Source organism: Variovorax sp. PDC80, assembly GCF_900115375.1.
GTDB lineage: Bacteria > Pseudomonadota > Gammaproteobacteria > Burkholderiales > Burkholderiaceae_C > Variovorax.
Genome location: NZ_FOWG01000004.1, coordinates 167,109 through 223,430, shown reverse-complemented (window position 1 = coordinate 223,430; position 56,322 = coordinate 167,109). Strand labels below are relative to the sequence as shown.

Here is a 56,322-nt window from a genome sequence, read left to right as displayed (position 1 = left end):
TGTCGAGGGCCTTGCCGCAGTTGTTGCGCTTCATGATCGAGGTGATCTCGACCGCGGCCGTGCCTTCGTCCTTCATGCGGCCCAGGCGCAGGCTGCCCAGCAGGCCCAGCGAGATCTCGGTCTGCATGTCGGCCAGCTTCTTCTGGATCAGCTGGTTGGCGGCCAGTGGGCGGCCGAACTGCTTGCGGTCCAGCGTGTACTGGCGCGCGCGGTGCCAGCAGTCCTCGGCGGCGCCGAGCGCGCCCCACGAGATGCCGTAGCGGGCGCTGTTGAGGCAGGTGAACGGACCCTTGAGGCCCTGCACTTCGGGGAAGGCGTTCTCCTCGGGGCAGAACACGTTGTCCATCACGATCTCGCCGGTGATGCTGGCGCGCAGGCCGACCTTGCCGTGGATCGCCGGGGCGCTCAGGCCCTTCATGCCCTTCTCGAGCACGAAGCCGCGGATCGGGCCGACGGCGCCGCTCTCGCTGACTTCCTTGGCCCAGACCACGAACACGTCGGCGATCGGCGAGTTGCTGATCCACATCTTGCTGCCGGTGAGCGCGTAGCCGCCGGGCACCTTCTTGGCGCGCGTGGCCATGCTGCCGGGGTCGGAACCGTGGTCGGGCTCGGTCAGGCCGAAGCAACCGATCCATTCGCCGGTGGCGAGCTTGGGCAGGAACTTCTGCTTCTGGCCTTCGGTGCCGAATTCGAAGATCGGCACCATCACCAGCGAGCTCTGCACGCTGGCCATCGAGCGGTAGCCCGAATCGACGCGCTCGACCTCGCGCGCGATCAGGCCGTAGGCCACGTAGTTGAGGCCGGGGCCGCCGTACTGCTCGGGGATCGTCGGGCCCAGCAGGCCCAGCGAACCCATCTCGCGGAAGATCGCCGGATCGGTCTCGCCGGTGCGGAAGCCTTCGAGCACGCGCGGTGCCAGGCGCTCCTGGCAGTAGGCATTGGCCGCGTCGCGGATCATGCGCTCGTCGTCGGTGAGCTGCTGGTCGAGCAGGAAGGGGTCGTCCCAGTGGAAGGAAGCTTTGGCGGCCATGCGGCTGTCTCCGGAAAAGGGGAAAAGAGGGGGATCGGGCGATCCTAGCGAGGCAGGGGGCGCGGCGCAAACGATGAATCCTCACCCAGATATGCGGATCCAGAATGTCTTGGGCGTTGCCGGAGCCGTGCTTTCATTGATGAAAGCCCTGCGCCAGTCATACACTCGCGGCATACATGCGCCGCAAGATCCCGCCCCTGCAGACCCTCGTGTGCTTCGACGCGGCCGCGCGCCACGAGAGCTACACGCGCGCCGCGCAGGAACTCGCGCTCACCCAGAGCGCGGTGTCGCGCCAGATCGGCACCCTCGAGGCCTTCCTCGGCGTGGCGCTGTTCCGCCGCACGCGCCATGGCGTGGCGCTGACCGCGAGCGGCGCGGCCTATGCGCGGCAGACCGCCAAGCGGCTCGAGGCGATGGAGCGCGACACGCTCGATGCGATGGCGCACCAGGGCGAGGGCGGCTCGCTGTCGCTGGCGGCCGTGCCCACCTTCGCCACCCGCTGGCTGATGCCGCGGCTCAAGGGCTTCGCGGCGCTGCAGCCCGACGTGGTGGTGCACATCGAGACGCGCACCCGGCCCTTCCTGTTCGCCGACGCGGAGTTCGACGCCGCGCTCTACGCGGGCACGGTGGCGCAGGTGCAGAACTGGGCCGGCACGCACGCGCTGCCGCTGATGCAGGAGGACGTGGTGCCGGTCTGCAGCCCCGCGCTGCTACCGCGCGGCAAGCCGGTCTCGCCCACGGCCATCGCGCACATGCCGCTGCTGCAGCAGAGCACGCGACCCGACGGCTGGCGCCAGTGGTTCGATGCGCAGCAGGTCGACGCGCCCAATGCGCGCGGCGGCCCGCGCTACGAGCTGTTCTCGATCCTGGCCGCGGCCGCCTCGCAGGGCCTGGGCGTGGCGCTGATGCCGACCATGCTGGTGGCCGACGAGCTCGCGCGTGGCGAGCTGGTGGTGGCCTGCCCGCGGCCGCTCGCGGGCGAGCGCGCCTACTACCTCGTGACGCCCGAGCGCGCCGACCAGCGCCCGCTGCTGAAGTTCTTCAGCGACTGGCTGCTCGCGCAGGCCCGCGAGGGTTGAAGCCCATGCCGCGCGACAGCCGCTCCGAGTACGAATGGCGCATGCACAAGGTGGTGACGCACATCGACGACCACCTCGAGCGGCCGCTCGACCTCGCGGAGCTGGCCGACGTCGCGCATTTCTCGGCCTTCCATTTCCACCGCCTGTTCGCGGCCTGGGCCGGCGAGACGCTGGGCGACTACGTGCGCCGGCGCCGGCTCGAGGTCGCCGCGCTACGGCTCGCGACGCAGCCGCGGCTGTCGGTGCTCGAGGCCGCGGTGTCGGTCGGCTTCGGCTCGGGCGAGGCTTTCTCGCGCGCCTTCCGCGCCCGCTTCGGCAGCGCGCCCAGCAGCTGGCGCGCGGCCCACGACTGGTCGCTGCTGCCCGAGGCGAACAGCAATCCCGATCAGATCGAACGGCACGGCTTCACGAAGAATGGGCCCGGTCCGCGCCGCGATCCCGACGGCGCTGCGTCCCCGGAGCTCCCCATGAACGTCGAACTGATCATCCGCCCGCCCGTCACCATTGCCTACCTGCGCTACGTCGGCCCCTTCGGCGCGCCCGTGGGCGCGTTCTGGGGCGAGCAGGTGGCGCCCTGGATCACGCGGCACCGGCTGTGGTCGGGCGCGCGCTACGGCATCAGCCACGACGACCCCAGCATCACGCCGCCCGAGCAGTCGCGCTACGACGCCTGCGTGGAGGTGCCCGAAGACTTCGTGCCCGACGCCGGCTTCCAGAAGACCGTGCTGCCGGGCGGGCGCTATGCGGCGCTTCGCTTCCACGGCCTGCCGGCCGAGATCAACACGGCCTGGACCCGCCTCTTGCGCGACTGGCTGCCGGGCAGCGGCTTCCAGTTCGACAACCGGCCGGCCTTCGAGCACTACGCGGCGAGCTACGCCTACGACGACAACACGCACGCCTTCGAGTGCGACATCTGCATTCCGATCGCGCCGCTGTGAGCGCGGCCTGAAAGCCGCGTCCGGAAACGGCGAGCCCGCGCCCGCCGGCCGCGCCACACTCGCCCCATGCCTTCTCCCGCTTCCGTGATCGATGCGCTCGACTGGCCGCGCATCGAAGCCGACCTCGCCGCGCGCGGCTGCGCCACCACCGGCCGCCTGCTCGGTCCGCGCCAGTGCGCGGCGCTGGCCGCGATGTACGACGAACCACAACATTTCCGCAGCCGCGTGGTGATGCAGCGCCATGGCTTCGGCCAGGGCGAGTACCAGTACCTCGCCTATCCGCTGCCCGAACCGGTCGCGGCCTGGCGCGCCGCGCTCTACGAACGGCTCGCGCCGCTGGCCAATGCCTGGGCCCAGGCGATGGGCCTGCCGGCGGACTATCCCGCCGCGCACGCGGACTACCTCGCGCGCTGCCACGCGGCCGGCCAGCAGCGGCCGACGCCGCTGCTGCTGCGCTACGACGAGAGCGACTACAACTGCCTGCACCAGGACCTGTACGGCGAACTGCAGTTCCCGCTGCAGCTCACGGTGCTCCTGAGCCGGCCCGGCGAGGACTTCACGGGCGGCGAGTTCGTGCTGACCGAGCAGCGCCCGCGCATGCAGTCGCGCGCCGAGGTGGTGCCGCTCGCGCAGGGCGAGGCCGTGATCTTCGCGGTCAACCAGCGGCCCGTGGCCGGCACGCGCGGCAGCTACCGCGTGACGATGCGCCATGGCGTGAGCCGCGTGCGCTCGGGCCGGCGCCAGACGCTGGGGCTGATCTTCCACGACGCCCAGTAGGCGCGCGGCGTCGCCGAATCTCCGACTGTCCCGGCACAGCTTTCGCCCGCTTCGAGGGAGTGGAGCGAGAATCCGCCCCGCATCCGGCACTCGCCAGCATTTCCGACGCACTGATCGGACAGCGAGACCGCCGGCTGCCGATCCGTGGCCCTCCGGCAGCGGATGCGCTTGGGCAGACAGGGAGCAGTATGAACAGATATCCGTCCGGCGCGCCGGACCCGGCCGCGCGGCCGTCTTCCGAAGCGGCCGCGTCTGTCACACGGCCATGGACCTTCGGCTTCGCCTCGAACCCGGCGCCTTCGCGGCGCCGCACCCGTCACTTCCGGGTCGACGTGGGCACCATCGTGAGCGTGGTCGCGCTCACGCAATCGCTGCTGCTGGTCTCGCTCGGCTACTGGGGTTCGCAGCGGCTGGTCTCGCGCATCGGGGTGTCAGCCCACAAGTCGAACCACGACCGCACCGAGGACAAGGTGAACGCCTTCCTCTCGAAGGCCGAGTCGGTGGTCGGCGCGGTCGCCGGCACGCCGAGCCTGCGGCCCGCGGGCGAACAGGGCGAGTGGACGGCCGAAATGCTCTGGACCATGCTGCAGCAGTCGCCCGAGCTCGACAGCCTCTACGTCGCGAACGACGAGGGCCAGATGCTGATGGCGCTGCGCTATCCCGCGCCGGCGATCCGCCACATCGCGCCCGAGCGCGGCATCACCACCGAGACCTGGCAGTACAAGCGCCCGCTCGAGGTCGATGCCGAGCCGCAGCAGCGCTACCAGACGATCCGCCTCGAAGCCTTCCAGAGCGACTACGACCCGCGCACGCGCAGCTGGTATATCGGGGCCCGCGCGGCCAAGGGACCGGTGTGGACGCAGCCCTACGTCTTCGCGGCCGCGCAGGAACTCGGCGTGACCTACGCGCTGCCGAGCCGGCGCCGCTATGCCGACGGCAATCCGCAGGCGCTGGTGGTGGCCGGCGACGTGTCGCTGGGCCGGCTCTCGGACTTCGTGCGCCAGTTCAGCAGCAGCGGCTTCGGCGGCAGCGCGCTGCTGTCGGCCGACCACCGCGTGCTCGCGCGCAGCGACATGCCGGGCGTACGCCACCAGCTCGAGGCCCCCACGGGCGTGCTCGGCGAACTGCACCAGCACATGCTGGACGACGGCACCGCGGGCCACGCGGCCGACACCGCCTTCTCGTTCCGCCACGAAGGGCGGCGCTACCTGGCGCAGACCTCCCGCATCGAGATCACCGGTTGGGAACTGGTGAGCTGGGTGCCCGAGGACGCGTTGCTCGGCGACCTGCGGCGCGCGGTGCTGTGGTCGATGTTGCTGGTGCTGGGCTTCCTCGCGGTGGCGCTCGCAATTTCTCTGCGGCTGTCGAAGCTGGTGACGGCGCCGGTCGAGAACCTGTCGCGCATCGCGCGCCGCATCGGCATGCTCGAGCTCGACAGCCTGCCGCGCGAGCCAAGCCGGGTGCTCGAGATCCAGCACCTGGACCAGGCGCTCGACGAGTCGGCGCGCAGCCTCAAGGCCTTCAGCAAGTTCGTGCCGGTGGACGTGATCAACCAGCTCATCGCGCAGGGCCATGCGCTCGCGCCCAACGGCTCGCCGCGCCGCGTGACGGTGATGTTCACCGACGTGGAGGGCTTCACGAGCATCTCCGAGTCGATGCCGCCGGCCGTGCTGGTGGGCCAGCTCACCGACTACTTCAACCTCGCGGCGCGCGTGTTCGCGCGCCATGGCGGCGTGATCGACAAGTTCATCGGCGACGGGATCATGGTGCTGTGGGGCGCGCCCGCCGACCTGCCCGATGCCGAGTACAAGGCCTGCCTCGCGGCGCTCGAGCTGCAGGCCGAGATGCGCGCGCTCAACCGCCAGTGGCACAGCCAGGCGCTGCCCGAGTTCCGCACCCGCGTGGGCATCCACACCGGCATGGTGATCGCGGGCGTGCTGGGCTCGAACGACCGGCTGTCGTACACGGCCTTCGGCGACGTGATCAACGTGGCGAGCCGCATCGAGGGCATCAACAAGCAGCTCGGCACGCAGCTGCTGGTGTCGGAAGTGACCCATGCCGGGATCAAGGGCCGGCTGGCGACGCGCCGCGTCGAGGAGCAGGTGGAGCTGCGCGGCCGGCAGACGAAGATGGTGCTCTACGAGCTGCTGGCCTGACGAGGTGTGAATAAACCTACTGCGCGCCCCGATCTCGCACCTGCGGTCCTCACCGTACAAGGTACGGCTCCGGTCCTCGGCGCGACCTCGGGGCGCTCGCTACGGTTTCTTCACACCTCGTGAAACTCAGCGCGGCGGCGTTGGCGTGACGCGCACCAGCATCAGGTTCGCGCTCGGGCCCTGGCCCTGCGTGAGCACGCTGTACTGCGTGTCGTTGATGAACAGCAGCTGCTCGCCGCGCACGATGCGCGCCGCCACGGCGTAGCGCATGCGCGGATCGATGCGCGCCGCGTCGACCTGCAGCGTGTAGGCGAACGGCGGCTGGCGGCCGTCGGCGCGGATGCGCTGCTCGGCCAGCACGACCGAGGGCGCGTCCATGCGCGAGACGTCGAGCAGCTGCACGCGCACCTCGGCGGCGGGATCGAGCGCGATGCGCTCGCGGTAGCTCACGGTGCCGCTCACGACGAGCGGCGCGGCCGAGGCCGAGGCCGAAGGCGCCGACGGGGAGGAGGCCGCGCAGGCACTCAGGAGCGCGGCGCCGGCCACGCCGGTGGCGATCGCGAGAAGGAATACGTTGCGTCTGGAAAGCATCGCGCCATCATACGGACGCGCGCTGCGCCGCGAAGGCCACGTACCAGTCGAGGCTGCCGGGATTGGCCATCGCCTCGCGGTTCACCACCTTCTCGATCGGCTGGCCCAGCAGCAGCTTCTTGATCGGCAGCTCCTGCTTCTTGCCCGAGAGCGTGCGCGGAATCTCGGCCACCTGGAAGATGTCGTTGGGCACGAAGCGCGGCGACAGCGAGGTCTTGATCGCATGGTTGAGCCGCGCGCGCACCGCATCGTCGAGCGCGACGCCGGGGCGCAGCACCACGAACAGCGGCATGTAGCTCTCGCGGCCCAGGTACTCGAGGTCGACCACCATCGAGTCGAGCACCTCGGGCAGGCCCTCGACCGCGCTGTAGATCTCGCTGGTGCCCATGCGCAGGCCCTGGCGGTTGATGGTGGCGTCGCTGCGGCCGTAGATGATGCAGCCGCCGTCGTTGCCGATCCGGATCCAGTCGCCGTGGCGCCAGACGCCGGGGTAGGTATCGAAGTAGCTCGAGACGTAGCGCGCATTGCCCTCGTCGCCCCAGAAGTAGAGCGGCATCGACGGGATGGGCTGGGTGCAGACCAGCTCGCCGACCTCGCCGATCACCGGCTGGCCCTGCTCGTTCCAGGCCTCGACCGCATGGCCGAGCTCGCGGCACTGCATCTGGCCCGGCACCTCGGGCAGCTCACGGTGGCCGCCGACGAAGGCGCCGCAGAAATCGGTGCCGCCCGAGATGTTGCACCACCACACGTCCTTCGAGCCCGCATCGAGGATCTGCTGCGTGCCCCAGCGCTGCACCTCCTCGGGCAGCGGCGAGCCGGTGCTGCCGAGCGCGCGCACGCGCGAGAGGTCGCCGCAGTCCTTCGCGACCAGCCCGGCCTTCATGCAGTTGCTGAAGTAGGCCGCGCCCGCGCCGAAGAAAGTGACCTCGTGGCGCGCGACGAAGCGCCACAGCACGCCCCAGTCGGGCTTCTCCTTGCTGCCGGCCGGGTTGCCGTCGTAGATGCAGATGGTGGCGCCGAAGGCCATGCCCGAGAGCTGCGAGTTCCACATCACCCAGCCGGTGGAGCTGTACCAGTGGTAGCGCTCGCCGAAGTTGTTGGCGCCGTAGCTCGCGCCCACGTCGTTGTGCAGGCCGCAGGCATGCATGGTGAGGATGATGCCGCCCTGGCCGTGCACGATGGGCTTGGGCAGGCCGGTGGTGCCGCTCGAGTAGACGATCCAGATCGGATGGTCGAAGGGCAGCGATTCGGGTTCGAAGGCCGCGACCTCGGCGTCGTCGCGCGCGGTGGCCCGGGCCCAGTCGACGTCGTGCGCCACCTGGCCCGCGGCGTGGGGCGAGGGCACGAGCAGCAGCCGGCGCACGCTCGGCAGCTGCTCGCGCAGTTCCTGCAGCACGGCGCTGCGGTCGAGCGGCTTGCCGCCGTAGTGCACGCCGTCGACCGCGATCAGCAGGGTGGGCTCGATCTGGCGGAAGCGGTCGGCCACGGCGGCCGTGCCCATGTCGGGCGCGCACACGCTCCAGATCGCGCCGATGCTCGAGCAGGCGAGAAAGGCCACCATGGTCTCGGGCACGTTGGGCATGTAGGCCGCGACGCGGTCGCCGCGCTTCACGCCGAGCGACTTCAGCGTGAGCGCGACCGACGCGACCTGGCGCCGCATCTCGGGCCACGACAGCTCGCGCACCTCGCCGCGCTCGTTGTCGCTGACGATCGCGGGCATGCCGGCCGCATGGGCCGCGTCGACGTGGCGCAACACCTCGCGCGCATAGTTGACCTGGGCCCCGGGGAACCAGCGCGCGCCCGGCATGCGCGACTCGGCGAGCACCGCCGTGTGCGGCGTGGGCGACTCGATGCGGGCGTAGTCCCAGATGCTCTGCCAGAAGGCATCGAGCTCGGTGACGGACCAGCGCCACAGGGCGTCGTAGCTGTCGAAAGCGAGGCCGCGCGTCTCGCGCAGCCAGTCTTGATAGAGGCGGATCTGGGGGATGTTGGGAGCGGGCATGGAGCGAGCGTAGCGCCGTGACGGAGTGCGCTCAAGAGGGGTTGACCTCAGGGTTTGTACGCGTGTTCAACATTTTTGTACAAGTGTTCAATACGCATCCATGAGCACCCGCACACCCACCGCCAAGCGCCGCGCCGCGCGCCCGAGCGCATCGTCCGCCGCCGCTGTCGCCATCGAGACGGCACGGCCCGACCGCAGGCAGGCGATCCTGCTGGCGGCCGAGAAGCTGTTCGCGCAGCACGGCTACCACGCGGTGACGATCCGCCAGATCGCCGAGGAGGCCGGCGTGCCGCTGGCGCTGGTGGGCTACTACCACGGCCAGAAGCACGAGCTGTTCCACGCCATCTTCGAGCACTGGGCCCCCTCGATCGAGGCGCGGCTCGCGGGGCTGGCGGCGGTGAACCTCGACCCCGACGACGCGCGCACGCTGCCGCGCATCATCGAGGCCTTCACCACGCCGGTGCTGGCGCTGCGCGCGAGCCCCGAGGGCGAGTACTACGCGCTGCTGGTGGCGCGCGAACTCGCCAACACCACCGAAGAGGCCGACCGCGTGCTGCGCGCCTACTTCGATCCGCTGGCCGAGGCCTTCATCGATGCGCTGCACGTCGTGCTGCCGCATGCCACGCGCGGCGAGATCGCCTGGGGCTACCAGTTCGCGCTCGGCGCCCTCATGAACCACCTGAACAGCAGCCGCATCGCGCGCCTGTCGCGCGGCGAGAACACGCCCGGCGATCCGGCCATGGCGCCGACGCTCGTGAACTTCATCGTCGGCGGCCTGCGCCATGCGCTGCCGCGGCCGAAGAGCGCCAAGTCACCCCAGAAGAAAGCACCCCTCAGGAGAGAAAAACCATGATGAAGAGACGCACCCTGCTGTCGGCATTGGCCGCGGCATCGGCGGCCGCCGCATTGCCCGCGCGCGCCCAGCCCCTGACGAAGATCGTGTTCGGCTACACGGCCGTGACCGACTTCGCCTCGGTGTTCGTGGCGGCCGACGAAGGCTATTTCAAGAAGCGCAGCCTCGAGGTCGAGCTCAAGTTCATCCCGCTCAACTCCACCATTCCCGCGGCGCTGCAGTCCGACTCGCTGCAGCTCGGCGGCCCCACGCCCTCGGTGTTCCTGCAGGCCGTCGATGGCGGCCTCGACCTGGTGGTAGTGGCCGGCGGCGGCCTCACCTCGAAGACCATCACGGGCGCGGGCCTGGTGGCGCGCGCCGGCAGCGGCATCAAGAGCGCGCAGGACTGCGTGGGCAGGAAGATCGGCGTGCCGGGCCTGGGCGCCTTCCTGCACGTGACCTTCCGCGCCTGGCTCAAGGACAGCGGCGTCGACCACCGCAAGGTCAACTTCGTCGAGGCGGCCTTCCCGCAGCATGCCGACCTGCTGCGCGGCGGCTCGGTCGATGCGGTCGTGTCGACCGATCCGTTCATGACCCGCATCACCGACAGCGGCGCGGGCTACGTGGCCTCGTACTACTCGACCTTCCTGCCCGACAACAACCTGACCATCGTGCACGCGGCCAAGCGCGAATGGGTGGCGAAGAACCCTGCAGCGGCGCGCGCCTTCCGCGAGGCGCTGGTCGAGGCCGCGGCCTTCATGCAGCAGCCGAAGAACGAAGCGAAGCTGCGCGCCTCGATCGGCAAGTACACCCGGCTGCCGGCCGACGTGCTCGCGAAGATCCAGATCTCGCCGCCGGGCCCGGTGGCGAGCGAGAAGCAGCTCGCCTACTGGACCGGCCTGATGAAGGAGCAGGGCATGCTGCGCTCGGACATCGACGTCGCGAAGCTGGTGGCCAAATGATCGCGACGCCCGTTCCCAACCTGGCGCGCAGCGCGCTGTCGTCGGGCGCCGCGCTGCCGGGCAGCGGCCCCGCGCGGCATGCCGCGCCCTTCCTGCGCTTCGACGGCGTGACCATCCGCCTCGGCGGCCGCGAGATCCTCTCGCCCACCTCCTTCGACGTGGCGCGCGGCGAGTTCGTCTGCATCGTCGGCCCCAGCGGCTGCGGCAAGACCACGCTGCTGCGCGCGGCCAGCGGGCTGGTCACCGCGAGCGCGGGCGAAGTGCGGCGCAACGGCGTGAAGATGCTCGAGCCCTCGCGCGAAGTGGCTTTCGTGTTCCAGGACTACGGCCGCGCGCTGCTGCCCTGGCGCACGGTCGAGGGCAACGTGAGCCTCGCGCTCGAGGCCGGCGGCGTGCCGGTGGCCGAGCGCGCGCCGCGCATCGCCGACGTGCTCGCCAAGGTCGGGCTCGCGAAGCATGCCCACAAGTTCCCGGTGCAGCTCTCGGGCGGCATGCAGCAGCGCGCGCAGATCGCGCGCTGCCTCGCGCAGAAGCCCGAGCTGATGATGATGGACGAGCCCTTCGGTGCGCTCGACGCATTGACGCGCCAGAGTCTGCAGGACGAGCTCGCGCGGCTGGTGCGCGAGGACGGCCTCACGGTGCTGTTCGTCACGCACGACCTCGAGGAGGCGATCTACCTCGGCGACCGCGTGATCGCGCTGCAGGCCAACCCCGGTCCCGGCCGGCCCAGCCTCGCGCGCATGATCGACGTGAAGATCCCGCGCCCGCGCGACCAGCTCACGACCAAGGAGCATCCCGACTACCTGCGGCTGCGGCGCGAGCTGTTCGCCTTCATCGAGCACGGCCATGACTGAGAACCGGCTCGTGCGCGGGCTGCGGCCCTGGGTCTTTCCGGCGCTGCTGATCGGCGCCTTCGAGTGGTATGCGCGCCGCGCGGCCGCCTTGGGCAGCGATGCGCTGGCGCCGCCGAGCGCCGCGGCCAGGGCCTTCGCCGGCGCCGCGCTCGACGGCTCGCTGTGGCAGGCCACCGGCTTCACGCTCGGCACCGCCGCGCTGGGCCTGCTGCTGGGCGCGGTGCTCGGCATCGCGCTGGGGCTGGTGCTCGGGCTGTCGCGCCGCGCGGCCCGGCTCGGCTCGGTCACCATCGAGGTGCTGCGCCCCGTGCCCTCGGTCGCGCTGATCCCGCTCGCGATGCTGGGCTTCGGCTTCGGCGTGCGCATGGAACTCGCGATCGTCGCCTTCGCCACCTTCTGGCCGTTGCTGGTGCTGGTGCAGGCGGCGGTGCAGCAGGTCGAGCCGCGGCTGCTCGAGGTCAGCCGCGTGCTGGGCCTGTCGGCGCGCGAGCGCGCCTTCAAGATCGTGCTGCCGGCCATCGTGCCGCGCCTGTTCGTCGCGCTGCGGCTCGGCGTGGCGGTGGCGCTGGTGGTGGCCGTGACGGTGGAGATCGCGGCCAATCCCAACGGCATGGGCTACGCGATGATGATCGCGCAGCAGAGCTTCGACCCCGCGCTGATGCTGGCCTGGCTGGGCTGGATCGGCGTGGTGGGCTTCGCGGTCAACGCGGCCATGCTGCGGCTGCAGCGCGGCGTGTCGCGCCGCATGGGAGTCGTGTCATGAACGGCCACGCCGAACGCAAGGGCCTGGAGCAATTCGGCGCGCTGGGCGTGCTGCTGGCACTGATCGCGCTGTGGTGGGTCGCGAGCAACGCGGGCTGGGTCAGCCGCGTGTTCCTGCCGACGCCGCAAGCCACCTTCGCGAGCCTGCGCGAAGGGCTGAACCTGTCGGGCGAAGGCGGCGGCGAGCTGCTCGCCTTCACCGGCGCCACGGTGGGCCGCATGGTGCAGGGCTGGCTGCTGGCGTCGCTGGCCGGCGTGCTGCTCGGCGCGGCCATCGGCGTCTCGCCCGCGGTGCGTGCCTGGGTCCAGCCCACGCTGGAGTTCGTGCGCCCACTGCCGGCCTCGGCGCTGCTGCCGCTGGCGATCTCGATCTTCGGGCTCAACCCCGGCATGGTGCTGTTCGTGGTCGCCTTCGGCGCGATGTGGCCGGTGCTGCTGGCCACGGTGCACGGCTTCGCGGCCGTGGAGCCGCGCCTGGCCGAGGTGGCGCGCTGCCTGCAGATGTCGCGCGCGGCCTATGTCTGGAAGATGGGCCTGCCCAATGCGATGCCCGACATCCTGGCCGGCATGCGGCTCGCGCTGACCATCGCGCTGATCGTCGCGGTGGTGGGCGAAATGATCGCCTCGCAAAGCGGCCTGGGCCAGGCCATCCTGCTGGCCGCGCGCGCCTTCCGCGCCAGCGAGCTGTTCGCCGGCATCGTGCTGCTCGGGCTCATCGGCTTCGCGAGCAATGCGCTGCTGGCCCTGGCCGAACGGCGCCTGCTGCGCTGGCAGCAACCCTGATTTCCGTTGCCTTCTCTTCCCTCCGCTCGAACGAAAACCCCACAAGGAGCCCACCCATGCCACGCAAACTGGTCGACCTCTCGATCTTCCTGGAGAACGACGTGCTCTCCGACCCGCCGGCCTTCGGCCCGAAGATCCAGTACTTCACGCACGAGAACACCTACGAACAGATCGAGCCCTTCTTCCCCGGCCTCAAGAAAGAAGACCTGCCCGACGGCGAAGGCTGGGCGGTCGAGCTGGTGCACCTGTCCACGCACAACGGCACCCACCTCGACGCGCCCTACCACTTCCACTCGACCATGGACAAGGCGCTCGGCGAGAAGAAGCCCGCGATCGCGATCCACGACGTGCCGCTCGACTGGTGCTTCCAGCCCGGCGTGAAACTCGACTTCCGCCATTTCGCCGACGGCTACGTGGTGCGCGCGGCCGATGTCGAGGCCGAGCTCAAGCGCATCGGCCACACGCTCAAGCCGCTCGAGATCGTGGTGATCAACACGCGCGCCGGCTCGCGCTACGGCAACCCCGACTACGTCTCGGCCGGCGCCGGCATGGGCTACGAGGCGACCATGTACCTGCTCGAGCGCGGCGTGCGCCTCACGGGCACCGATGCCTGGAGCTGGGACGCGCCCTTCGTCCACACGGCCAAGAAGTACGGCGAGACGCACGACGCCTCGCTGATCTGGGAAGGCCACAAGGCCGGCCGCGACATCGGCTACTGCCACATCGAGAAGCTGCACAACCTCGAGGTGCTGCCGCCCACGGGCTTCTTCATCAGCTGCTTCCCGCACAAGATCCGCGGCGCCTCGGCCGGCTGGACGCGCGCGGTCGCGATCTTCGACGACGCATTGATGGCCTCGGTCTAAGGAATCCTCTTTCATGCACACGCTCAATCACACGCACGACGTCCACGCCCGCAGCTGGGTCGAATCGGCCAACCCCACGGCCACCCACGGCAGCGACTTCCCGATCCAGAACCTGCCGCATGCGGTGTTCCGCCGCGCCGGCGGCAGCGAGGCCTTTCGCGGCGGCGTCGCGATCGGCGACCAGGTGCTCGACCTGGCCGCGCTGGTGCAGGCGCAGCAGCTCGACGGCCTCGCGCTCGAAGCGGCCACGGCGGCCGCGCAGCCCGCGCTCAACGACTTCTTCGCGCTCGGCCCCGCGGCCTGGAAGACGCTGCGCCATGCGCTGTTCGCGCTGCTGAAGAACGATGCGCCGGTGGCGGCGGTGCAGGCCGTGCGCGCCTGCCTGGTGCCGCAGGCCGAGGCCGAGTACGCGATCCCGGCGCGCATCGGCGACTACACCGACTTCTACACCTCGATCGACCATGCGCTCAACATCACGCGCCTGCTGAGCCCCGGCGGCGACGTGACCTCGAACTTCCGCTGGATCCCGATCGCCTACCACGGGCGCGTGTCGACCATCGGCGTGAGCGGCCAGCAGTTCCGCCGGCCCATGGGCCAGGCGATGGCGCCGGGCGCGAAGGCACCGACCTACCAGGCCTGCGCGCGGCTCGACTACGAACTCGAACTCGGCGTCTGGATCGGCACCGGCAATGCGCACGGCGAGGCCATCGCACTCGAGGACGCGGAGCAACACATCTTCGGCATCTGCCTGCTCAACGACTGGTCGGCGCGCGACATCCAGTTCTGGGAGATGGCGCCGCTCGGCCCCTTCCTCGCGAAGAACTTCGCGACCACGATCTCGCCCTGGATCGTGACCATGGAAGCGCTCGCGCCCTACCGCCAGCCCTGGACGCGCGCGGCCGCCGATCCGCAGCCGCTGGCCTACCTCGAGGATGCGGCCAACCGCGAGGCCGGCGCGATCGACATCCGGCTCGAGGTCTGGCTCGAGAGCGAGAAGGCGCGCGCCGAGAAGCGCGGCCCGTCGCGCCTGTCGTCCACCAGCTTTCGCCACCAGTACTGGAGCGTGGCGCAGATGGTGGCGCACCACACGGTGGGCGGCTGCCAGCTCAACCCCGGCGACCTGTTCGGCAGCGGCACCATCTCGGGCCCCGGCGAGGGCGAGGCCGGCGCCATCATCGAACTCGCGCGCGGCGGCCAGACGCCCGTGCCGCTGGGCGACAGCGGCGAGCAGCGCAGCTTCATCGAGGACGGCGATGCCGTGCTGCTGCGCGGCTGGTGCGAGAAGCCCGGCCATGCGCGCATCGGCTTCGGCGAGAGCCGCGGCACGGTGCTGCCGGCGCGCGGCTGAAGCGGAGCGCGGTCCATGGACTTGCCGCGAAGCAGCGATCGCGCCGAGGCGATCCAGGTGTCGATCTGGCAAGCCATTTCGCAAGCGGGTGCGGCACCGCCCGCAGCCACCCGCGTGCGCCCGGCGGCTCGCCCCGGGCTGGCTGCTCCCGCCCCGCCAGATCGGCGCCTGGCGCGGGCGCCGGCCGAAACCTCGAAGCTTCTTCTGCCCTCAGTTGCCGAAGATCAGTGAGCGGTGCAGCGAGGCCCCGGCCCGCACGCCATCGGCCGAGGCCAGCGTGGCGTTCTGCATCGCGAGCGCCGCATCGCCGGCCGCGAACACGCCGGGCACCGAGCTCGTCTTCATCATCGGATCGGTGCGCACCACGAGGCCCAGCGGTCCCTCGTCGAAGGCGCAACCGAGTTGCGCGGCCAGCGTGCTGCCCTGGCGCTGGGCCGGCGCCACGAACAGCGCGTCGATAGGCAGCCGGCGCCCGTCGTCGAAGCGCACCGCCTCGAGCGCGCTCGCGGGGCCTTCGAGCGCGACCACGCAGCCCGGGTCGAGCGTGATGCCGCGCGCATCGAGCTGCGCGCGCGTCTTGTCATCGAGCGGCGGCATGCCGTGCGTGAACAGCGTCAGCGGTCCCCAGTCGGCCACCAGCATCGCCTGATGTACCGACAGCTCGCCGCTGCCGAGCACGCCGAGGCGGCGGTCGATGAACTCGTAGCCATGGCAGTAGGGGCAGTGCAGCACGCTGGAACCCCAGCGCGGCGCGAGCCCTTCGATGCCCTCGGGCAGCAGGTCGTGCACGCCCGTGGCCAACAGCAGCCGGCGCGTCACGAGTGTCTGGCCCGAAGCCAGCGTGACTGAGAAGCGGGTGTCGCCTTCTTCGGCCGGCAGCACGCGCGCCGTCTCTGCCGCGTCCGCGAGGAAATCGACCGAGGGATAGGCCAGCAGCTGCGCGCGCGCCTGGTCGCGCAGTGCCAGTGGCGCCGCACCGTCATGGCCGAAGAAGCCGTGCGAGGCCTCGGCGAAGCGGTTGCGCGGCTGGCCCGCGTCGACCACGCAGATGCGCCGGCGTGCGCGCGCGAGCTGCATCGCGGCCGAGAGGCCCGCGAAGCTGCCGCCGACGATCAGTGCGTCGTAGGGGAGGGAAGAACTCGTGGAATCAGGCATGGGCAATGTCCTTGGCAGTGAAGCCGCCTTCGTGCATGCGGCGGTGGAAATCCTTCGAGAGATCGGCCAGCGTGATGCGGCCCAGGCGCGCGAGCAGCAGCGCCTCGGCCTCGCGGCAGGCGCCGTCGAGGGCGGTGTTGACCGCCTGCTCGACGATGCAGCCCGGGCTCTCGGTGCGGTTGCCGAAGGCCAGCAGCGCGGGCGCGCCCACGGCCGCGTGGATGTCGGCCAGCGTCACCTTCGACAGCGGGCACGACAGCACCCAGCCGCCGCCATGGCCCTTGGCCGAGCTCACGAAGCCGGCCTGCCGCAGCCCGGCCATGAGGCGGCGCACCACCACCGGGTTGGTGTGCATCGCCTGCGCGAGCGACTCGGAGGTCGCGGGTTCGTCCATCTCGGCCATGTGCAGCAGCACGTGCAGGATGGCGGAAAGCTTGCTGTCTCGTTTCATGCAACATTATGAGTTGCTTGAAATGAAAAGCGTGGCGAAGCCGGGCCAAAGCCCCTTCGAAGGAAGCGGTTGCGGCTCAGGCCACCGGATGCCAGGCGAGCGCCGCGGCATAGCCCGCGGGCGCATCGAGCCGGATCGCACGCACCGCCTGCCAGGCCGGCACGCGCATGACGATGTCGATCGCCGCGCCGGTGCCGGCCGCGATGTCGAGCGACTGCAGGTGCTCGGTGATGCCGACGCCGATCGCCTTGAGCACCGCCTCCTTGCCGGTCCAGCGCAGGTAGAAGGCCGCGAGCCGGTCGTCGGCCACGCGCAGCGCGGCGCGCTCGGCGGGCGTGAACACGAGTTCGCCCAGGGCCTCGATGTCGATGTCCTCGCTGCGGTGCTCGATGTCCACGCCGACCTCGAGCCCCACGGCGGGGTCGGCCAGCGCGATCAACGCCTGCGTGCCCGAATGCGCGACGTTGAAGCGCGGCGCCTCGCGCACGAAGGGCTTGCCCTGCGGATCCGCCTCGAAGCGCAGCGAGAGCGGATCGCGGCCCATGCGCTCGGCCAGCAGGCCGCGCAGCGCCGAACGCGCGGCGGCGAAGCGCACGCGATCGGCACGCTGCACGAAGCGCTGCAGCCGCGCGTCCTCGTCGCTCGAGAGCGCGGCGCGCAGCGCGGTGGGTTCGGTGGCCAGGTCCAGCTCGAAACGAAACAGCTCGATGCCGGCCGGCAGGGCGGCATCGGCCAGGGGAAGGATGCGCATGCGGCATTGTCTTGCACGCGCTGCTATCGTCCGGCCCGCGACGACTGCGCCTTCATCGCCACGCCCGCATGCCTCTTTCCGATCCCGCCCTCCTGCTGCTCGATGCCGCCCTGCGCGGCGTGCTGACCGCCCTGCTGCTCCTGCTGGCGCTGGTGCTCGGCCGCGACCGGCCGCGGCTGCCGGCGGCGCGCGTCGGGGTGGCCCTGGCGCTGGGCCTCGCGCTGCAGGTGGCGGGCTCGACGCCGTCCTTCGAGGCCTGGGCGCCGCGGCTGTGGCAGGCACCGCTGGTGGCGGTGGCGGCGGGCAATGCGGTGCTGTTCTGGGTGTTCGCGCGGGCCCTGTTCGACGACGACTTCGCGCCGCGGCCGCTGCATGCCGTGGCCTGGGCCGCGGTGGCGCTGCTCGCGGGCGCCAACTGCGCCGTGCTGGTCGGAAGCGGCCTGGCGATCGCGCCGCTGACGCTGGGCCTGCAGCGCGCGGCGCCGCTGGTGTTCGCACTGCTGGCCATGGCCGCGGCGGCCGCGCGCTGGCGTGCCGACCTGGTGGAGCGGCGGCGCCGGCTGCGCGCCTTCATCGTCGGGGCCGGCGCGCTCTACAGCATCGCCATGATCGGTGCGCGCTGGCAGTCGCCGCGCTGGCAGCTCAGCGGAACGATGGCGACGCTGGACGTCGCGCTGCTGCTGGCCATCGTGGCGGTGGTCGCCTGGCGGATGCTGCGGCTGGCGGGGTCGGACCTGTTCCCGGCCGCGACGCCCGTGCCGGCATGGCCTGCGATGGAACCCGCGGCGGTCCTCGTTCCGGTGGCCGGTGCCGAACCGGCCACGGTTTCCGAGGCGGTGCCGCGATCCGAGGCCGGCGTCGAACGCACCGAATCCGCGCCGGCCGATCCGGCCCCGGCGGCATCGCCCGAGCCCACGCCCGAGGTCGACCCGGCCGAGGACCGCCTCGCCGACGCCCTGCACCGCCTCATGACGGCCGAACGCGCCTACCGCGACGAGGACCTGGGCATCGCCCAGCTCGCCGCCCGGCTCGCGGTGCCCGAGTACCGGCTGCGCCGGCTCATCAACCAGCGGCTCGGCCACCGCAACTTCAACGCCTACATCAATGGCTTCCGCCTGCAGGAAGCACTGGCGGCGCTGGCCGATCCGACGAAGCGCGAGCGGCCGGTGCTGAGCATCGCGCTCGAGGCCGGCTTCCAATCGATCGGCCCTTTCAACCGCGCCTTCAAGGCCGCGACCGGGCTCACGCCGACCGAATTCCGGCGGCAGAAGCTGGCCGATTCCTGAAATCGCCGGGCCCGAAGCCGCTCTCGCGGTTTTCGGCGAGACGCGGCCCGGGCGGCGCCGGCATCGTGGCGGCTTCGTTCCATCACCAGGAGTTTTCTTGCTTCACCGTTGCTCATTGCTCGGCCGGATCGCCGGCATGCTGGCGCTCTTCGCCTTCCTCGCCGGCTTGGCCCAGGCCGCCACGTTCGGCTTTGACCAGCTTCCCGCCACCCCCACCGATGGCCCCGTCACGCTGTTCTATCCCGCCGAGTCGCCGCCGCAGCGCGTGCAGCGCGGCCCCTTCGCCTTCGACGCCGCCCCCGGCGCGGCGCCCGTGCGCGGCAATGGCCGGCTGGTCGTGGTGTCGCACGGCTCGGGCGGGGCGCCGTGGGTGCATGTGGACCAGGCGCGCAGCCTGGTCGCGGCCGGCTTCGTGGTCGCGATGCCCGAGCACCGCGCCGACAACGCGCGCGACGGCAGCGACCCCGGCCCCGACAGCTGGACGCAGCGGCCGGCCGAGGTCTCGCGCGCGATCGACGCCGTGGGCCGCGATCCGCGCTTCGCCCCGCTGCTGCGGCTCGACCGCGTCGGCCTCTACGGCATATCGGCCGGCGGGCACACGGCGCTGAGCCTCGCGGGCGGCCGCTGGTCGCCGGCGGCGTTCGCGCGCCATTGCGACACCCACCTGGACGAGGATTTCCAGTTCTGCGTCGGGCTGATCACGCGGCTCACCGGCGGCCCGCTCGACGGCCTCAAGCGCTGGGGCGCGCGCACCGTGATCCGCCACCGCTTCGCGGCCGACACGCGGATGCGCGAGGACCACGACCCGCGCATCGCGGCCGCGGTGGCCGGCGTGCCGGGCGCGGCCGATTTCGACCTGGACTCGCTGGTGACGCCGCGCATTCCGCTGGCACTGATCGGTGCCCGGCAGGACCGCTGGCTGATCCCGCGCTTCCACGGCGATGCCGTGCTGGCGGCCTGCCGGCCGCGCTGCGAGCTGCTGGCCGATCTGGCACTCGGCAGCCACGGTTCGCTGCTGTCGCCGCAGCCGCCAGCGCTCGATGGGCTGATCGGCGACCTGTTGAACGACCCGCCAGGCTTCGACCGCGCGGCGGTGCGTGCGGTCGAAACCGGAACAACGGCCTTCTTTAGCCGCCATCTTCTGCCTTGAGACCGCCATTTCCGCGCCGAACGGGCTAACGCACGAGCCCCCGATTCCGCCGACGGACAGCTCCCACAGCCAGGCGCGGCCCCGGCGCTCACGGCCCCCACCCCGCCCTTCCCTATGTTTCATTCCGAGCCGGCACCCTGCCGGCTCTGTGTTTTCAGCGATCCCCGTATCACTCGAAAAGGAAGGAATCCCAGCCATGAAACAACAACACCATCGCATCGTCTTCGGCGCCCTGCTCGCAGGCCTGCTGGCCACCGCGGGCATTCAGGCCGGCGCACAGGTCTCGACCCCGAACGTCGGCGTCGGCGTGGGCGTGAACGCCGGCGTGGGCGCATCGGGCGGCGGCAATGCAGGCAGCGCACAGGCCGGCGCGCGTGGCGATGCCGCGGCGCAGACGCGCGCCAATGCCGGCGGCACCGGCGTGAATGCCGGAACGAACGCCGGCGGGGGTGCTGCCGCTTCAGGCCAGGCGAACGGCCATGGCACCAGCGCTGGCGGCAACGCCGGCGCGGGTGGCAATGCCTCGGGCAACGCGAACGGCGGCGGCCTCGGCAATGCCGTGGGCGGCGTGCTCGGCGGCGCGACCGGCGCGGTGGGCAATGTCGGCAACACGGTCGGCGGCGCCACGGGGGCCGTGAACGGTGCCACCAATGCGGTGGGCGGCGTGGCGGGCACGGCCAATGGCGCGACCGGTGCGCTCGGCGGTGCGACCAATACCGTCGGCGGCGCGGTGAACGGCGTGACCGGCGCGGCCGGTTCCGCGGGCGGCGCGCTCAAGCCGATCGGCACCGGGGCCGGCGCGGCCGGTCAGGCTGGTGGCAGCGGTGGCGTGAAGCTGGGCAAGTAAGCCTGCAGGCACGCGCCTGCGCTTATGAAAGAGAAAAGGCCCGCGCCTCTCGAGGTCGCGGGCCTTCTTTTCGCGTCAGCGGCGGATCACTGCTCGTTCAGATGAATCTGCAACAGGCCCGTGGTGGCTGGCGTGGGCGTACCGATCAGCAAGGACAGGTTGGTGCTCTGGATGCCGATGTAATTCTCGGACGCTGGCGTCTTGGGTTCGACATCCTTCAGATCGGCGCGACTGCCGAGGTTCTGGATGGAGAAATCGAGCTTGCTGCGCGATCCATCGGACTTGAGGGTGTCGCGGTTCAGGTTGGTGGCGTTCGCACTCGCAGTGAGCTTGCTCCAGCCGCCATTGGTCGATGCACCGTAGGCGACGACATCGCGCCATTGCGAGCGGACTGGCAGCCCGGCCCTGAAGACAGTCTTCGCCGGATCGGCGGCCAGCTTGCCGGCCGAGAGTACGACGACTTCGCCGTTGACCCTCAGCGCGATGAAGTCCTCGCTATCCTTCGAATCCGCGATGTTGGTGGCACGCCAGAAGCCGACCGGGGTCGTCGCCGCGACCGTATAGGTCTTGAGACCAGACGGTGGGCAAGCAAGCACTTCGAAGACATAGTGCTCGGTACACAGCTCGAGCTGGCTGCCGTCTCCGGAAATGCGGAACTGGTTGATCGAGGAAGTCGGCCCCACGCCGTACGCACGCTCAAGGCTGAACCGGTTGTAGGTTCCCGCCAGTTCTGCGGCGTTCAACGGCGACGCCCGGCGGGTCATCGCGATGAAGGGTTGCGCGGCGGCGCCATCTTCGGGCTTCAGGGCGCCGACGATCAGATCGGCCGAAGCGGAGGCTGCCGGGTTGCTGGCCGCCAGGCGGAAGCGGGCGATGTTGGCGACCGCGTTGCCCTTGTCGTCGAAGACGAAAGTGCCGGGCTCCTTGTCATCGGCCGCAAACGATCCCGTGAGCTTGCGGGAGTCCTTGCCAACCAGTTCGTAGACCTTGGCATCGAAATCCAGCCGAAGCTTCTTCTGGATGCCACCGGCGCTGAAGAACTCGTAGGTTCCGTTGCGCGGATCACCCGCGGAAGCCTGAAGGTAGACAGCCGCGAACTGCGAGTTCGTGAAAGAGCCGCCCGACGGAATGCTGGCCAGCCATCCGATGATGGGCCAGCCTTGCTCGCTCCTCGGATCGATGTTGACGACCTGGGCCGACCACTTGGTACCGGTGATGCTCAGGTTGCGGAACTTGAGGAAGCCGCGATCGGCGGAGCGCGAACCGCCATCCGAGTTGTAGTAGTCGCTTTCGGCAATGGCTTCGTCGAAACCATGGTCGTCATCGGGCGTCCATCGGACCGGCAGGTTCGTCGAGAACTCGACCCGGTCGCCCGCCTTGATCCGGACTTCCGGATAGGCCTTCCCGCTCGCGGGCGGAGTCGGCGTCACGACCTTGCCATTGACCGACACAGTCATGGTCACGGCATCGGAGGGCACGGTCGGCAGCCCGCCCAGCCCCAACGCACCCACGCCACCACCACCGCCGCCTCCCCCACCGCCGCATGCCTGCAGGCCCAGCGCGACGACCGCGGCCAGCAACAGCCTCCCGTATGACTTCCTCATAGAAACTTCCATTTCGAGCAACTTCTGTCTTGATCCGATGGCCAGAAAAACAGGGCACCCCCGGGAATTCACCTGGCCGATGCCCTTTTCTTTCCTCGCCGCATCACCGTCGACCCTGCCAGGGTGTTCCCCGAGCGGACCACGGCTCCGATCAGTTCATCCAGCGTTGCTCAAAAATGTTTAGCGAAAAGCGCTGAATCCTGAGTGGATTCAGGGGACTTGATGGCGCGGCGCCGCGTCGCTCTCCGCGTCCCGCAGCCTGAACAGGCTCGTCACCTCCACGTCCAGCACCATCAGCTCCCGCTGGTTGAACAACCGCCAGCGCCAGCGCAGGATGCCCAGCGTGGGCTTGCTCTCGGAACGGCGCACCTCGATCACGTCGGCCACCAGGCGCAGCGCGTCGCCGGGGCGCACGGGGTTCGGCCAGCGCACGTGCTCGAGGCCCGGCGAGGCAAAGGATTCGGAGCCCGCGAGCGCGGCCTCGACCACCAGCCGCATCGCGATGGCGCAGGTGTGCCAGCCGCTCGCGATCAGGCCGCCGAAGGGGCTCTCGCGCGAGGCCTCGGCGTCGGTGTGGAACCACTGGGGGTCGTAGCTGCGGGCGAAGCCGACCAGCTCCTCCTCGCTGAGCACATAGGGGCCGGCCTCGATGACCTGGCCCGCGTGGAAATCGGCGAACTTCATCGGCGCAGCGTATCCGGCTACACGACGAAGATCAGTAGGTTTCGAGATGCAGCCGGCCTTCGCGCTTGAGCGCGGCGCCCACGGTGTCCCAGTCCAGGCCCGCGTCCTTGGCCACGTCGCGCAGCGCGAGCACCACGCCCTCCTCCATGCTCTTGAGGCCGCAGACGTAGAAGTGGCTGGCACCGTCCTTCAGCAGCGCGGCGAGGTCGGCCGCGCGCTCGCGCATCAGGTCCTGCACGTAGCGCTTGGGGCTTCCCGGCGTGCGCGAGAACGCGAGGTTGATGTCGATGAAATCCTTGGGCAGCGACTGCAGCGGGCCGAAGTACGGCAGCTCCTGCTGGGTGCGCGCGCCGAAGAACAGCATGAGCTTGCCGCCCTCGAACTTGCCGCTCTTGCGCAGCCGGCGGCGCCACTCGGTCATCGCGCGCATCGGCGCGCTGCCGGTGCCGGTGCAGATCATCACGATGTGCGACTTCGGATGGTTCGGCATCAGGAACGAGGCGCCGAAGGGGCCGACCACCTGCACGGTGTCGCCGACCTTGAGGTCGCAGACGTAGTTCGAGGCCAGGCCGCGCACCGGGTTGCCCTGGTGGTCCTCGGTCACGCGCTTCACGGTGAGCGAGACGTTGTTGTAGCCGGGCCGCTCGCCGTTGCGCGGGCTGGCCACCGAGTACTGGCGCGCGTGGTGGCGTTTGCCGATGGCGTCGACGCCGGGCGGCACGATGCCGATCGACTGGCCTTCGAGCACCGGGAACGGGATGGCGCCGAAGTCCAGCACGATGTGGTGGGTCTCGCTGTCGAAGCCGGCCTCGGTGCAGTTGAAGTTGCCCACCACGGTGGCGGTGGTCGGGGTCTTCGGCGGGAACAGGTTGGTGTAGGCGTGCGCGGCCGACCACGGCGGCACGGTGGCGCCGTACTGGGCCGAGTGGAAGACCGGCTCGGCCGCTTCCGCGCTCGCGGCCTGCGCCGGTGCCGCTTCGGCCACCTCCGCGGCATCGGCCGCGTCGGCCGTCACGCCCGCGGCCTCGAGCTCCTCGGGCGTGAGTTCGGCCGGCAGCGATTCCCAGCCGAGCTGTTCCTCGATCGAGTACGCACGCACCACCGGCATGGTGCGCCAGTTGTCGATCGAGCCCGTGGGGCACGGCGAGATGCAGGCCATGCAACCGTTGCAGACGTCCGCGCGCACGACGTAGTTGTTGTCGTCGTGCGTGATCGCGTTGACGGGGCAGGTGGCCTCGCAGGTGTTGCAGCGGATGCAGATCTCGGGGTCGATCAGGTGCTGCTTGATGACCCCGGCTTCAACGGCCATGTCCATGTTGTTCTCCATCCCCTCGCCGTGGGGACGAGGGATTCATATCCAGGCGCTCAGCCGAAGCGGACGTATTCGAAGTCCACCGGCTGGCGGTTGATGCCCATCACCGGCGGCGCGATCCAGCCCGCGAACTTGCCCGGCTCGATGACGCGGCCCATCAACGATGCCACGAAAGCGAAGTCTTCGGTGCTCGGCAGCCATTCGTCGCGCTTGGCGGCCCATTCCATGTCGTTCACCACGCGGCCCTCGGGCGACATCTTGATGCCGGCGAGCGCGCCGATCTGGCGGTTGAAGGCCTTGTGCGGCACGACCAGGCGGGTGGGAATGCCGGCCTTCTCGAGCACCTTGTTCCAGCGGCCGACGCCGGCCACCGAGTCCTTGATGAAGTCGTCGCGCAGCACTTCGTTGAGCGCGTTGAGCATCGGCACGTCCTTCTCGACGAGCTGGCCGTCCTTCACCTCGAGCACCTTGTAGGTCTGGCCCTTGAGCACATGGTCGTCGGTGCGCTTGCCTTCCTCGTAGCGGCCCTTCAGGCCCGAGCTGTAGAAGATGGCGGCGTTGCTCGACTGGTCGGCGCCGAACAGGTCGATGGTCACGCTGTAGTGGAAGTTCAGGTAGCGCTGGATGGTGCCGAGGTCGATGGCACCGGCCGCGCGCACCTTCTGCGCGTCGTCGGTCTTCAGTTCGTTCATGACCTGCGCGGTGCGCGCGATCACGCGCGACACGCCGCTCTCGCCCACGAACATGTGGTGGGCTTCCTCGGTCAGCATGAACTTGGTGGTGCGCGCCAGCGGATCGAAAGCGCTCTCGGCCAGCGCGGAGAGCTGGAACTTGCCGTCGCGGTCGGTGAAGTAGGTGAACATGAAGAACGCGAGCCAGTCGGGCGTGCGTTCGTTGAAGGCACCGAGGATGCGCGGGTTGTTCTCGTCGCCCGAGGTGCGCTGCAGCAGCGCATCGGCCTCTTCGCGGCCGTCGCGGCCGAAGTGCTTCTGCAGCAGGTAGACCATGGCCCACAGGTGGCGGCCTTCTTCCACGTTGATCTGGAACAGGTTGCGCAGGTCGTACATCGAGGGCGCGGTCAGGCCCAGGTGGCGCTGCTGCTCGACCGAGGCGGGCTCGGTGTCGCCCTGCGTGACGATGATGCGGCGCAGGTTGGCGCGGTGTTCGCCGGGCACGTCCTGCCAGGCCTTCTCGCCCTTGTGGTCGCCGAAGTGGATCTCACGGTTGGCGTCGCCCGGGTTCAGGAAGATGCCCCAGCGGTAGTCGCGCATCTTCACGTGGCCGAACTGGGCCCAGCCCTGCGGGTCGACGCTCACGGCGGTGCGCAGGTAGACCTCGTGGTTGGTCGAGCCCTCGGGGCCGACGTCGTCCCACCAGTTGATGAAGTTGGGCTGCCAGCCTTCGAGCGCGCGCTGCAGCGTGCGGTCTTCGCCGAGGTTGACGTTGTTGGGGATCTTCTCGCTGTAGTTGATCGTGCTCATCGTTGTTCCTTGGGTTGTACGGGCTGCAGGTTCAGACGCGGTTGAGATCGAAGCCGGCCTTCTCGCCGGTGCCGTAGACCTTGAGCGCACCCTTCTCGCCGACGGCGTTGGGGCGGTTGAAGATCCAGTTCTGCCAGGCCGAGAGGCGGCCGAAGACGCGCGTGATCATGTTCTCCTTGCTCGCGAAGCGCAGGTTGGCCTCGAGGCCGGTCAGCGAGTCGGGCGACATGGCGGCACGCTCCTCTATCGCGATGCGGATCTCGTCGTCCCAGTCGATGTCGTCGGGGGCGGCCGTGACCAGGCCGAGCTTGAGCGCCTCGTCGGCATCGAGCGGCTTGCCGGCGGCGCCGCGCGCGGCCTCGAGCGGCGCGGCCTCTTCGTAGAAGCGGCGCTGCAGGCGGCTCTGGTCGTTGACCATCGGGAAGAAGCCGAAGTTGAATTCGTTGAGCACCAGCTTGGGCGCGCGCTCGGCATCGTCGGGCAGCGCGAGCATGTAGGTGCGGTCGGCGGCGAAGGCCAGCTCGGCCAGCGTGCCGGCGAAGCAGGAACCGGCCTCGACCAGCGCGAACAGGCTGCGCGAGGAGACGTCGAAGCGCGCCAGCGTGCGGCGCAGCGCGCCGATGGTCTCGCGCACCAGCCAGTGGTCCTTGTTCGCGAGCATCACGGCGTCCGAGGCCAGCACGGCCTGGGCGTCACCCTCGGTCTTCAGCAGCCAGGTGCCGATGTCGAGTTCGTTGGTGCGCAGGTTGAGGATCGCGTCGTCGAGCTCGCGGCACACGGCCAGCGGCCACCAGGCGGCGCCCGCGGCTTCGATGGCGGCGATGTCGGCCGGCTGCGCGCCGCTCGGCGCCTTGACGGTGATCGCGGCGGTGCGCTTGCTGCGGTCGATCTGCACGTTCACATGCGAGTAGGCGATGCCATCGGCGCTGTCGGTGCGCTCGAGGCGCGTGAGCGCCACGCCCTTGCCATCGGCGGGACGGTCGCTGCCGGCCGCGAGCTGCGAGGCGCGTTCCTGCACGGCGGCGGCGAACTGCGCGGGCTTGGCGACCGCGTCGACCAGGCGCCATTCGACGGCACGCTGGCCGCGCACGCCTTCGACGCTGGTGCAGAAGATGTCGGCGAGGTCATGGCGCACGTGGCGCTTGTCGGTCACGCGGGTCAGGCCGCCGGTGCCGGGCAGCACGCCGAGCAGCGGCACTTCGGGCAGCGAGACCGAAGACGAACGGTCGTCGACCAGCAGGATCTCGTCGCAGGCCAGCGCCAGTTCGTAGCCGCCGCCGGCGCAGGCGCCGTTCACGGCCGCGAGGAACTTCAGGCCCGAGTGCTTCGACGAGTCTTCCATGCCGTTGCGGGTCTCGTTGGTGAACTTGCAGAAGTTCACCTTCCAGGCGTGGCTGGAGACGCCGAGCATGAAGATGTTGGCGCCCGAGCAGAAGATGCGGTCCTTGCCGCTGGTCACGATCACGCTGCGCACCTCGGGGTGCTCGAAGCGGATGCGGTTGAGCGCGTCGTTGAGCTCGATGTCGACGCCGAGGTCGTAGCTGTTGAGCTTGAGCTTGTAGCCGGGGCGGATGCCGCCGTCCTCGGCGATGTCGAGCGTGAGGCGCGCGATCTCGCCGTCGAAGCCGATCGACCAGTGGCGGTACTGGGAAGGCTCGATGCGGTAGTCGACGCGCGGGGGCGGCTGCAGGGAGGTATCGGCGCTCATCGTGAAGTCTCCTGGGTCTGGGGCGGGTGGGTTACACGAAGAATAGTGCAGTTTTCTTCGCTCAGTTCATGCATCATTATGCATATCAACCGGCAAGTCAATGCCTGTGACGCTTTTTTGCAGACCAGGCGGCACGGCGGGCGCATTTCCGGGTGAAGATGGGAATGGTTCTTATTCGCTCAGTTTTGCTGCCACCTTCCCTGCCGCCTCCCTCCCGCGTGCGCCGCGCACGCGGCCCGATGTCCGAATGCCGTTCCCCGACACCCGCCTGCAGCCCCAGCTGGGCGACTTCTACCGTGCGCACCACGGCTGGCTGACCGCCTGGCTGCGCCGCAAGCTGGGCTGCGCGCACATTGCCGCCGACGTGGCGCAGGACACCTTCGTGCGCGTGCTGGCCTCGCGCGAGACGCTGCGCATGCTGGGCAGCATCGAGAAGCCGCGCGCCTTCCTGAGCACCACGGCCGGACGCCTGCTGATCGACCGCGCGCGGCGCCAGCGCATCGAGCAGGCCTACCTGGCCGAACTGGCGCTCGCGATGGAGGGCTGCGCCCATCCCTCGCCGAAGGAGACGCTGATGGCGATGCAGGCGCTGGCCCAGATCGCCGCCGCGCTCGACGGCCTGCCGCCCAAGCCGCGCGAAGCCTTCCTGCTGCACTACCTCGACGGCCTGACGCACGCGGCCGTCGCGCAGAGCCTGGGCGTGTCGGACCGCATGGTGCGCAAGTACCTCGCGCTGGCGCTGCTGCATTGCCGCGCGGAGTTCGACCGGTGAGCCGCGCGTCCGCCGGCGAGCCGGCTGTCGATGCGACCGCGATGCAGGCGGCCGAGTGGATCGTGCGCCTGACGGCCGACGATCCCGCCGAGCGCGAGCGCGCGCGCCGGGGCTTCGAGGCCTGGAAACGGGCCGACCCGGAACACGCCGCCACGGCGGCCGGCATGGAGCGGCTGCTCGGCCAGCTGCAGGCGGTGCGCGAACGCTCGGGCGGCCATGCGCGGCCGGCGCGCGCCGCGCTCACGGCCTCGGCCGCCGAGGCCCGGCCCCGGCGCCGCCGGGCGGGTGCGACGCTGGCCCTGGTGCTCGCGCTGGGCCTGCCCGGCTGGCTGCTGCTGCGGGCCTGCCCGCCGACCTACCTGCTGGCCGACCTGCGCACCGCCATCGGCGACACGCGCGTGCAGATGCTGCCCGATGGCAGCCGCATCAGCCTGGACACCGGCAGCGCCGTCAACCTGCACTACGACGCCGGGCAGCGCGGCATCGAGCTGGTGCGCGGCGCGATCCGCGTCGAGGTCGCGACCGACGCGGCGCGGCCCTTCGTGGTCCGCACGCCGCAGGGCAGCATCCGCGCGCTCGGCACGCGCTTCATCGTGCGGCGCGACGCGCAGGCCACGGTGCTGACCATGCTGGAGTCGCGCACCACGGTGCAGGCCGGCGCCGAGGCGCGCGTGGTCGATCCGGGCCAGCGGGTGCGGATCACCGGGGCCGGCATCGGACCGGCCGAGCCGGTCGACGCGCGCGGCATCGACAACGCCTGGACGCAGCACCGGCTGGTCGCTGACGACCGGCCGCTGCCCGAGGTGCTCGACGAACTCGACCGCTACCACCCGGGCGGCATCGTCTACGACCGCGCGCGCACGCAGGGCATCCGCGTCTCGGCCGTGCTGCCGCTGGACGACACACCGCGCGCGCTGCAACTGCTGGTCGACAGCTTCCCGCAGCTGCGGGTGCGCACCCTCACCTCTTATTTGGTGCTGGTCGACACGAGCGACCCCTCCTGAAAAAAGAACGCGCCCCGGTTCCGCTTTTCGCGACTCGTCCGTCATTGCCGATGAGAACCCGCCGAAAACAGGAACCGACCATGCACGCCCAATCCCGCTCTCCCGCACCGCCCGCACCGCCCGCACCGCCCGCCGCGGCGGCTCCTTTCACGCGCCACCGACTGCGCCTGGCCCTGCGCCTGGCCTGCGCGATGGCGCTGTCCACCGCCGGCCCGCTGGCCCTGGCCCAGGCCGCGAGCCCCACGCCGGCGCGTGACGCGAACGCCGTCTACGACATCCCGGCCGGCCCGTTGGCCACGGCGCTGAACCAGTTCGCCCAGCAGGCCGGCGTGGCGATCGCGCTCGACGCCGGCAAGCTGCGCGACCTGCGCTCGCCCGGCTTGAAAGGCCGCTACGGCGTGGAAGACGGCTTCGCGGCGCTGCTCGCGGGCAGCGGCCAGGCGCTGGGCCGCACCCCGGCCGGCTACCTGCTGGTGCCAGCCGCCGGCACCGCGCCGGTGGCCACGGCCCCGGCGCGGCCGCGGCCGGACCCCACGGCCGGCCAGACGCTCGGCGAGGTCACGGTCACGGCCAACCAGCTCGGCGAGATCACCGAGGGCTCGCGCTCGTACACGCCCGGCGCGATCGCCACCGCCACCCGGCTGGTGCTGACGCCGCGCGAGACGCCGCAGACGGTCAGCGTGGTCACGCGCCAGCAGATGGACGACTTCGGCATGCACTCGATCGACGACGTGATCCGCGCCACGCCGGGCGTGAGCATCGTCACCTACGACAGCGAGCGCACCGAGTACTACGCGCGCGGCTTCGCGATCCAGAACTTCCAGTACGACGGCATCCCGATGCGGCGCGATTCGGCCTACTCGGCCGGCAACACGCTCACCGACACCTCGATCTACGACCGCGTCGAGGTGCTCAAGGGCGCCACCGGCCTGCTCACCGGCAGCGGCGAGCCCGGCGCCACCATCAACCTGGTGCGCAAGAAGCCGACGCGCGAATTCCAGGGCCAGCTCAGCGCGAGCGCCGGCTCGTGGGACAACTACCGCACCGAGGCCGACCTGAGCGGCGCCCTCAACCAGAGCGGCAGCGTGCGCGGCCGCGTGGTGGCGGCGCTGCAGGACCGTCATTCGCACCTCGACCACTACCAGCGCCGCAGCAAGGTCTTCTACGGCGTGCTCGAGGCCGACCTCACGCCCGGCACGCTGCTGACCGTGGGCGCCGACTACCAGGACAACGATCCCCGAGGCTCGACCTGGGGCGGCATTCCCATCTTCAACAGCGTCGGCGGCTTCAACAACATGCCGCGCTCCTTCAACAACGGCGCGCGCTGGAGCCGCTGGGGCCAGTACACGCGCACCGGCTTCTCCACGCTCGAGCACCAGTTCGACAACGGCTGGGTCGCCAAGGTCCAGTACAACCACCAGATCAACGGCTACGACGCGCTGCTGGGCGCCGCGGCCGGCGGCCATCCGAACCCGCTCGACGGCTCGGGCACCTCGATGTGGCTCGGCAAGTACGTGGGCCGGACCACCAGCGACGCGCTGGACGCCTACGCCAGCGGCCCCTTCACGCTGCTCGGCCGCGAGCACGAGCTGGTGGTGGGCGCGAGCATCGCGCGGCGGCGCTGGAAGAACGACGGCTACAACTTCCCCGGCTACCAGGTCACCGTGCCGGACTACTACGGCTGGACCGGCCAGGTGCCGTTCCCGATCTCGGGCGCGCCCAGCTACAGCGACAACGAGGTCACGCGCGAGCGCGGCCTGTACGCCGCCACGCGGCTCAACCTCGGCGACCGGCTCAAGCTGATCGCGGGCGCCCGGGTGTCGAACTACAGGAACAAGGACATCGACAAGTCCGGCGAGGTGGCGCCCTATGCGGGCCTGGTGTTCGACCTGACGCCGCAGATCTCGGCCTACGGCAGCTACACCACCATCTTCATGCCGCAGTCCAACCAGGACGTGAACGGCCGCACGCTCGATCCGCAGGACGGCAAGAACCACGAGATGGGCCTGAAGGGCAGCTTCCTCGACGGCAAGCTCAACGCCAGCCTGGCCTACTTCCACCTCAAGCAGAACAACTACCCCGAGGCCACCGGCGGGCTCACGCCTTCGGGCGGACAGGCCTACCGCGCGATCCAGGGCGTGGTCGCCAAGGGCGTGGAGGCGGAGGTCTCGGGCGAGCTGGCGCCGGGCTGGCAGCTGCATGCGGGCTTCACCCACAAGGTGGCCAAGCAGGACCGCAAGAAGGTGTCGACGCTCGAGCCCGAAGACCAGTTCAGCCTCTACACCACCTACCGCCTGGGCGGCGCGCTGCAGGGCTGGACCTTCGGCGGCGGCGCGCGCTGGCTCGGCAAGTCGTGGGGCGATGCGGCCAATCCCGTGCTCGGCACCACCACCTTCACGACCGACGCCTACTGGCTGTTCGACCTGATGGCGCGCTACGAATTCAGCCCGCGCCTGTCGGCCACGCTGCGCGTGAACAACGCGCTCGACAAGAAGTACCTGACGGTCTTCAGCTGGTACGGCACCTACACCTGGGGCGAGCCGCGCAGCGTGAACCTCGGCGTGGTCTACAAGTTCTGAGCCGCGGCGCGGGCGCCCGGCGCCCGCGCGCTCATGCCGCTTCGCGCACCACCGCGCCGACCGCGGTGCGCAGCGCCTCGAAGGCCTGCTGCAGCGTCTTGCCGCTGGTGTCGACGCGCAGGTCGGCCTTCGAATAGAAGGCCGCGCGCCCGTCGAGGATGCGGCGCAGGTCGTCCATGGCTTCCTTGCTGGCGGCCATCGGGCGCATGTCGCCCTGCGCGGCCACGCGACCCATGTGCTCCTCGGGCGCGGCCTGCAGCCACACCGTGGTGCAGTGGGCCAGCAGCTCGTTGAAGGTGGCCGGGTCGGAGACGATGCCGCCCGGCGTGGCGATCACCACCTCGCCGTAGATCTGGATCGCCTCCTCGAGCGCGCGGCGCTCGTAGCGGCGGTAGGCATTGGTGCCGTAGAGGTCGTGGATCTCGCGCACGCTGCAGCCCGCGAACTTCTCGATCTCGCGGCTGAGCTCGATGAAGGGCATCTCGAGGTCGTCGGCCAGCAGCTGGCCGAGCGAGGACTTGCCCGCGCCGCGCAGCCCCACCAGCGCGATGCGCCGATGCCGCGCCGGGTCGACCGCGGCCGTGCCCAGCAGCTCGCCCAGCGCGATGCGCGCGCGCCGCAGGTCGGCCTCGCCGCGGTGCTCGAGCAGCTCGCGGATCATCAGCCACTCGGGCGAGCTGGTGGTGACGTCGCCGACCAGCTCGGCCAGCGAGCACTGCAGCGCCTGCGCCACCTGCTGCAGCACCAGGATCGAGGCATTGCCGATGCCGTATTCGAGGTTGGCGAGATGGCGCTCCGACACCTCGGCCGCCAGCGCCACCGCCTTGCGCGTGAGCCCGCGCCGCGCCCGCAGGCTGCGCACGCGCTCGCCCAATGCCGCCAGCAGGGGGTTCTTGGCCTCCCCCGCGGGCTCGGCGCTTTCGGGGGGTGCGCCCAGCACCGCCGCTTCCTGTGGATTCATGCGCTTCCTCGTGTTCTCCTGTGCATTCTCGCGCCGGTCGGGTTCATAGGGTAAACACCATACATGCACTATATTGCTTGACACTCATTGTTCAGGTGCTTATTGTTCGTCTACAGGCAAGATACTGCACATTCTCCGGCCTCGCAAGCGGGGAGTTCGCAGGTCCGACCCACCCCACGATTCCACGACAGGTACCGCGATGACTTCCAAGCAAAGCTTCCATGCGCTCGTGGCCGGCCTGACCGCCGAGCTCGCCGGCCGGCCGCTGGACGCCGACCTCGACCGCTGGCTCAACACCCACCACGGCGCCGGCAGCCCCACCTTCGCGCAGCTCAGCGCCGCCTGCCGCCAGGGCGTGGCCGAAGGCTGGCTCTGCGAGCGCGAAGGCGGCGGCATCAGGTACGGCCGCGTCTTCAAGGCCGAGGACGCGCTGCACCGCTTCTCGGTCGACGTGGTCGACATGCAGGACATCGCCGGCCCGCACCACACCCATCCCCAGGGCGAGATCGACCTGATCATGCCGCTGGACGACAGCCCCGCCGCCAGCTTCGACGGCCGGCCCGCGGGCTGGTGCGTCTACGGCCCCGGCAGCGCGCACCGCCCGACCGTCGCGCAAGGGCGCGCGCTCGTTCTCTATCTCCTGCCCGAAGGGCAGATCAAGTTCACCGTATGAGGCACTCCCCCAGGCTTGCCCACTTCGTGTGGCCGCCAACCCCCTCGCCGGGGGCAACACCAGCGGCCCGGCAAAGCCGGTTCCGCGCTGTTCCCCGAATCTGCACACATCGAGAGCCCATCGAATGACCGAGCTTCTTCCCAATCACGTCGCCGGCCGCTGGCAAAGCGGCTCGGGCGCCGGCACGCCCCTCTTCGACCCGGTGCTCGGCACCGAGCTCGTGCGCGTCGACGCCACCGGGCTCGACCTGCCCGGGGCCTTCGCGTTCGCCCGCGAACAGGGCGGCCAGGCGCTGCGCGCCCTCACCTACCGCGAGCGCGCCGGCCTGCTGGCCGCCGTCGTCAAGGTGCTGCAGGCCAACCGCGATGCCTACTACGAGATCGCGACCGCGAACTCGGGCACGGTGAAGAACGACTCGGCCGTCGACATCGACGGCGCGATCTTCACGCTGGGCCAGTACGCGAAATGGGGCGACGCGCTCGGCGACGTGCGCGCTCTGCGCGACGGCGAGGCCGCCAGGCTCGGCAAGGAGCCGCTGTTCCAGTCGCAGCACCTGCAGGTGCCCACGCATGGCGTGGCGCTGTTCATCAACGCCTTCAACTTCCCCTCGTGGGGCCTGTGGGAGAAGGCCGCGCCCGCGCTGCTCTCGGGCGTGCCGGTGATCGTGAAGCCGGCCACCGCCACCGCCTGGCTCACGCAGCGCATGGTCAAGGACGTGGTCGACGCGGGCGTGCTGCCCGCGGGCGCGCTGTCGGTGATCTGCGGCAGCTCGGCCGGCCTGATGGACCAGCTCCAGCCCTTCGACGTGGTCTCGTTCACCGGCTCGGCCGACACCGCCGCGCTGATCCGCTCGCACGACGCGGTGGCGCGGCGCTCGGTGCGCGTGAACATCGAGGCCGACAGCCTCAACAGCGCGCTGCTGCTGCCCGGCGCCGCGCCCGGCAGCGAGGCCTTCGGCCTGCTGGTGCGCGAGGTGGTGCGCGAGATGACGGTGAAGGCGGGCCAGAAGTGCACCGCGATCCGCCGCATCCTCGTGCCGGCCGAGCTCTACGACGCCGCCGCCGAGGCGATCGGCGCCAAGCTCGCGGGCGTGAGCGTGGGCAACCCGCGCAACGAGGGCGTGCGCATGGGCTCGCTGGTGAGCCGCGCGCAGCTGGCCGCGGTGCGCGAGGGCCTCGATGCGCTCGCCGCGCAGACCCAGGTGCTGCACGATGGCCGCGACCGCCCGCTGGTCGATGCCGACCCGGCCGTGGCCGCCTGCATCGGCCCGGTGCTGCTGGGCGCGCGCGACGCCGACGCGGCGCGGCAGGTGCACGACATCGAGGTCTTCGGCCCGGTCGCCACGCTGCTGCCCTACCGCGACACGGCCCATGCCTTCGCCCTCGCCCACCGCGGCCAGGGCTCGCTCGTGACCTCGCTGTACGGCGCCGACGAGACGGCGCTCGCGCAGGCGGCGGTCGAACTCGCGGCCAGCCATGGCCGCGTGCACGTGATCACGCCCGAGGTGGCGCAGGCCCAGACCGGCCACGGCAACGTGATGCCGATGTCGCTGCACGGCGGCCCGGGCCGCGCGGGCGGCGGCGCCGAACTCGGCGGCCTGCGCGCGCTGGACTTCTACCACCGCCGCAGCGCGGTGCAGGCGGGCAACGGCGTGCTCGCCGCCCTGGGGCTTTAGCCGCCCCTCTATCTAGATACCGACGCAGCGCCCCCACAGAGGCCCCAAGGAGACACACGATGAGCCTGCCACCCCGCTTCAACTTCGCCGAGCACCTGTTCGCGCTCAACCGCGAACGCGCCGCGCGCACCGCCTACGTCGACGACCGCGGCACGCTGAGCTACGGCCAGCTCGAGGAACGCGCGCGCCGCCTGGCCGCGGCGCTCAAGGCCGCGGGCCTGCGCCGCGAGGAACGCGTGCTGCTCTTGATGCTCGACGGCAATGATTGGCCCGTGAGCTTCCTCGGCTGCCTCTATGCCGGCATCGTGCCGGTGGCCGTCAACACGCTGCTCACGCCCGAGGACTACGCCTACATGCTCGACCACAGCCGCGCGCAGGCCGCGCTGGTGTCGGGCGCGTTGCTGCCGGTGCTGCAGGAAGCGATGGCACGCGGCGGCCACGAGCTGCACACGCTGCTGGTGTCGCAACCGGCGGGCGCGCTGCCCGAGGGCGCGCAGGACTTCGAGGCCGCGCTCGCCGCCGCCGAGCCGCTGGCCACGCCCGCGCTCACGGCCTCCGACGATCCCGGCTTCTGGCTCTACTCCTCGGGTTCCACCGGCAAGCCCAAGGGCACGGTGCACACGCAGGCCAACCTCTGGTGGACCGCCGAGCTCTACGGCAAGCCGGTGCTGGGCCTGACCGAGAACGACGTCTGCTTCTCGGCCGCCAAGATGTACTTCGCCTACGGCCTGGGCAATGCGCTGACCTTCCCGCTGTCGGTCGGTGCCACCGTGGTGCTGATGGCCGAGCGCCCCACGCCCGACGCCACCTTCCGCCGCTGGGTGGAGCACAAGCCCACGGTCTTCTTCGGCGCGCCCACCGGCTTCGCGGGCATGCTCGCCTCGCCGAAGCTGCCAGCGCGCGAGGCGGTGGCGTTGCGCATGTGCTCGTCGGCCGGCGAAGCCCTGCCCGGCGAGATCGCGCAGCGCTTCAAGACGCACTTCGGTTGCGACATCATCGACGGCATCGGCTCCACCGAGATGCTGCACATCTTCATCTCGAACCGGCCCGACGACGTGCGCTACGGCACCACGGGCAAGCCGGTCGAGGGCTACGAGGTCGAGCTGCGCGGCGAGGACGGCCGCGCGGTGCCCGACGGCGAGGTCGGCGACCTCTACATCCGCGGCCCGAGCTCGGCGCTGATGTACTGGACCAACCGCGAGAAGTCGCGCGAGACCTTCCAGGGCGGCTGGACCAAGAGCGGCGACAAGTACACGCGCGACGCCGACGGCTACTTCACCTATGCGGGCCGCAGCGACGACATGCTCAAGGTCAGCGGCATCTACGTCTCGCCCTTCGAGGTCGAGGCCACGCTGATGCAGCACCCGGCCGTGCTCGAGGCCGCGGTGATCGGCAAGGAGGACGGCGAGGGCCTCACGAAGACCAAGGCCTTCGTGGTGCTCAAGGACGGCGGCACCACCACCGAGGACGAGCTCAAGGCCTTCGTGAAGGAACGCCTCGCGCCCTACAAGTACCCGCGCTTCCTCGAGTTCGTGGCCGAGCTGCCGAAGACCGCGACCGGCAAGATCCAGCGCTTCCGGCTGCGCGAGCGCGAGAAGCAGGCATGAGGCACGCTCCATCTTGCTCCCTCCCCCTCTGGGGGAGGGCCGGGGTGGGGGCATCGGCCTTCGCATGCGCAAGGCCTGTGCGATCGCCGCGCGCCCCCATCCCGACCTTCCCCCAACGGGGGAAGGAGCAACAGCCATGAACGCCGACTTCGCCACCATCGACTGGCGCGGCCGCGCGGTGCGCATCGAGTGCCAGTGGATCGCGCCCGGGCGCGGCGACGCGCCGCTGCTCGTGTTCCTGCACGAGGGCCTGGGCTCGGTCGCGATGTGGAAGGACTTCCCCGCGCGCCTGTGCGAAGCGGCCGGCGTGCGCGGCCTGGTGTTCTCGCGTCCCGGCTACGGCCGCTCCACGCCGCGTGCCGAGGACGAGATCTGGGACGTGGACTTCATGCACCGCCAGGCGCACGAGGTGCTGCCCGCGCTGTTCGCCGCGCTCGCGCTCGACGGCGAGCAGCCCTGGCTGTTCGGCCACAGCGACGGCGGCTCGATCTCGCTGCTCTACGCCGCGCGTTTCCCCGACCGCGTCGCGGGCCTGGTCGTGCTCGCGCCGCACATCTTCGTGGAAGACGTGACGGTGGCGAACATCGAGCTCGCGCGCACCGCCTACCTCGGCACCGACCTGCCGCAGAAACTCGGCCGCTACCACGACAGCGCCGACTCGGCCTTCTGGGGCTGGAACCGCATCTGGCTGCATCCGCCGTTCCGCGACTGGAACATCGAGGCCGAGCTCGACGCGATCCGCTGCCCCGTGCTCGCCGTGCAGGGCCTCGGCGACGAGTACGGCAGCCTCGCGCAGATCCGCGGCATCGCCGCGCGCGTGCCCGGTTGCGAGCTGCTCGAGATCCCCGAATGCGGGCATTCCCCGCATCGCGATCAGCCGGATCGTGTCATCGTCGCGGCCACTTCGTTCATCACCAAAAACAGGAGACAAAGCTCATGACCATTCGCCACACCACCCGCCTCGCGCTGACCGCGCTGTCCTTCGCCGCGCTGTGCACGGCCGCCTCGGCCCAGGGCACGGGCAAGCTCAAGGTCGGCCTGATGCTGCCCTACAGCGGCACCTTCACCGCGCTGGGCGTGGCGATCGAGAACGGCTTCAAGCTCTACGTCGACGAGCAGGGCGGCAAGCTCGCGGGCCGCGAGATCGAGTACTTCAAGGTCGACGACGAGTCCGATCCCGCCAAGGCCACCGACAACGTCAACAAGCTGATCAAGCGCGACAACGTCGACGTGATCGTGGGCACCGTGCACTCGGGCGTGGCGATGGCCATGGCCAAGGCCGCCAAGGAGAGCGGCACCGTGCTGATCGTGCCCAATGCCGGCGCCGACGCCGTCACCGGCCCGATGTGCGCGCCCAACATCTTCCGCAGCTCGTTCAGCAACTGGCAGCCGGCCTACGCCATGGGCGAAGTGGCGGCCAAGCAGCAGGGCAAGAAGAAGGTCATGACCATCACCTGGAAGTACGCGGCCGGTGAGGAGTCGGTCAACGGCTTCAAGGAAGGCTTCGAGAAGGCCGGCGGCAAGGTCGACAAGCAGCTCACGCTGCCGTTCCCGAACGTGGAGTTCCAGGCCCTGCTGACCGAGATCGCGGCGGCCAAGCCCGATGCGGTGTATGCCTTCTTCGCGGGCGGCGGCGCGGTCAAGTTCGTCAAGGACTACCAGGCCGCGGGCCTGAACAAGACCATCCCGCTGTACGGCCCGGGCTTCCTGACCGACGGCACGCTCGAGGCGCAGGGCGAATCGGCGCAGGGCATGCTCACCACGCTGCACTACGCCGACGGCCTGAACACGCCGCGCGACACCGCCTTCCGCACCGCCTACGCCAAGACCTTCAAGCTGCAGCCCGACGTGTACGCGGTGCAGGGCTACGACGCCGCGCAGATGCTGGGCGTGGGCCTGGCCGCCACCAAGGGCGACATCACGAAGAAGGCCGACTTCGCGGCCGCGGTCGAGAAGGCGAAGATCGACAGCCCGCGCGGCACCTTCACGGTCAGCAAGTCGCACAACCCGGTGCAGGACATCTATCTGCGCAAGGTGGAGGGCAAGGAGAACAAGCTGGTGAGCACGGCGATCAAGGGTCTCGCAGACCCCGCACGCGGCTGCCGCATGTAACCCACCCCCGTCCCTCGCTCGCTTCGTGCAGCTCGACGCCCCCCTCGAGGGGGCGACACCTGCGGACCGGCCAAGCCGGATCCGCGGTGTCTCCCGAACATCGCGGCGCTTCGCGCCTGCTTCTCCAGCCCAACCCGGATGACCTAACGTGGACTTCGGCACCTTCCTCGTCCAGTGCCTGAACTCGGTTCAGTACGGACTGCTGCTCTTTCTCGTGGCCTCGGGCCTGACGCTGATCTTCGGGATCATGGGCGTGATCAACCTCGCGCACGGCAGCTTCTACATGATCGGCGCCTACATGGCGTTCTCGCTGGCGCCGCTGTTCGGCGACCAGTTCCTGCTGATGCTGGTGGCCGGCGTGGTGCTCGCCGCCATCTTCGGCTACCTGCTCGAGTGGGCCTTCTTCAGCTACCTCTACCAGCGCGACCACCTGCAGCAGGTGCTCATGACCTACGGCCTGATCCTGGTGTTCGAGGAACTGCGCTCGATCCTGGTGGGCAACGACGTGCACGGCGTGAAGGTGCCGGCCTGGCTCGACGGCAGCTTCGCGCTGGGCAGCGTGATGAGCTATCCCTGGTACCGCCTGTTCGCCTCGGCCGCCTGCATCGTGCTGGCGCTGGCGCTGTACTGGGTGGTCAACCGCACGCGCCTGGGCATGATGATCCGCGCCGGCGCGAGCAACCGCGACATGGTGCGCGGCCTGGGCATCGACGTGAAGCGGCTCTACCGCATCGTCTTCGCCGCCGGCGTGGCGCTCGCGGCGCTGGCCGGCATGATCGCCGCGCCGATGTCCTCGGTCTATCCCAACATGGGCGCGAGCGTGCTGATCATCTGCTTCGTGCTGGTGGTGATCGGCGGCATCGGCTCGATCACCGGCGCGCTCGTCGCCTCGCTGCTGGTGGGCTTCGTCGACACCTTCGGCAAGGTGTTCTTCGCCGACTTGAGCGGCATCGGCATCTACCTGCTGATGGCGATCGTGCTGATCTGGAAGCCCGAGGGGCTGATGGGACGGCGTCCATGAGTTCGATCCCCAGGACCTCCACGCGCATGATTGCCTCCACGCCCTCCTCTTCACCCGCCCGGAACGCCGGCTCGTTCGGCGGCGCGGCGCTGCCGCTGGCCTGCGCGCTGGCCATCGGCATCGCCGGCCCGCTGCTGGGCAACTACGCATCGGACTTCATCGTCAAGGTGATGATCCTGTCGATCTTCGCGCTGAGCCTCGAGCTGCTGGTCGGCATGACCGGCCTCGTGAGCCTGGGCCACGCGGCCTTCTACGGCATCGGCGCCTACGTCACGGTGCTGGCCTCGGGCGCCGAGGGCGGCAACTTCGCGCTGCTGCTGCCCGCGGCCATGGGCGCGGCCGGGCTCTATGCCCTGTTCGTCGGCGCGCTGAGCCTGCGCACGCGCGGCGTCTACTTCATCATGGTGACGCTGGCCTTCGCGCAGATGGCCTTCTTCGTGTTCCACGACACCAAGGTCGGCGGCGGCAGCGACGGCATCTACCTCTACGTGCGCCCGGCCCTCGGCGCGCTCGACCTCGAGAACCGCACGGTGCTGTTCTACGTGGTGCTGGCGTCGCTGGTGTTCACCTACGCGCTGCTCGCGCTGCTGCGCCGCTCGCGCTTCGGCGCGGCGCTCGCGGGCATCCGCGTCAACGAGCAGCGCATGCGCGCGGCGGGCTTCCCCACCTACGCCTACAAGCTCGCGGCCTTCGTGCTGGCCGGTGCGCTCGCCGGTCTCGCGGGCTTCCTGTTGGCCTCGCGCGACGGCGTGGTCAATCCCGAGCTGATGGCCTGGCACAACTCGGGCGAGGTGCTGCTGATGGTGATCCTCGGCGGCCTGGGCCACCTGCGCGGCGCGGTGATCGGCGCCATCGCCTTCACGCTGCTCAAGGAGATCTTCTCGACCCACGCGCTGCTCGGGCCGCTGGCCGACCACTGGCAGCTCACGCTGGGGCTGACCATCATCGTGTTCGTGGCGCTGCTGCCCAAGGGCCTGATCGGGCTGGTGCAGCGGCTGTCGCCGAGGAGCGGGGCATGAACGCACGCATGAACGATTCGGTGCTGCTGTCCGTCGAGGGACTCACCCGCCGATTCGGCGGCCTGGTCGCGGTCAACGCGGTCACGCTCGACCTGCACGTGGGCGAGGTGCATGCGGTGATCGGCACCAACGGCGCGGGCAAGTCGACCCTGATCAACATGCTCTCGGGCGAGATCGAGGCCTCGGCCGGCCGCATCCGCCTCGACGGCGAGGACATCACGACGCGCGCGCAGTTCCGCCGCGCGCTCGCGGGCGTGGGCCGCAGCTACCAGCGCACCACCATCTTCCCGGAGTTCAGCGTGCACGAGAACTGCCGCCTCGCGGCGCAGGCGGCCACGCCGCGACCCTGGGCGATCTGGCAGCCGTCGCGCGGCTGCGCCGCGAGCTCGGCCTCGGCCGACGCGGCGCTCGAGGCCGCGGGCCTCGCCGCCGAGGCGCACCGCATCGCCGGCACGCTGAGCCACGGCGCGCAGCGCCAGCTCGAGGTGGCGATGTGCCTGGCCACGCATCCGCGCGTGCTGCTGCTCGACGAGCCGCTGGCCGGCATGGGCGCGGAGGAGACCGACCGCATGCTGAACCTGCTCGCGCAGCTCAAGGCCACGCACGCCATCCTGCTGGTGGAGCACGACATGGACGCGGTGTTCCGCGTGGCCGACCGCATCACGGTGATGGTCAACGGCACGGTGATCGCCACCGGCAGCCCCGACGCGATCCGCGAGAACCCCGAAGTCCGCACCGCCTACCTGGGAGAGGAACACTGATGCTCAACGTCAAGGACCTCAACACCTACTACGGCAACAGCCACATCCTGCGCGGCGTGCATGCCGAGATCCCGGCCGCGACCTCGGTCGGCCTGCTGGGGCGCAACGGCATGGGCAAGACCACGCTGATCCGCACGATCATGGGCTACGTGCGCCCCGCCTCGGGCGAGGTGCAGGTCGACGGCCGCACGGTCACGGGCCTGCCGCCCGAGAAGATGGCGCGCCTGGGCATCGGCTACGTGCCCGAGGGCCGCGGCATCTTCCCCAACCTCTCGGTGCGCGAGAACCTCGTGATGAGCGAGCGCGCGGGCATCGACGGCCAGCGCGCCTGGACCTTCGAGCGCGTGATGGCCACCTTCCCGCGGCTGGCCGAGCGCTTGTCGCACGGCGGCCAGCAGCTCTCGGGCGGCGAGCAGCAGATGCTGTCGATCGGCCGCGCGCTGATGACCAACCCGCGCCTGCTGATCCTCGACGAAGCCACCGAGGGCCTCGCGCCGCTGATCGTGGCCGAGATCTGGCGCGTGATCGAGCAGATCCGCCAGACCGGCATCGCCACCCTGATCGTGGACCGCGACTACCGCAAGGTGCTCGCCCACACCGAGCTCGCGGTGGTGATGGAGAAGGGCCAGATCGTGCGCCAGGGTGCCTCGGGCGCGCTGCTCGCGCAGCCGCAGGCGCTGGAGGCGCTGCTCGGGGTCTGAAGGCCCGCCGCCATGACGCGCGAGATCAGCCTGCTCGACACCACGGGCAAGCCGTTGCGCATGGACGGCCGGCTGCTGCTGAACGCGGGCGCCACGCCGTGGCAGGGCTTCGCCTTCGAGGTGCGCGCGATGATCGGCGACGGCGAGAACCCGGCCTGCTACAACCCGCATCCGCTGATCGGGCTGTGCGTGCGCGGCCATCTGAGCGGCGTCATGACGCAGGGCCGGCGTTCGCACCGCATCGAGACGCGCGCGGGCAGCATGAGCATCTTCGAGCGGGGCTACGAGGTCGACCGCGCGAGCTGGACCGGCTGCCTCGAGGAGATGATCGCGATCGAGATCCGCCCCGAGGCGCTGCGCAGCCTCATGCCCGAGAGCGACGGCGAGCTGCACCTGCAGACCCAGCTGTCGACCACCGATGCCACCTTGCAGCTGCTGGCCACCGCCATGCGCGACGAGATCGAGCGCGGCTGCAGCTCGGGCCGGCTGCATGCGCAGGGGCTGTCGATGGCGCTCGCGAGCTACCTGCAGGGCCGCTACGGCTGCGCGCGCAGCACGCAGCGACCGCGCGGCCGGCTCTCGCAGGCCGACCTGCGCCGCGTCTACGACTGGGTGATGGCGCACCTGGCCGAGGACTTCGGCATCGACACGCTCGCGGCCGAGCTGCAGATGAGCGCGGTGCACTTCACGCGGCTGTTCCGCGCCAGCACCGGCGCCACACCCTATCGCTACGTGATGGAGCAGCGCGTGCGGCAGGCACTCGCGCTGCTCGACGGCCCGCTCGCGCTGGCCGAGATCGCGCACGCGGTGGGCTTCTCGAGCCAGGCGCATTTCACGCAGGTTTTCCGCCAGCTCGTGGGCAGCACGCCCGCGCGCACGCGTGCATCGCGGGTAAGTCCGAGGGCCGGTTGAGGGAATCCTGCAAGCGCTGATCGCATGTCGATAGACCGTGCGAGGCACGCTCGGCACATTCGATGTCTGCCAACACAGGAGACAGAAGATGCGCCACCACAACAGATCCCACACCCGTTCCGTTCCACCCTCCATCGCCCTGCTGTGCCTCGCCGCGGCCGCCGCGCTCTCGGCCTGCGGCGGCAGCGGCTCGTCGAACACCGTGCTGCCGATCGTGCCGGCCGCGCCGCCACCCGCGGCACCGGTCGCGCTGACGTGCGACGACAGCCTCAAGACCGCGTTCAAGCCCGATGCCAACACCACCGTGCGGCTGGTGAAGCAGTTCAGGAAGGGCGACGACCTCAACCTCGACGGCAAGGCCACCGGCACGCTCGCGGCCAGCGACCTGTGCATGGTCAAGCTCAACGTCGGGCCGGGCCACGCCGGTCCCGCCGGCGCGCCTTCGACCTCGCCGGGCATCGGCATCGAGGTCTGGCTGCCCGCCAAGGCCGCGTGGAACCAGCGCGTGCGCGTGCTCGGCGGCGGCGGCTTCGCGGGCGAACCCTCGATCAGCGCGCTCGACCGCATCGGCAACGCCGGCGGCATCGATGCGCCTTCGCGCGTGGCCGGCACCGAGGGCTCGGTCAGCGCCATCACCGACACCGGCCATGCCTCGTCGAGCCCCGTGGCCGGCACCGACGGCGCCTTCGCGATGAACCCCGACGGCACCGTCAACACCGCGCTGTGGACCGACTTCGCGAGCCGCGGCATCCACGAGATGGCGGTCAAGGCCAAGGCGCTCGCGGCCGGCTTCTACGGCGATGCGCCGAAGTACTCGTACTGGGACGGCTGCTCCACCGGCGGGCGCCAGGGCCACATGCAGGCGCAGGTCAATCCCGACGACTTCGACGGCATCCTCGCGGGCAACAGCGCGATCAACTGGAGCACCTTCATCACGGCCGAGCTCTATCCGCAGGTCGTGATGCAGCGCGACCTCGGCGGCACGCCGCTCACGCCCGAGCAGGCCACGCTGGTGTCCTCGGCCGCGGTCAGCGCCTGCGACAGCCAGCTCACCGGCAAGCACGAGGGCTTCATCAGCGATCCCGCCGCCTGCCGCTACGACCCGGTGCAGGACAAGGCCGTGCTGTGCACCGCCAGCGGCGGCAGCAATGCCACCGCGGCCTGCCTGAGCACCGCGCAGGCGCAGGCCGTCAACAAGATCTGGTACGGCCAGACCCGCGACGGCAGCGCCCCCGCGGCCGCAGGCGACATCGGCTACGGCCCCACGCTGGCGTCGAACCAGCTCTGGTACGGCCCCACGCGCGGCACCGCGCTCTCGGGCCTGGCCAGCTCGGCCGGCGGCGTGCCCGCGCCCTTCCCCATCGCCGTGCACCAGGTCGCGCTGAACCTGCAGGACCCGACGCTCGCCACGCCCGACTTCATCAACGCCACCGGCAACGGCGCCGACCGCTGGAAGGGCCTGGGCTACGCGCAGCTCGCCAACGCTAGCGACCGCGGCAAGGCGCTGCAGGGTGCGTTCGCGAACATCAATGCCGACAACCCCGACCTCGCGCGCTTCCGCGACCGCGGCGCCAAGATGCTGACCTACCACGGCCTGGCCGACCAGGTGATCCCGAACTCGGGCACCGCCCACTACTACGAGCGCGCGGCCGGCGCGATGGGCGGCATCGATGCGCTGCAGAAGTTCTACCGCTACCTCGAGATCCCCGCGATGGGCCATTGCATGGGCGTGGGCTCGGTCGACGGCCTGCCCGGCACCAGCCCCGCGGCCAACCCGCCGCTGCCCGCGCCGAACCAGCTGTTCACCGCGCTCACCGACTGGGTCGAGAAGGGCATCCCGCCCGAGAACCTCGTGCTGCGCAACGGCGACAAGTCGCTCGCGCGACCGCTGTGCACCTATCCGAAGAAGATCGCGTACCTGGGCGGGGACACGTCGAAGGCGGAGAGCTTCGCCTGCCGCTGAGCGGCGCGCTCAAGCCTTGTCAGGCCACGCGGTGCTTGACGATCGTGGGCTCGATGGCCGGCGCCGGCCACAGCGCGAGGTGGTAACGGTCCTCGCCCTCGAGCCCGCCCTCGGACAGCGTCGCGAGCCCCGCGTAGCAGGCGCGCACGCGGTAGGTGCCCGGCGCGATCGCTATGCGCGCCGCATCCGGAAAGTAGTCGGTGCAACCCGCGATCGCGAGGCGCCCGCTCGCCGTCGCGAGCGTGCATTCGACGATGTGCTCCCAGGCATCGGCAGCGAGCGGCGGCGCGGCCTCGAGGATCTCGAGCGTGACCGGCACGTTCATGTTGCGCGCCGTGCCGATGCCGACCACGCCGGGCGCGGTCGCGAGCATGCGCTCCACGGCCTCGTCGCTCCATGCATCGGAAAGATCGCCTTCGGCGGATTCGTCCTGGATGTAGAACTGAAAGTAGTCGGCGAAGAGCTGGAAGGTGTGCATGCATCGGTCTCCGGTGGAGACGAAGCGTAGCGCGTCCCGGTGAAAGTCCGGTGGCGCACCGGGTTTCACCTCTGTGCTGCGACAGCGCGACAGCCGAATGATGTCCGGCTGCGCGGCCGCGCTCCGATCTTCCGGCGGCCGCTCGCCATCGCGAGGTCGAGCATGCCTTCCCTGCAATCGCGCCACATCGACAACGTCTATTCGATCGCCACCGGCACCGCGCTGGCCGATCCGGCGACCAGCCTGGTCCACAAGTCGTGGGCGCGCTGCGTGCGCGACCATGGCCTCGATCCCTCGCGGCCCACGCCCGCGCGCATCCTGCCGGCGCACGAGGTGCGCGCGCACCAGCAGCAGCTCGAGCACTTCCTGTGCACCGCGCGCGCGGGCATGGAGGACATCTACCGCCGCGTGGCCGACCTCGGCTACATGGTGCTGCTGACCGATGCCGAGGGCATCACGGTCGACTACATCGGCAATCCGGCCTGGGACGACCAGCTGCGCAAGGCCGGCCTCTACCTCGGCGCCGACTGGAACGAGGCCCATGCGGGCACCTGCGGCGTGGGCACCTGCCTGGTCGAGCAGGCACCGATGACCTGCCACCAGACCGAGCACTTCGACGCCACCCACATCGCGCTGACCTGCACCACCGCGCCGCTGTTCGACCATGGCGGGCGGCTCACGGCGGTGCTCGACGTGTCGGCGCTGCATTCGCCCGAGGCCAAGGAGAGCCAGCACCTGGTGCGGCACCTGGTCGCGATCTACGCGCGCATGATCGAGGACGCCGATTTCCTGCGCCACTTCCGCGGCCACTGGGTGCTGCGGCTGGGCAGCGCCTTCGGCCTGGTCGACGTCGCCGGCGAGCTGATGCTCGCGCTCGACGAGGCGGGCACGGTGGTCGGCGCGAACAGCAGCGCGCGGCGGCTGTTCGCGGCCCATCCGGTCGGCACCGGCGTGGCCGAGCTGCTGCGCATGCCGCTCGATGCGATCTGGCGCCTGGGCGCGAGCGCATCGGCCATGCCCTTCGCCCACACGGTGCTGCTGCCGGACGGCGGCGAGTACCACGCCTCGCTGCTCGCGCCGCGCGTGACGCGCCGCACCGCCGCGCCGGTGGCGCCCGCCGAGCGCAAGACCCCGCATGGCGTCGACCGGCTGCCGCCGCTCGAGGGCATCGCGGGCGACGATCCCGCGATGCAGTCGCTGCTCGCGCAGGCGCGCCGGCTGGTCGACCGCGGCATCCACGTGCTGATCGAGGGCGAGACCGGCAGCGGCAAGGAGGTGCTGGCGCGCGCGCTGCACGGCGCGAGCCGCCGCGCGGCCCTGCCCTTCGTGGCCGTGAACTGCGCGGCCATTCCCGATTCGCTGATCGAGAGCGAGCTGTTCGGCTACCTGCCCGGCACTTTCACCGGTGGCCGCAGCAAGGGCATGAAGGGCCTGATCGCGCAGGCCGACCGCGGCACGCTGTTCCTCGACGAGATCGGCGACATGCCGATGGCCCTGCAGACACGGCTGCTGCGCGTGCTGTCGGAGGGCGAGGTGCTGCCGCTGGGCGGCGACGCGCCGCAGCGCGTGGACCTCGCGGTGGTGGCCGCCACGCACCGGGGCCTGAGTGAACTCGTCGCGGCAGGCCGCTTCCGCGAGGACCTCTACTACCGCCTGTGCGGCGCCGTGCTGAAGCTGCCGCCGCTGCGCGAGCGCGGTGATCGGCGCCACATGATCGACCGCCTGTTCGCCGAGGAGGCCACGGCCATGGATTCGAACGCGCGGCTGTCGGGAGAAGCGATCGAAGCGCTGATGGCGCACCGCTGGCCCGGCAACCTGCGCGAGCTGCGCAACGTGCTGCGGCTCGCGCTGGCGTTGTGCACGGGGCGCGAAGTGAGGGTGGAGGACCTGCGGCTGCCCGAGCGTGTTGCGGCGGCGATGCCCGCGGCGGCCGTGATCGACGCGGCCGAGGACACGGCCGCCGAATCGGAGCGGTTGCTCGCGGCGCTGCGCCAGCACCGCTGGCGCGTCGCGCAGGCGGCCGATGCGCTGGGCCTGAGCCGCGCCACCGTGTACCGGCACATGAAGCGGCTCGGCATCGTCGCGCCCCGGCGCGGCTGATCGCACACGGCTACAGCGCGGTCCATGCGTTCGATTCGTAGCAGGCCTTCAGTCGCTCGTGCAGCGGATGCGACACCGAGAACTCGGTCGCATCGATGCGCCGCAGCGGCCGCACCGTGTCGGGCACGTTGGTCCAGAAAGCCAGCTCGAAATCCTTGATCTCGTCGATGCGGATGTCGCGCTCGACGAAGGGAATGCCATGCGAGCGCATGCCCAGCCGCAGCAGGTGGATGGCACCGCCGGGCAGCGCGGGCGCGGTCGGCAGCACCACGCGGCGCCCGTCGTAGAAGCCGACGTTCCACGTGCTTCCCTCCGAGATGCTGCGCCGTGCGTCGAGGAACAGCGCGTCGTCGAAACCCGCCGCCTGCGCGAGCTTGCGGTGGTGGAACAGGCCGAAGGTGCCGACGTGCTTGACCTCGGGCAGCACGCGCTCGTGCTGCACCGAGCGCACGGCGCGCGGCGGCGGCGCCTCGGCCGCGAGCGGCGACTGGGTGACGAACACGCCGGCGGGCATCGGCTTGGTGAGGTCGGCGAAGCCCGCCACGCGCGGGAAGACGTTGATGCGCACCAGCCAGGTCCGGTCGTCGTCGGGCACGGCCTCGCGCACCAGCCGGCGCACCCGCTCGCCCTCGAGCTCGCTGCCGAACAAGAGCCGCGTGCTGCGGTCCAGCCGGGCCAGCTGGAAGTCCAGCCCCTGCACGCTGCGCCGGCGGATGCGCATGGTGCTGAAGTGCCCGTAGTTGGCGAGCGCCATCGCGCGCAGGTCGCCGACCGAGGGCGGCTCGCCGTCGATACGGCCCACGGCCGGTGCGGGTGCGGGTGCGGGCGCATCGGCCGCGCTGGCGCCGCCCATGGCCGACAGGCCCGCGGCGAGCATCGCGCGACGCCCGAGGAAGGAAGCGTTCTCGAATCGCATCTCAAGCTCCTGCAGTTGGAAAACCCTGGCGCGCGCCGGCCCAGGCATCGACGAGAAAGGCCAGCACCGCGGCATTGAAGTTCTGCGCCTGTTCGAAGTACGGCGAATGCCCCGCGGCCGCGATCTCGGCCACGCGGCTGCCCTCGACCTGGCGCGCGATGTCGCGCACCACCGCGGGCGTGACCACGCGGTCCTCGGCACCGACCACGAACAGCGTCGGGCAGCACAGGCGTTGCAGGTCGTCGAGCGCGAGCAGCTGCTGCGGCGCGAACAGCGCTGCGAGACGCTCGCCCCATCCCGGGCCGCCGCGGCCGGCCGCGGCGCCGTGCACCGCGGGATTGAACTGGTTGATCTGCCGGTACAGCCAGGCCATCGCGGGCCGCTCGCGCACGAAGGCCGGGCTCAGCGCGCGGTCCTCGAGCTCGGTCGCCGCCACCTCGCCGAGGAAGGCCGCGACGTTGGCCAGCATCCGCGGATGGTCGATCGCCAGCGGCGAGTCGCAGCAGGCGAAGGCCCACACCCGCTCGGGATGGCGCAGCGCGAGCCGCGCGCCGGTCATGCCGCCGAGCGACTGGCACACCAGCGCGGCGCTGTCGATGCCCTCGGCATCGAGGACCGCGAGCGCATCGGCCACCAGCGCCTCGTGCCCGAAGGCCTCGAGCGGCGCGACCGAACGGCCGAAGCAGCGCGCGTCGAACGCGATGCAGGTGAAGCGCTGTGAGAACGCGGGAACCTGCTGCCACCAGGTCGCGGCATTCGATCCCGCACCATGGCAGAACAAGAGTGCCGGCCCCTGGCCCGTGCGCTCGTAATAGATGTCGACGCCGCCGGAATGCACAAAGCTCATGCCGATGCTCCTCGCGCGGCGCTCATTCGGGCCGCACGCCGATGCGGCGCGCGAGCGTGCGGTAGCGCTCGGCCTCGGCGGCCAGGAAGCGCGCGGCCTCGGCCAGGCTCATGCGCTCGGACACCTGCGAGCCCGAGGCCTCGAGGGTCGTGCGCACCTGCGGGTCGGCCAGGCTCGCCTGCAGCGCCTTGTGCAGGCGCTCGACCACGGCCTCGGGCGTGCCCTTGCGCACCATCGGCCCGGCCCAGGCACCGGCCTCGTAGTCGGCGGCGACGCGGCTTTCCGCGAAGGTCGGCACGTTCTTCATCTGCGCGAGGCGCTGCTTCGAGGCGACCGCGAGGATCTTGAGCCGGCCGGTCTCGGCCAGCCCCAGGTAGCCGGTGGTGAAGGGCATCAGCGCGAAGTCGAGGTTGGCGCCGCCCAGGTCCTGGATCAGCGGCGCGCCACCGCTGTAGGGCACGTGCATGACCCTGGCATCCATGCGCGCGGCCAGGTCCTCGGCCGCGAGATGGAACATCGAGCCCACGCCCACGCTGCCGTAGGTCAGCGGCTGCGCGGCGGAAGAGCGCGCGAGCGCCGCGAAGGCATCGAGGTCGTCGGCCGCGAGCGCCTTGCGCGTCACCAGCACCAGCGGGTTGTTGGTGGCCGGCGAGACCAGCACGAAGTCCTCGAGCCTGAGCTTCACCGCGGCGCGTGCGAGCGGCGCGAGGATGACTTCGTTGGGCGAGCCCTGCAGCACCGTGTAGCCGTCGGCCGGCGCGTTCAGCACCTTCTGCGCGGCCAGCGCGCCGCCCACGCCGCCGAGGTTCTCCACCAGCACCGGCTGGCCCAGCTCGCGTGCCATGCGCGGCGCGATGGCGCGGGCGATCACGTCGGCCGGGCCGCCCGCGGGATAGGGCACGACCCAGTTCACCGGCCTGGCGGGCCAGGCCTGCGCACCCGCGACCAGGGGAAGCACCGCGAGGCCGATGGCCAGGCGGCGCGCGATCCATGTGAGGCTCATCTCGAACTCCGGCTGTGGTTGACGTGGGAGCGGATGCTACAAACGCGGTCCCGCGCGGCACAGGACCTTTTCAGCCACTCGGGGTACACAATCCGCCAAGCCCATGATCCGCTTCGACCTCTACCTGCCACATGGCGGCCTGCCCGGCAGCGTCTTCGGTGCCATCGACATCCTGCGCGAAGTGAACTCGCTGGCGCGTGCGCGCGCGGGGCGGCGCATCGACGCGCCGGTGGCCTGGCGGCTGCTCGGGCCCGACGGCGGACCGCATGCGATGCGGCGCCTCGCGTTCCAGTCGGACGAGGAGGCGAAGCGCTCGCGCCGCGCGCCCGCCACCGCGCTCGCGGTGGTGCCGCCGCTGATGATGGTGACCATTCCCGGCCTGCGCCGGCTGGTGGCGCAGAACGCCGCGCTCTGCGCGCAGCTCGCGAGCCGCCACGCGGCCGGCGACTGGATCGGTGCCTGCGGCACCGGCCTGTGGCTGGCCGGGCGCGCGGGACTGCTCGCGCACCAGCCGGTGCCGCTGTCGTGGCTCTACCAGTCGGGCTTCGCGCACGACTTCCCCGACACGCCGATCCACAGCGAGACCCCGTTGACGCTCGGCCCGCACATGGTGCTGGCGGCCACGCCCGACCTGATGCATGCGATGGTGCTCAAGCTGCTCGACGGCGTCGGCCTGTCGGACCTCGCCGCGGCCTGCCGCGACAAGTTCCTCGCCAACCCCGAACGCCAGCACCTGGTGCTCGACATCCCCGAGCAGGTGGTGGGCACCTCGCGCGATGCGCCGCTGCACCGCGCCATCGCCTTCATCGAGGCCAACGCGGGCCGGCCGCTGACGGTGGCCGAGATGGCCTCGGCCGCGGCGGTCAGCGAACGCACGCTGGTGCGGCTGTTCGCGCGCCACATCGAGCGTTCGCCGATCCAGTTCCTGCACGAGCTGCGCGTGAAGCGCGCGCGCATGTGGCTCGAGGCCACCTGGCGCTCGATGCACGAGATCGCCGACGCCTCGGGCTACGCGGACGTCTCGACCTTCCGCCGCACCTTCAAGCGCATCGCCGGCATGAGCCCGTCGGAATACCGCGAGCGCTACACGGTGCGCACGCCGCGCGCGGTGTGGCAGTTGCAGGCTTTCGACGACGTGCTGGCGCCGGGCAAGGGAAAGCCGGCGGCCCGCCCATGAAAAAAGCCCGCACCCTGGCGGGCGCGGGCTTGTCGCGGAGTGGACGCGATCAGTCGACCAGGCCCAGGTGCAGGAAGCCAGCTTTCGCCGTGCCGCGCTCGCCGATCAGCAGCTCGAGCCGCTTCGAACGCATTGCGACGTAGGCATCCCCGCCCTGCGTCGCCGAGCGCATGCCCAGCGGACCGTAGGAAGGTTGGGGCGCCAGGGTGAGATCGGCCTGCGTGGTGATGGCGCCGATCGAGGTCGACAGCGTGTACTTCGAGCCGGCCGCCACGGCGACGTCGGTCGAGCCGTCGGCCGACCAGCCCCTGCTGCTGAAGTCGGCGTAGTCCAGTGCGGCCGGCACGCCCACCGCCAGCACCTGGGAGTTGTAGGTCGACGGACCCGCGCTCAGGTACACGGTTTCGCCGCCGAAGTCGGCGAGCGCGAAGCGGCCGAACAGGCTGCCGTCGACGGCGCTCTTCATCATCCACAGCCCGGGCTGCTGCGGGTCGGGCTCGATGTTGCTGACGGACACGTCGGCGCTCGGGCAGCGTTCGATCTTGTAGACGGTCAGGCTGAGGCACTGCTTCATCACCTTGCCGCCGCCCGAGACCTGGATCTGCGTGATCGTCGACTCCTTGCCCGTGGCCGAGTAGTCGATGCGGCCGCGGTCGTAGGTGCCGTCGAGCTTGCCCTGCTGAAGGACCAGCGCGCGCGACGCGATGAAGGGGAACGGTTCGTAGGTGGTCGGCGACTTGTAGCCCACCGCGAACGGAAGCGAGCCGACGATGTTGTCGCCGAGGCCGCGCAGCGCGAGGACGCTGCTCTTGCTGCGGCTGCTCTGCACCTTCCAGTAGCCGTCGCTCGACGCGCCCGCGGTCAGGGTGCCCGAGCTCGCATCGCCCGCCGTGTCGGTCAGGGTGTAGGTGGCCTTGTCGAAATCGATGGCGAGCACCTGGCGCGAGCCGTTGGCCGCGTACACGGTGTAGCGGCCGTTGCGGTAATCGCCGTTGCCGACCGAGAAGCTCAGTTCCTTGCGGCGGTTGCCCGATGCGCTGGCCGTCAGCTTGAACTCGGCGCTGCCCGTCGCATTGGGGTTCTTGAAGCGCGACAGCCATTGCGAGCCGGAGGTATCGACCTCGACGCGCTGGGCCGCGCCATCGCGGCTGTCCGCGGTCCAGGTGATCTCGCTGCCATCGCTGGACTTGACCGTCACGAGCTGGCCCGGCGCCACCTGGTACTTGCCCGCACCGTCGGGATTCGCCGCGCTGCCGTCGACCTCGACGGACAGCTTGGCTTCCGACTCGGCGGGCGTCTGCGGCACCACGGCGAACGGCAGCCCGCCGCCACCACCTCCCCCACCACCACCGCATCCCGCGATGACCGCCGCCAGTGCCGTGGCGCACAGGGCCATTGTTGTCGTGCTCCTCATTTCCTCATCTCTTTCTGTTGGATTGACTCGTTGCCCCGCCGACCTCGTCGGCAGACGGCGGCCAAATCTATCCGCGACGGAATACTTTCGCATCACCATGAAACGTGGTCGTCGCCCTGCGGCAACGCTCCTCCCAATGGGTGATTGAAGGGACTTCGCAAAGGCGTCGGGGCCGTCTCGCCGTCTCATCCGCGTCGCATCGGGAGCACGACAACGCACCCCACCCGCGACAAAACCCCCGCCAAGTCCTTGATCCACCGTGCGCCACCCCACGGCACGAAAGCTGCGCAACGCAACCCGCGCCGTCCGCGGCGCAGCGTTCGTTCTCATCCATTCATACACGGAGACATTCGATGACCGCATCCACCGCCGCCCCCACGCGGGCTGCCGCCACCTGGCTGGCCGACTTCGGCGCCGCGCTCGCGCGCAACGACGTCGAGGCCACGGTCGCGCTGTTCGAGGCCGAGGGCTTCTGGCGCGACCTCGTGGCCTTCACCTGGAACATCCGCACGCAGGAAGGCGCGGGCGCGATCCGCGCGATGCTGGCGGCGCGGCTGGCCGACACGCAGCCCTCGAACTTCGCGCTCGAGGGCGAGGCCAGCGAGGCCGACGGGGTGACCGAGGCCTGGTTCACGTTCGAGACCCGGGTGGCGCGCGGCCGCGGCCATCTGCGGTTGCGCGGCGGCAAGGCCTGGACGCTGCTGACCACCATGACCGAGCTCAAGGGCTTCGAGGAGAAGACCGGCGCGAACCGCATCAAGGGCGCGGAGCACGGCGTGCACAAGGGCCGCCAGAGCTGGCTCGAGAAGCGCGAGGAGGAAGCGCGCAAGCTGGGCTACACCGAGCAGCCCGAGGTGGTGATCGTGGGCGGCGGCCAGGGCGGGATCGCGCTCGGCGCGCGGCTGCGCCGGCTCGGCGTGCCCACGATCATCATCGAGCGCAACGCGCGCGCGGGGGACTCCTGGCGCAACCGCTACAAGTCGCTGTGCCTGCACGACCCGGTCTGGTACGACCACCTGCCCTACATGCCCTTCCCCGACGACTGGCCGGTGTTCGCGCCCAAGGACAAGGTCGGCGACTGGCTCGAGATGTACACCAAGGTGATGGAGCTCAACTACTGGAGCTCGACCACGGCGAAGAAGGCGCGCTTCGACGAGGCCACGCAGCGCTGGGAAGTGCGCGTGGAACGCGAGGGCAAGGAGGTGGTGCTGCGGCCGAAGCAGCTGGTGTTCGCGCTCGGCGTGTCGGGCTACCCGAACGTGCCCGTGCTCGCGGGCGCCGAGAACTTCCAGGGCGACCAGCACCATTCGAGCAAGCACCCCGGGCCCGAGGCCTACGCGGGCAAGAAGTGCGTGGTGCTGGGCTCGAACAACTCGGCGCACGACATCTGCGCCGCGCTGTGGGAGCACGGCGCCGACGTGACCATGATCCAGCGCTCGTCGACCCACATCGCGCCCTCCGACTCGCTGATGGAACTGGCGCTCGGCGGCCTGTATTCCGAGCAGGCGGTGAAGAGCGGCATCGACCACCACAAGGCCGACCTGATCTTCGCCTCGGTGCCCTACCAGGTGATGCACACCTTCCACATCCCGGTCTACGACGAGATGAAGAAGCGCGATGCCGACCTTTATGCGCGGCTGGAGAAGGCGGGCTTCCTGCTCGACTTCGGCGCCGACGGCTCGGGCCTGTTCATGAAGTACCTGCGGCGCGGCTCGGGCTACTACATCGATGTGGGCGCCTCGGAGCTGGTGGCCAACGGCAGCGTGAAGCTCAGGAGCGGCGTGAACATCGAGCGCGTGAACGAACGCTCGGTGACGCTGACCGACGGCAGCGAGCTGCCGGCCGACCTGCTGGTCTATGCCACCGGCTACGGCTCGATGAACGGCTGGCTGGCCGACCTGATCTCGCCCGAGGTCGCCGACCGGGTCGGCAAGTGCTGGGGCCTGGGCTCCGACACGCCGAAGGATCCCGGCCCGTGGGAGGGCGAGCTGCGCAACATGTGGAAGCCGACGCAGGTGCCGAACCTCTGGATCCACGGCGGCAACCTGCACCAGTCGCGCCACTACTCGCAGTTCCTCGCGCTGCAGCTCAAGGCGCGCGCCGAAGGGCTCGACACGCCGGTGTACGAACTCGCGCCCTCGCACCACCGGCGCTGAGGCGCGCGGCGCCCGGAACTTTTCAGCCGTCGATGCGGCGGCGCAGGCCGTCGAGATCGGTCACGGTGATGCCGCCGTACTCGATGCGCAGCAGACCGGCCGATGCCAGCCGCCGCAACGCCGCGTTGCAGCGCTGGCGCGACAGGCCCGAGAGGTTGGCGATCTCCTCCTGGGACACCTCCAGGTGCGGATCGCTGCCCGGATGCAGCCACTCGTGGAACAGGCCGACGAGCGCGCGCGCGACCTGGCTGTCGGTGTCCAGCAGGTGGTGGGCGGCGAAGTTGCCGAGGAACCAGTGCATGCGCTCGTTGATCTGGCGCAGCAGGAAGTCGTCGAAGCTGCGGTGCGTGGCGCGCAGCCAGTCGAAGGTCTCCAGCGGCATCAGCGCCACCCGGCTGGGGCGCAGCGCGATGATGTCCGCGGTGCGCGGCACGCCGCGCAGCAGCGTGCCTTCGCCGAACCAGCTGCCGGTCGACAGGCCGCCCAGGGTGACCGAGCGCCCGTCGGGCGAGCTCACGCACCACTTGAGCAGGCCGTCGATGGTGCCGTACCAGTGCAGCGGGGTGTCGCCGCAGCGGCACAGCGCGGCGCCAGTCGCCACCTCGACCTCGCGCATCTCCTCGAGCACGCGCTCGCCGGCGGCCACGCCGAGCTGCGGAAACCAGGCCGAGCCCTGCAGCAGTTGAGCCAGGGTCAGCGAGGCGGGGGGAGGAACAGGCCGGGCAGCGGGCATCTTCTCTCGAGGCTCAGGGCAGGTCCTTGACGCGCTGCAGCTCGGCCTGCGCCTCGCGCAGCTTGTCCTCGCGGCGCGCGATCTTGTCGCGATCGCCCTTGCGGCGTGCCTCGGCCAGCTCGCGTTCGCGCTGCGCGACCTTGCGTTCCTCGCCACGGATGCGCTCCTGGTGGCGCGCGGCCAGCCTGGCGTCGCTGCAGTTGCGGCGCACCTCGGCCAGCGCGCGCTCGAGGCCGCGCACGCGGTGGTCCTGGCCTTGCGCCTTGGCGGCTTCGATGTCGCGGGAAATGGCCTCGCGCTTGGCGGCGCAGCCCGCCTCGGGACCGCCCTGC

General features: G+C 70.6%; 50 protein-coding genes (2 of these 50 running past the window's edge). 31 read left to right on the top strand and 19 right to left on the bottom strand.

Annotation, left to right across the window (positions count from 1 at the left end; genetic code table 11):
* Window positions 1–1,030, bottom strand: partial view of an acyl-CoA dehydrogenase gene (locus BM109_RS14465; RefSeq protein ID WP_057592354.1) — the 5' portion only. 170 nt of this gene lie to the left of the window's left edge; the window shows 1,030 of its 1,200 coding nt (coding positions 1–1,030); its start codon is at window positions 1,028–1,030; its stop codon lies off the left edge, out of view.
* 176 nt (window positions 1,031–1,206) lie between these two features.
* Between BM109_RS14465 and BM109_RS14460 the strand changes: the two genes are divergently transcribed.
* From BM109_RS14460 to BM109_RS14445, 4 genes are all read left to right on the top strand, one after another.
* Window positions 1,207–2,109: a LysR substrate-binding domain-containing protein gene (locus tag BM109_RS14460; RefSeq protein WP_093343769.1), complete on the top strand. Its 903-nt coding sequence runs from the start codon at window positions 1,207–1,209 to the stop codon at window positions 2,107–2,109.
* 5 nt (window positions 2,110–2,114) lie between these two features.
* Window positions 2,115–3,047: an AraC family transcriptional regulator gene (locus BM109_RS14455; RefSeq protein ID WP_218159372.1), complete on the top strand. Its 933-nt coding sequence runs from the start codon at window positions 2,115–2,117 to the stop codon at window positions 3,045–3,047.
* A gap of 66 nt (window positions 3,048–3,113) precedes the next feature.
* Window positions 3,114–3,824: a 2OG-Fe(II) oxygenase gene (locus BM109_RS14450; RefSeq protein ID WP_093343768.1), complete on the top strand. Its 711-nt coding sequence runs from the start codon at window positions 3,114–3,116 to the stop codon at window positions 3,822–3,824.
* A 188-nt stretch (window positions 3,825–4,012) separates the two neighbouring features.
* Entirely contained in the window at window positions 4,013–5,980 is a 1,968-nt protein-coding gene (locus BM109_RS14445; protein WP_093343767.1) for an adenylate/guanylate cyclase domain-containing protein, read from the top strand.
* Between the two features lie 126 nt (window positions 5,981–6,106).
* Here the strand turns inward: BM109_RS14445 and BM109_RS14440 are convergent, their stop codons facing one another.
* Window positions 6,107–6,571 (bottom strand): YbaY family lipoprotein, encoded by a 465-nt coding sequence (locus tag BM109_RS14440; protein WP_093343765.1) that lies wholly within the window; start codon window positions 6,569–6,571, stop codon window positions 6,107–6,109.
* A 7-nt stretch (window positions 6,572–6,578) separates the two neighbouring features.
* Window positions 6,579–8,573: an acetoacetate--CoA ligase gene (locus BM109_RS14435; protein WP_093343763.1), complete on the bottom strand. Its 1,995-nt coding sequence runs from the start codon at window positions 8,571–8,573 to the stop codon at window positions 6,579–6,581.
* Window positions 8,574–8,673: 100 nt separating this feature from the next.
* Between BM109_RS14435 and BM109_RS14430 the strand changes: the two genes are divergently transcribed.
* The 7 genes from BM109_RS14430 to fahA are packed head-to-tail and all read left to right on the top strand — an operon-like array spanning window position 8,674 to window position 14,977.
* Entirely contained in the window at window positions 8,674–9,426 is a 753-nt protein-coding gene (locus tag BM109_RS14430) for a TetR/AcrR family transcriptional regulator (RefSeq protein WP_093343762.1), read from the top strand.
* The gene (locus tag BM109_RS14425) at window positions 9,423–10,367 is read left to right on the top strand and encodes an ABC transporter substrate-binding protein (protein WP_093343760.1); all 945 of its coding nucleotides are present in this window, start codon (window positions 9,423–9,425) and stop codon (window positions 10,365–10,367) included. The genes BM109_RS14430 and BM109_RS14425 overlap by 4 nt, the downstream gene beginning before the upstream one ends.
* Window positions 10,364–11,221 (top strand): ABC transporter ATP-binding protein, encoded by an 858-nt coding sequence (locus tag BM109_RS14420; RefSeq protein ID WP_093343758.1) that lies wholly within the window; start codon window positions 10,364–10,366, stop codon window positions 11,219–11,221. Before BM109_RS14425 ends, BM109_RS14420 begins: the two co-directional genes overlap by 4 nt.
* On the top strand, window positions 11,214–11,984 hold the full coding sequence (locus tag BM109_RS14415) for an ABC transporter permease (RefSeq protein WP_093343757.1): 771 nt from the start codon (window positions 11,214–11,216) through the stop codon (window positions 11,982–11,984). The genes BM109_RS14420 and BM109_RS14415 overlap by 8 nt, the downstream gene beginning before the upstream one ends.
* Window positions 11,981–12,766, top strand: coding sequence for an ABC transporter permease (locus BM109_RS14410; RefSeq protein ID WP_093343755.1), 786 nt, complete (start codon window positions 11,981–11,983; stop codon window positions 12,764–12,766). The genes BM109_RS14415 and BM109_RS14410 overlap by 4 nt, the downstream gene beginning before the upstream one ends.
* A gap of 56 nt (window positions 12,767–12,822) precedes the next feature.
* Window positions 12,823–13,629: a cyclase family protein gene (locus BM109_RS14405; protein WP_093343754.1), complete on the top strand. Its 807-nt coding sequence runs from the start codon at window positions 12,823–12,825 to the stop codon at window positions 13,627–13,629.
* Window positions 13,630–13,642: 13 nt separating this feature from the next.
* Window positions 13,643–14,977, top strand: coding sequence for a fumarylacetoacetase (fahA, locus tag BM109_RS14400; protein WP_093343752.1), 1,335 nt, complete (start codon window positions 13,643–13,645; stop codon window positions 14,975–14,977).
* 210 nt (window positions 14,978–15,187) lie between these two features.
* Here the strand turns inward: fahA and BM109_RS14395 are convergent, their stop codons facing one another.
* The 3 genes from BM109_RS14395 to BM109_RS14385 form a co-directional block, all read right to left on the bottom strand.
* Complete coding sequence (locus BM109_RS14395) at window positions 15,188–16,132, bottom strand: NAD(P)/FAD-dependent oxidoreductase (RefSeq protein WP_093343750.1); 945 nt, start codon at window positions 16,130–16,132, stop codon at window positions 15,188–15,190.
* Window positions 16,125–16,583, bottom strand: coding sequence for an Rrf2 family transcriptional regulator (locus BM109_RS14390; RefSeq protein WP_093343749.1), 459 nt, complete (start codon window positions 16,581–16,583; stop codon window positions 16,125–16,127). The genes BM109_RS14395 and BM109_RS14390 overlap by 8 nt, the downstream gene beginning before the upstream one ends.
* A 76-nt stretch (window positions 16,584–16,659) precedes the next feature.
* The gene (locus BM109_RS14385; RefSeq protein ID WP_093343747.1) at window positions 16,660–17,334 is read right to left on the bottom strand and encodes a 4'-phosphopantetheinyl transferase family protein; all 675 of its coding nucleotides are present in this window, start codon (window positions 17,332–17,334) and stop codon (window positions 16,660–16,662) included.
* A 68-nt stretch (window positions 17,335–17,402) separates the two neighbouring features.
* On the opposite strand from BM109_RS14385, the gene BM109_RS14380 reads away from it, so the two are divergent.
* The 3 genes from BM109_RS14380 to BM109_RS14370 all read left to right on the top strand — a co-directional run bounded on the left by BM109_RS14380 (window position 17,403) and on the right by BM109_RS14370 (window position 20,617).
* Window positions 17,403–18,620: a helix-turn-helix domain-containing protein gene (locus BM109_RS14380; RefSeq protein WP_093343745.1), complete on the top strand. Its 1,218-nt coding sequence runs from the start codon at window positions 17,403–17,405 to the stop codon at window positions 18,618–18,620.
* 136 nt (window positions 18,621–18,756) lie between these two features.
* Window positions 18,757–19,770 (top strand): alpha/beta hydrolase family protein, encoded by a 1,014-nt coding sequence (locus BM109_RS14375; RefSeq protein ID WP_093344168.1) that lies wholly within the window; start codon window positions 18,757–18,759, stop codon window positions 19,768–19,770.
* Window positions 19,771–19,966: 196 nt separating this feature from the next.
* The gene (locus tag BM109_RS14370; RefSeq protein WP_093343744.1) at window positions 19,967–20,617 is read left to right on the top strand and encodes a hypothetical protein; all 651 of its coding nucleotides are present in this window, start codon (window positions 19,967–19,969) and stop codon (window positions 20,615–20,617) included.
* An 86-nt stretch (window positions 20,618–20,703) separates the two neighbouring features.
* Here BM109_RS14370 and BM109_RS14365 read toward each other — a convergent pair whose 3' ends face one another.
* The 5 genes from BM109_RS14365 to boxC all read right to left on the bottom strand — a co-directional run bounded on the left by BM109_RS14365 (window position 20,704) and on the right by boxC (window position 27,406).
* Window positions 20,704–22,197, bottom strand: a complete 1,494-nt coding sequence (locus BM109_RS14365; RefSeq protein WP_143129165.1) for a hypothetical protein — start codon at window positions 22,195–22,197, stop codon at window positions 20,704–20,706.
* A gap of 234 nt (window positions 22,198–22,431) precedes the next feature.
* Window positions 22,432–22,905 carry a MaoC family dehydratase gene (locus BM109_RS14360; protein ID WP_093343740.1) on the bottom strand — a complete coding sequence of 158 codons (474 nt, stop codon included), beginning with the start codon at window positions 22,903–22,905 and terminating at the stop codon, window positions 22,432–22,434.
* A 31-nt stretch (window positions 22,906–22,936) separates the two neighbouring features.
* Window positions 22,937–24,220 carry a benzoyl-CoA 2,3-epoxidase subunit BoxA gene (boxA, locus tag BM109_RS14355; RefSeq protein WP_093344166.1) on the bottom strand — a complete coding sequence of 428 codons (1,284 nt, stop codon included), beginning with the start codon at window positions 24,218–24,220 and terminating at the stop codon, window positions 22,937–22,939.
* A gap of 50 nt (window positions 24,221–24,270) precedes the next feature.
* Window positions 24,271–25,698: a benzoyl-CoA 2,3-epoxidase subunit BoxB gene (gene boxB / locus BM109_RS14350; RefSeq protein WP_093343739.1), complete on the bottom strand. Its 1,428-nt coding sequence runs from the start codon at window positions 25,696–25,698 to the stop codon at window positions 24,271–24,273.
* A gap of 31 nt (window positions 25,699–25,729) precedes the next feature.
* Complete coding sequence (gene boxC / locus BM109_RS14345) at window positions 25,730–27,406, bottom strand: 2,3-epoxybenzoyl-CoA dihydrolase (RefSeq protein WP_093343737.1); 1,677 nt, start codon at window positions 27,404–27,406, stop codon at window positions 25,730–25,732.
* 247 nt (window positions 27,407–27,653) lie between these two features.
* Between boxC and BM109_RS14340 the strand changes: the two genes are divergently transcribed.
* The 3 genes from BM109_RS14340 (at window position 27,654) to BM109_RS14330 (ending at window position 31,761) form a co-directional block, all read left to right on the top strand.
* Window positions 27,654–28,178, top strand: coding sequence for a sigma-70 family RNA polymerase sigma factor (locus BM109_RS14340; protein WP_093343736.1), 525 nt, complete (start codon window positions 27,654–27,656; stop codon window positions 28,176–28,178).
* Window positions 28,175–29,182, top strand: coding sequence for a FecR family protein (locus BM109_RS14335; protein ID WP_371268810.1), 1,008 nt, complete (start codon window positions 28,175–28,177; stop codon window positions 29,180–29,182). Before BM109_RS14340 ends, BM109_RS14335 begins: the two co-directional genes overlap by 4 nt.
* Window positions 29,183–29,262: 80 nt before the next feature.
* Window positions 29,263–31,761 (top strand): TonB-dependent siderophore receptor, encoded by a 2,499-nt coding sequence (locus BM109_RS14330; RefSeq protein ID WP_093343734.1) that lies wholly within the window; start codon window positions 29,263–29,265, stop codon window positions 31,759–31,761.
* A 31-nt stretch (window positions 31,762–31,792) separates the two neighbouring features.
* On the opposite strand, the gene BM109_RS14325 is transcribed toward BM109_RS14330, so the two are convergent.
* A complete protein-coding gene (locus tag BM109_RS14325) occupies window positions 31,793–32,722 on the bottom strand; it encodes a helix-turn-helix transcriptional regulator (protein WP_093343733.1) in 930 nt (309 codons plus the stop codon).
* Window positions 32,723–32,921: 199 nt separating this feature from the next.
* Here BM109_RS14325 and BM109_RS14320 point away from each other — a divergent pair, with 199 nt between their 5' ends.
* From BM109_RS14320 to BM109_RS14270, 11 genes are all read left to right on the top strand, one after another.
* The gene (locus tag BM109_RS14320) at window positions 32,922–33,395 is read left to right on the top strand and encodes a DUF4863 family protein (protein WP_093343731.1); all 474 of its coding nucleotides are present in this window, start codon (window positions 32,922–32,924) and stop codon (window positions 33,393–33,395) included.
* Window positions 33,396–33,519: 124 nt separating this feature from the next.
* Window positions 33,520–35,070, top strand: coding sequence for a 3,4-dehydroadipyl-CoA semialdehyde dehydrogenase (locus BM109_RS14315; protein ID WP_093343730.1), 1,551 nt, complete (start codon window positions 33,520–33,522; stop codon window positions 35,068–35,070).
* A gap of 59 nt (window positions 35,071–35,129) precedes the next feature.
* Complete coding sequence (locus BM109_RS14310) at window positions 35,130–36,677, top strand: benzoate-CoA ligase family protein (RefSeq protein WP_093343728.1); 1,548 nt, start codon at window positions 35,130–35,132, stop codon at window positions 36,675–36,677.
* Window positions 36,678–36,813: 136 nt separating this feature from the next.
* Window positions 36,814–37,617, top strand: a complete 804-nt coding sequence (locus tag BM109_RS14305; RefSeq protein WP_093343727.1) for an alpha/beta fold hydrolase — start codon at window positions 36,814–36,816, stop codon at window positions 37,615–37,617.
* Window positions 37,614–38,789: an ABC transporter substrate-binding protein gene (locus tag BM109_RS14300; RefSeq protein ID WP_093343725.1), complete on the top strand. Its 1,176-nt coding sequence runs from the start codon at window positions 37,614–37,616 to the stop codon at window positions 38,787–38,789. Before BM109_RS14305 ends, BM109_RS14300 begins: the two co-directional genes overlap by 4 nt.
* Window positions 38,790–38,937: 148 nt before the next feature.
* Window positions 38,938–39,810, top strand: coding sequence for a branched-chain amino acid ABC transporter permease (locus tag BM109_RS14295; protein ID WP_093343724.1), 873 nt, complete (start codon window positions 38,938–38,940; stop codon window positions 39,808–39,810).
* Window positions 39,807–40,829 carry a branched-chain amino acid ABC transporter permease gene (locus BM109_RS14290; protein ID WP_371268809.1) on the top strand — a complete coding sequence of 341 codons (1,023 nt, stop codon included), beginning with the start codon at window positions 39,807–39,809 and terminating at the stop codon, window positions 40,827–40,829. The genes BM109_RS14295 and BM109_RS14290 overlap by 4 nt, the downstream gene beginning before the upstream one ends.
* Before the next feature lie 8 nt (window positions 40,830–40,837).
* A complete protein-coding gene (locus BM109_RS14285; RefSeq protein ID WP_093343723.1) occupies window positions 40,838–41,590 on the top strand; it encodes an ABC transporter ATP-binding protein in 753 nt (250 codons plus the stop codon).
* Window positions 41,590–42,291: an ABC transporter ATP-binding protein gene (locus BM109_RS14280; RefSeq protein WP_057595313.1), complete on the top strand. Its 702-nt coding sequence runs from the start codon at window positions 41,590–41,592 to the stop codon at window positions 42,289–42,291. Before BM109_RS14285 ends, BM109_RS14280 begins: the two co-directional genes overlap by 1 nt.
* Before the next feature lie 12 nt (window positions 42,292–42,303).
* Window positions 42,304–43,203 (top strand): helix-turn-helix domain-containing protein, encoded by a 900-nt coding sequence (locus BM109_RS14275; RefSeq protein ID WP_093343721.1) that lies wholly within the window; start codon window positions 42,304–42,306, stop codon window positions 43,201–43,203.
* An 88-nt stretch (window positions 43,204–43,291) separates the two neighbouring features.
* Window positions 43,292–45,166: a tannase/feruloyl esterase family alpha/beta hydrolase gene (locus BM109_RS14270; protein WP_093343720.1), complete on the top strand. Its 1,875-nt coding sequence runs from the start codon at window positions 43,292–43,294 to the stop codon at window positions 45,164–45,166.
* 19 nt (window positions 45,167–45,185) lie between these two features.
* Here BM109_RS14270 and BM109_RS14265 read toward each other — a convergent pair whose 3' ends face one another.
* Window positions 45,186–45,644 (bottom strand): hypothetical protein, encoded by a 459-nt coding sequence (locus tag BM109_RS14265; protein WP_093343718.1) that lies wholly within the window; start codon window positions 45,642–45,644, stop codon window positions 45,186–45,188.
* Window positions 45,645–45,806: 162 nt separating this feature from the next.
* Between BM109_RS14265 and BM109_RS14260 the strand changes: the two genes are divergently transcribed.
* Window positions 45,807–47,744: a sigma-54-dependent Fis family transcriptional regulator gene (locus tag BM109_RS14260; RefSeq protein WP_093343717.1), complete on the top strand. Its 1,938-nt coding sequence runs from the start codon at window positions 45,807–45,809 to the stop codon at window positions 47,742–47,744.
* 10 nt (window positions 47,745–47,754) lie between these two features.
* On the opposite strand, the gene BM109_RS14255 is transcribed toward BM109_RS14260, so the two are convergent.
* The 3 genes from BM109_RS14255 to BM109_RS14245 are packed head-to-tail and all read right to left on the bottom strand — an operon-like array spanning window position 47,755 to window position 50,510.
* Entirely contained in the window at window positions 47,755–48,660 is a 906-nt protein-coding gene (locus BM109_RS14255) for an aminotransferase class IV (protein ID WP_177239344.1), read from the bottom strand.
* 1 nt (window position 48,661) lies between these two features.
* Window positions 48,662–49,507 (bottom strand): alpha/beta fold hydrolase, encoded by an 846-nt coding sequence (locus tag BM109_RS14250; protein ID WP_093343714.1) that lies wholly within the window; start codon window positions 49,505–49,507, stop codon window positions 48,662–48,664.
* Between the two features lie 22 nt (window positions 49,508–49,529).
* Window positions 49,530–50,510, bottom strand: coding sequence for a tripartite tricarboxylate transporter substrate binding protein (locus tag BM109_RS14245; RefSeq protein ID WP_093343712.1), 981 nt, complete (start codon window positions 50,508–50,510; stop codon window positions 49,530–49,532).
* Between the two features lie 103 nt (window positions 50,511–50,613).
* Between BM109_RS14245 and BM109_RS14240 the strand changes: the two genes are divergently transcribed.
* Window positions 50,614–51,687: a GlxA family transcriptional regulator gene (locus tag BM109_RS14240; RefSeq protein WP_093343711.1), complete on the top strand. Its 1,074-nt coding sequence runs from the start codon at window positions 50,614–50,616 to the stop codon at window positions 51,685–51,687.
* A 49-nt stretch (window positions 51,688–51,736) separates the two neighbouring features.
* Here BM109_RS14240 and BM109_RS14235 read toward each other — a convergent pair whose 3' ends face one another.
* Entirely contained in the window at window positions 51,737–53,083 is a 1,347-nt protein-coding gene (locus BM109_RS14235) for a hypothetical protein (protein ID WP_143129163.1), read from the bottom strand.
* 371 nt (window positions 53,084–53,454) lie between these two features.
* Between BM109_RS14235 and BM109_RS14230 the strand changes: the two genes are divergently transcribed.
* Window positions 53,455–55,257: an NAD(P)/FAD-dependent oxidoreductase gene (locus BM109_RS14230; protein WP_093343708.1), complete on the top strand. Its 1,803-nt coding sequence runs from the start codon at window positions 53,455–53,457 to the stop codon at window positions 55,255–55,257.
* A 22-nt stretch (window positions 55,258–55,279) separates the two neighbouring features.
* On the opposite strand, the gene BM109_RS14225 is transcribed toward BM109_RS14230, so the two are convergent.
* Together BM109_RS14225 and BM109_RS14220 are read right to left on the bottom strand one after the other, a co-directional pair.
* Window positions 55,280–55,990, bottom strand: coding sequence for a Crp/Fnr family transcriptional regulator (locus BM109_RS14225; protein WP_093343707.1), 711 nt, complete (start codon window positions 55,988–55,990; stop codon window positions 55,280–55,282).
* A gap of 13 nt (window positions 55,991–56,003) precedes the next feature.
* Window positions 56,004–56,322, bottom strand: partial view of a DUF1090 domain-containing protein gene (locus BM109_RS14220; protein WP_093343705.1) — the 3' portion only. 62 nt of this gene lie beyond the right edge of the window; only the last 319 of its 381 coding nucleotides appear in the window; its start codon lies off the right edge, out of view; the stop codon is at window positions 56,004–56,006.

Coding starts and splice junctions, on each gene's coding strand:
- BM109_RS14460 (WP_093343769.1), top strand. CDS start 1,207: ATGCGCCGCAAGATCCCGCCCCTGCAGACCCTCGTGTGCTTCGACGCG.
- BM109_RS14455 (WP_218159372.1), top strand. CDS start 2,115: ATGCCGCGCGACAGCCGCTCCGAGTACGAATGGCGCATGCACAAGGTG.
- BM109_RS14450 (WP_093343768.1), top strand. CDS start 3,114: ATGCCTTCTCCCGCTTCCGTGATCGATGCGCTCGACTGGCCGCGCATC.
- BM109_RS14445 (WP_093343767.1), top strand. CDS start 4,013: ATGAACAGATATCCGTCCGGCGCGCCGGACCCGGCCGCGCGGCCGTCT.
- BM109_RS14440 (WP_093343765.1), bottom strand. CDS start 6,571: ATGCTTTCCAGACGCAACGTATTCCTTCTCGCGATCGCCACCGGCGTG.
- BM109_RS14435 (WP_093343763.1), bottom strand. CDS start 8,573: ATGCCCGCTCCCAACATCCCCCAGATCCGCCTCTATCAAGACTGGCTG.
- BM109_RS14430 (WP_093343762.1), top strand. CDS start 8,674: ATGAGCACCCGCACACCCACCGCCAAGCGCCGCGCCGCGCGCCCGAGC.
- BM109_RS14425 (WP_093343760.1), top strand. CDS start 9,423: ATGATGAAGAGACGCACCCTGCTGTCGGCATTGGCCGCGGCATCGGCG.
- BM109_RS14420 (WP_093343758.1), top strand. CDS start 10,364: ATGATCGCGACGCCCGTTCCCAACCTGGCGCGCAGCGCGCTGTCGTCG.
- BM109_RS14415 (WP_093343757.1), top strand. CDS start 11,214: ATGACTGAGAACCGGCTCGTGCGCGGGCTGCGGCCCTGGGTCTTTCCG.
- BM109_RS14410 (WP_093343755.1), top strand. CDS start 11,981: ATGAACGGCCACGCCGAACGCAAGGGCCTGGAGCAATTCGGCGCGCTG.
- BM109_RS14405 (WP_093343754.1), top strand. CDS start 12,823: ATGCCACGCAAACTGGTCGACCTCTCGATCTTCCTGGAGAACGACGTG.
- fahA (WP_093343752.1), top strand. CDS start 13,643: ATGCACACGCTCAATCACACGCACGACGTCCACGCCCGCAGCTGGGTC.
- BM109_RS14395 (WP_093343750.1), bottom strand. CDS start 16,132: ATGCCTGATTCCACGAGTTCTTCCCTCCCCTACGACGCACTGATCGTC.
- BM109_RS14390 (WP_093343749.1), bottom strand. CDS start 16,583: ATGAAACGAGACAGCAAGCTTTCCGCCATCCTGCACGTGCTGCTGCAC.
- BM109_RS14385 (WP_093343747.1), bottom strand. CDS start 17,334: ATGCGCATCCTTCCCCTGGCCGATGCCGCCCTGCCGGCCGGCATCGAG.
- BM109_RS14380 (WP_093343745.1), top strand. CDS start 17,403: ATGCCTCTTTCCGATCCCGCCCTCCTGCTGCTCGATGCCGCCCTGCGC.
- BM109_RS14375 (WP_093344168.1), top strand. CDS start 18,757: ATGCTGGCGCTCTTCGCCTTCCTCGCCGGCTTGGCCCAGGCCGCCACG.
- BM109_RS14370 (WP_093343744.1), top strand. CDS start 19,967: ATGAAACAACAACACCATCGCATCGTCTTCGGCGCCCTGCTCGCAGGC.
- BM109_RS14360 (WP_093343740.1), bottom strand. CDS start 22,905: ATGAAGTTCGCCGATTTCCACGCGGGCCAGGTCATCGAGGCCGGCCCC.
- boxA (WP_093344166.1), bottom strand. CDS start 24,220: ATGGACATGGCCGTTGAAGCCGGGGTCATCAAGCAGCACCTGATCGAC.
- boxB (WP_093343739.1), bottom strand. CDS start 25,698: ATGAGCACGATCAACTACAGCGAGAAGATCCCCAACAACGTCAACCTC.
- boxC (WP_093343737.1), bottom strand. CDS start 27,406: ATGAGCGCCGATACCTCCCTGCAGCCGCCCCCGCGCGTCGACTACCGC.
- BM109_RS14340 (WP_093343736.1), top strand. CDS start 27,654: ATGCCGTTCCCCGACACCCGCCTGCAGCCCCAGCTGGGCGACTTCTAC.
- BM109_RS14330 (WP_093343734.1), top strand. CDS start 29,263: ATGCACGCCCAATCCCGCTCTCCCGCACCGCCCGCACCGCCCGCACCG.
- BM109_RS14325 (WP_093343733.1), bottom strand. CDS start 32,722: ATGAATCCACAGGAAGCGGCGGTGCTGGGCGCACCCCCCGAAAGCGCC.
- BM109_RS14320 (WP_093343731.1), top strand. CDS start 32,922: ATGACTTCCAAGCAAAGCTTCCATGCGCTCGTGGCCGGCCTGACCGCC.
- BM109_RS14315 (WP_093343730.1), top strand. CDS start 33,520: ATGACCGAGCTTCTTCCCAATCACGTCGCCGGCCGCTGGCAAAGCGGC.
- BM109_RS14310 (WP_093343728.1), top strand. CDS start 35,130: ATGAGCCTGCCACCCCGCTTCAACTTCGCCGAGCACCTGTTCGCGCTC.
- BM109_RS14305 (WP_093343727.1), top strand. CDS start 36,814: ATGAACGCCGACTTCGCCACCATCGACTGGCGCGGCCGCGCGGTGCGC.
- BM109_RS14300 (WP_093343725.1), top strand. CDS start 37,614: ATGACCATTCGCCACACCACCCGCCTCGCGCTGACCGCGCTGTCCTTC.
- BM109_RS14290 (WP_371268809.1), top strand. CDS start 39,807: ATGAGTTCGATCCCCAGGACCTCCACGCGCATGATTGCCTCCACGCCC.
- BM109_RS14285 (WP_093343723.1), top strand. CDS start 40,838: ATGAACGATTCGGTGCTGCTGTCCGTCGAGGGACTCACCCGCCGATTC.
- BM109_RS14280 (WP_057595313.1), top strand. CDS start 41,590: ATGCTCAACGTCAAGGACCTCAACACCTACTACGGCAACAGCCACATC.
- BM109_RS14275 (WP_093343721.1), top strand. CDS start 42,304: ATGACGCGCGAGATCAGCCTGCTCGACACCACGGGCAAGCCGTTGCGC.
- BM109_RS14270 (WP_093343720.1), top strand. CDS start 43,292: ATGCGCCACCACAACAGATCCCACACCCGTTCCGTTCCACCCTCCATC.
- BM109_RS14265 (WP_093343718.1), bottom strand. CDS start 45,644: ATGCACACCTTCCAGCTCTTCGCCGACTACTTTCAGTTCTACATCCAG.
- BM109_RS14260 (WP_093343717.1), top strand. CDS start 45,807: ATGCCTTCCCTGCAATCGCGCCACATCGACAACGTCTATTCGATCGCC.
- BM109_RS14255 (WP_177239344.1), bottom strand. CDS start 48,660: ATGCGATTCGAGAACGCTTCCTTCCTCGGGCGTCGCGCGATGCTCGCC.
- BM109_RS14250 (WP_093343714.1), bottom strand. CDS start 49,507: ATGAGCTTTGTGCATTCCGGCGGCGTCGACATCTATTACGAGCGCACG.
- BM109_RS14245 (WP_093343712.1), bottom strand. CDS start 50,510: ATGAGCCTCACATGGATCGCGCGCCGCCTGGCCATCGGCCTCGCGGTG.
- BM109_RS14240 (WP_093343711.1), top strand. CDS start 50,614: ATGATCCGCTTCGACCTCTACCTGCCACATGGCGGCCTGCCCGGCAGC.
- BM109_RS14235 (WP_143129163.1), bottom strand. CDS start 53,083: ATGGCCCTGTGCGCCACGGCACTGGCGGCGGTCATCGCGGGATGCGGT.
- BM109_RS14230 (WP_093343708.1), top strand. CDS start 53,455: ATGACCGCATCCACCGCCGCCCCCACGCGGGCTGCCGCCACCTGGCTG.
- BM109_RS14225 (WP_093343707.1), bottom strand. CDS start 55,990: ATGCCCGCTGCCCGGCCTGTTCCTCCCCCCGCCTCGCTGACCCTGGCT.